General features: G+C 42.7%; 42 protein-coding genes. 39 read left to right on the top strand and 3 right to left on the bottom strand.

All coding sequences use genetic code 11. The features are described from left to right. Nucleotides 1–201: 201 nt before the first annotated feature. The 3 genes from GT508_RS11315 to GT508_RS11305 all read left to right on the top strand — a co-directional run bounded on the left by GT508_RS11315 (nucleotide 202) and on the right by GT508_RS11305 (nucleotide 1,905). Nucleotides 202–528: a hypothetical protein gene (locus tag GT508_RS11315; protein WP_161144271.1), complete on the top strand. Its 327-nt coding sequence runs from the start codon at nucleotides 202–204 to the stop codon at nucleotides 526–528. Between the two features lie 134 nt (nucleotides 529–662). After that, nucleotides 663–1,580 carry a hypothetical protein gene (locus GT508_RS11310; RefSeq protein WP_161144270.1) on the top strand — a complete coding sequence of 306 codons (918 nt, stop codon included), beginning with the start codon at nucleotides 663–665 and terminating at the stop codon, nucleotides 1,578–1,580. Then, nucleotides 1,564–1,905, top strand: coding sequence for a hypothetical protein (locus GT508_RS11305; RefSeq protein ID WP_161144269.1), 342 nt, complete (start codon nucleotides 1,564–1,566; stop codon nucleotides 1,903–1,905). The genes GT508_RS11310 and GT508_RS11305 overlap by 17 nt, the downstream gene beginning before the upstream one ends. Before the next feature lie 394 nt (nucleotides 1,906–2,299). Here the strand turns inward: GT508_RS11305 and GT508_RS11300 are convergent, their stop codons facing one another. Together GT508_RS11300 and GT508_RS11295 are read right to left on the bottom strand one after the other, a co-directional pair. Continuing rightward, the gene (locus GT508_RS11300; RefSeq protein ID WP_161144268.1) at nucleotides 2,300–3,376 is read right to left on the bottom strand and encodes a M42 family metallopeptidase; all 1,077 of its coding nucleotides are present in this window, start codon (nucleotides 3,374–3,376) and stop codon (nucleotides 2,300–2,302) included. A gap of 13 nt (nucleotides 3,377–3,389) precedes the next feature. Further along, nucleotides 3,390–4,151 (bottom strand): creatininase family protein, encoded by a 762-nt coding sequence (locus GT508_RS11295; RefSeq protein ID WP_161144267.1) that lies wholly within the window; start codon nucleotides 4,149–4,151, stop codon nucleotides 3,390–3,392. A gap of 539 nt (nucleotides 4,152–4,690) precedes the next feature. Between GT508_RS11295 and GT508_RS11285 the strand changes: the two genes are divergently transcribed. The 17 genes from GT508_RS11285 (at nucleotide 4,691) to GT508_RS11205 (ending at nucleotide 23,770) form a co-directional block, all read left to right on the top strand. Next, the gene (locus GT508_RS11285) at nucleotides 4,691–5,728 is read left to right on the top strand and encodes a DegT/DnrJ/EryC1/StrS aminotransferase (protein WP_243144112.1); all 1,038 of its coding nucleotides are present in this window, start codon (nucleotides 4,691–4,693) and stop codon (nucleotides 5,726–5,728) included. 2 nt (nucleotides 5,729–5,730) lie between these two features. Further along, nucleotides 5,731–6,450 carry a GntR family transcriptional regulator gene (locus GT508_RS11280; protein WP_130096267.1) on the top strand — a complete coding sequence of 240 codons (720 nt, stop codon included), beginning with the start codon at nucleotides 5,731–5,733 and terminating at the stop codon, nucleotides 6,448–6,450. Between the two features lie 232 nt (nucleotides 6,451–6,682). Beyond that, nucleotides 6,683–7,033, top strand: coding sequence for an arsenate reductase family protein (locus GT508_RS11275; protein ID WP_161144266.1), 351 nt, complete (start codon nucleotides 6,683–6,685; stop codon nucleotides 7,031–7,033). A 23-nt stretch (nucleotides 7,034–7,056) separates the two neighbouring features. Continuing rightward, nucleotides 7,057–7,275, top strand: a complete 219-nt coding sequence (locus GT508_RS11270; protein ID WP_182389664.1) for a hypothetical protein — start codon at nucleotides 7,057–7,059, stop codon at nucleotides 7,273–7,275. Nucleotides 7,276–7,522: 247 nt separating this feature from the next. Continuing rightward, complete coding sequence (locus GT508_RS11265; protein WP_161144265.1) at nucleotides 7,523–8,080, top strand: ECF transporter S component; 558 nt, start codon at nucleotides 7,523–7,525, stop codon at nucleotides 8,078–8,080. Next, complete coding sequence (locus GT508_RS11260; protein WP_161144264.1) at nucleotides 8,068–9,576, top strand: ABC transporter ATP-binding protein; 1,509 nt, start codon at nucleotides 8,068–8,070, stop codon at nucleotides 9,574–9,576. Before GT508_RS11265 ends, GT508_RS11260 begins: the two co-directional genes overlap by 13 nt. Next, nucleotides 9,576–10,382, top strand: a complete 807-nt coding sequence (locus GT508_RS11255) for an energy-coupling factor transporter transmembrane component T family protein (protein ID WP_161144263.1) — start codon at nucleotides 9,576–9,578, stop codon at nucleotides 10,380–10,382. The genes GT508_RS11260 and GT508_RS11255 overlap by 1 nt, the downstream gene beginning before the upstream one ends. A 24-nt stretch (nucleotides 10,383–10,406) precedes the next feature. Further along, a complete protein-coding gene (locus GT508_RS11250) occupies nucleotides 10,407–11,153 on the top strand; it encodes a DUF169 domain-containing protein (RefSeq protein ID WP_161144262.1) in 747 nt (248 codons plus the stop codon). Between the two features lie 179 nt (nucleotides 11,154–11,332). Further along, nucleotides 11,333–12,271: a DUF2971 domain-containing protein gene (locus tag GT508_RS11245; RefSeq protein ID WP_161144261.1), complete on the top strand. Its 939-nt coding sequence runs from the start codon at nucleotides 11,333–11,335 to the stop codon at nucleotides 12,269–12,271. Between the two features lie 141 nt (nucleotides 12,272–12,412). Continuing rightward, nucleotides 12,413–13,357, top strand: coding sequence for an aldo/keto reductase (locus tag GT508_RS11240; protein WP_161144260.1), 945 nt, complete (start codon nucleotides 12,413–12,415; stop codon nucleotides 13,355–13,357). 33 nt (nucleotides 13,358–13,390) lie between these two features. After that, nucleotides 13,391–14,569, top strand: a complete 1,179-nt coding sequence (cytX, locus tag GT508_RS11235) for a putative hydroxymethylpyrimidine transporter CytX (protein WP_161144259.1) — start codon at nucleotides 13,391–13,393, stop codon at nucleotides 14,567–14,569. A 201-nt stretch (nucleotides 14,570–14,770) separates the two neighbouring features. Beyond that, on the top strand, nucleotides 14,771–16,771 hold the full coding sequence (locus GT508_RS11230) for an oxidoreductase (protein ID WP_161144258.1): 2,001 nt from the start codon (nucleotides 14,771–14,773) through the stop codon (nucleotides 16,769–16,771). Nucleotides 16,772–16,943: 172 nt separating this feature from the next. Further along, a complete protein-coding gene (locus tag GT508_RS11225) occupies nucleotides 16,944–18,563 on the top strand; it encodes a PglD-related sugar-binding protein (RefSeq protein WP_161144257.1) in 1,620 nt (539 codons plus the stop codon). Between the two features lie 142 nt (nucleotides 18,564–18,705). Beyond that, complete coding sequence (locus GT508_RS11220) at nucleotides 18,706–19,182, top strand: methylglyoxal synthase (RefSeq protein ID WP_006427320.1); 477 nt, start codon at nucleotides 18,706–18,708, stop codon at nucleotides 19,180–19,182. Between the two features lie 216 nt (nucleotides 19,183–19,398). Further along, nucleotides 19,399–20,928 (top strand): sodium/proline symporter, encoded by a 1,530-nt coding sequence (locus GT508_RS11215; protein ID WP_161144256.1) that lies wholly within the window; start codon nucleotides 19,399–19,401, stop codon nucleotides 20,926–20,928. Nucleotides 20,929–21,123: 195 nt separating this feature from the next. Continuing rightward, a complete protein-coding gene (locus tag GT508_RS11210) occupies nucleotides 21,124–23,112 on the top strand; it encodes a 2-isopropylmalate synthase (RefSeq protein WP_028085857.1) in 1,989 nt (662 codons plus the stop codon). 226 nt (nucleotides 23,113–23,338) lie between these two features. Then, the gene (locus GT508_RS11205; protein ID WP_028085856.1) at nucleotides 23,339–23,770 is read left to right on the top strand and encodes a hypothetical protein; all 432 of its coding nucleotides are present in this window, start codon (nucleotides 23,339–23,341) and stop codon (nucleotides 23,768–23,770) included. 50 nt (nucleotides 23,771–23,820) lie between these two features. Here the strand turns inward: GT508_RS11205 and GT508_RS11200 are convergent, their stop codons facing one another. After that, nucleotides 23,821–25,185, bottom strand: coding sequence for a peptide MFS transporter (locus GT508_RS11200; protein WP_161144255.1), 1,365 nt, complete (start codon nucleotides 25,183–25,185; stop codon nucleotides 23,821–23,823). A 391-nt stretch (nucleotides 25,186–25,576) separates the two neighbouring features. Here GT508_RS11200 and GT508_RS11195 point away from each other — a divergent pair, with 391 nt between their 5' ends. The 19 genes from GT508_RS11195 (at nucleotide 25,577) to GT508_RS14700 (ending at nucleotide 43,464) form a co-directional block, all read left to right on the top strand. Then, a complete protein-coding gene (locus tag GT508_RS11195) occupies nucleotides 25,577–26,188 on the top strand; it encodes a hypothetical protein (RefSeq protein WP_161144254.1) in 612 nt (203 codons plus the stop codon). Between the two features lie 238 nt (nucleotides 26,189–26,426). Continuing rightward, nucleotides 26,427–27,866, top strand: a complete 1,440-nt coding sequence (locus tag GT508_RS11190; RefSeq protein WP_117597376.1) for an acyl-CoA carboxylase subunit beta — start codon at nucleotides 26,427–26,429, stop codon at nucleotides 27,864–27,866. 56 nt (nucleotides 27,867–27,922) lie between these two features. Further along, complete coding sequence (locus GT508_RS11185) at nucleotides 27,923–28,666, top strand: OadG family transporter subunit (RefSeq protein WP_055214080.1); 744 nt, start codon at nucleotides 27,923–27,925, stop codon at nucleotides 28,664–28,666. Between the two features lie 21 nt (nucleotides 28,667–28,687). Then, nucleotides 28,688–29,062: a biotin/lipoyl-containing protein gene (locus tag GT508_RS11180; protein WP_006427330.1), complete on the top strand. Its 375-nt coding sequence runs from the start codon at nucleotides 28,688–28,690 to the stop codon at nucleotides 29,060–29,062. Nucleotides 29,063–29,106: 44 nt separating this feature from the next. Next, nucleotides 29,107–30,261, top strand: a complete 1,155-nt coding sequence (locus GT508_RS11175) for a sodium ion-translocating decarboxylase subunit beta (protein ID WP_117597377.1) — start codon at nucleotides 29,107–29,109, stop codon at nucleotides 30,259–30,261. A 26-nt stretch (nucleotides 30,262–30,287) separates the two neighbouring features. Next, nucleotides 30,288–31,703, top strand: coding sequence for an oxaloacetate decarboxylase subunit alpha (locus tag GT508_RS11170; RefSeq protein WP_161144253.1), 1,416 nt, complete (start codon nucleotides 30,288–30,290; stop codon nucleotides 31,701–31,703). Nucleotides 31,704–32,431: 728 nt separating this feature from the next. Next, entirely contained in the window at nucleotides 32,432–33,370 is a 939-nt protein-coding gene (locus tag GT508_RS11160) for a MurR/RpiR family transcriptional regulator (RefSeq protein ID WP_161144251.1), read from the top strand. Next, entirely contained in the window at nucleotides 33,367–34,608 is a 1,242-nt protein-coding gene (locus GT508_RS11155) for an NAD(P)/FAD-dependent oxidoreductase (protein ID WP_161144250.1), read from the top strand. Before GT508_RS11160 ends, GT508_RS11155 begins: the two co-directional genes overlap by 4 nt. A gap of 30 nt (nucleotides 34,609–34,638) precedes the next feature. Beyond that, on the top strand, nucleotides 34,639–35,295 hold the full coding sequence (gene cmk / locus GT508_RS11150) for a (d)CMP kinase (protein ID WP_028085846.1): 657 nt from the start codon (nucleotides 34,639–34,641) through the stop codon (nucleotides 35,293–35,295). A gap of 31 nt (nucleotides 35,296–35,326) precedes the next feature. Further along, the gene (gene ispH, locus GT508_RS11145; protein WP_138376163.1) at nucleotides 35,327–36,184 is read left to right on the top strand and encodes a 4-hydroxy-3-methylbut-2-enyl diphosphate reductase; all 858 of its coding nucleotides are present in this window, start codon (nucleotides 35,327–35,329) and stop codon (nucleotides 36,182–36,184) included. Further along, nucleotides 36,165–37,250: a 30S ribosomal protein S1 gene (rpsA, locus tag GT508_RS11140; RefSeq protein ID WP_117597383.1), complete on the top strand. Its 1,086-nt coding sequence runs from the start codon at nucleotides 36,165–36,167 to the stop codon at nucleotides 37,248–37,250. Before ispH ends, rpsA begins: the two co-directional genes overlap by 20 nt. 268 nt (nucleotides 37,251–37,518) lie before the next feature. Further along, complete coding sequence (rsxC, locus tag GT508_RS11135; protein ID WP_117597384.1) at nucleotides 37,519–38,841, top strand: electron transport complex subunit RsxC; 1,323 nt, start codon at nucleotides 37,519–37,521, stop codon at nucleotides 38,839–38,841. 49 nt (nucleotides 38,842–38,890) lie between these two features. Beyond that, the gene (locus GT508_RS11130; protein ID WP_055180443.1) at nucleotides 38,891–39,820 is read left to right on the top strand and encodes an RnfABCDGE type electron transport complex subunit D; all 930 of its coding nucleotides are present in this window, start codon (nucleotides 38,891–38,893) and stop codon (nucleotides 39,818–39,820) included. Further along, nucleotides 39,820–40,401 (top strand): RnfABCDGE type electron transport complex subunit G, encoded by a 582-nt coding sequence (locus GT508_RS11125; RefSeq protein WP_161144249.1) that lies wholly within the window; start codon nucleotides 39,820–39,822, stop codon nucleotides 40,399–40,401. The genes GT508_RS11130 and GT508_RS11125 overlap by 1 nt, the downstream gene beginning before the upstream one ends. Before the next feature lie 17 nt (nucleotides 40,402–40,418). Further along, complete coding sequence (gene rsxE, locus GT508_RS11120) at nucleotides 40,419–41,138, top strand: electron transport complex subunit RsxE (protein ID WP_028085840.1); 720 nt, start codon at nucleotides 40,419–40,421, stop codon at nucleotides 41,136–41,138. 14 nt (nucleotides 41,139–41,152) lie between these two features. Next, nucleotides 41,153–41,728, top strand: a complete 576-nt coding sequence (locus GT508_RS11115) for an electron transport complex protein RnfA (RefSeq protein WP_117597385.1) — start codon at nucleotides 41,153–41,155, stop codon at nucleotides 41,726–41,728. A 13-nt stretch (nucleotides 41,729–41,741) separates the two neighbouring features. Then, nucleotides 41,742–42,533, top strand: a complete 792-nt coding sequence (locus tag GT508_RS11110; protein WP_006427345.1) for an RnfABCDGE type electron transport complex subunit B — start codon at nucleotides 41,742–41,744, stop codon at nucleotides 42,531–42,533. Between the two features lie 16 nt (nucleotides 42,534–42,549). Next, nucleotides 42,550–42,996, top strand: coding sequence for a DUF2752 domain-containing protein (locus tag GT508_RS11105; RefSeq protein ID WP_243121336.1), 447 nt, complete (start codon nucleotides 42,550–42,552; stop codon nucleotides 42,994–42,996). A 42-nt stretch (nucleotides 42,997–43,038) separates the two neighbouring features. Beyond that, the gene (locus GT508_RS14700; RefSeq protein ID WP_243144110.1) at nucleotides 43,039–43,464 is read left to right on the top strand and encodes a hypothetical protein; all 426 of its coding nucleotides are present in this window, start codon (nucleotides 43,039–43,041) and stop codon (nucleotides 43,462–43,464) included. The last annotated feature ends 100 nt before the right edge of the window (nucleotides 43,465–43,564 follow it).

Below are 43,564 nucleotides of genomic sequence, written 5' to 3'. Positions count from 1 at the left end.
ATAAATAATTTTTTAGACTGCCAATCAGACAGTCTATTTGTGGTACGCAAATATATTTTGTGACAGAAAATAAAAAAAGATAAAAATAATTATTGACTTTTCTTAGCAGGTTTCATTAGCAACTGTTTAGTTAGTGGAATATCAGATTATAGACTTGCGATTTACTATACTGCAATGTACGCATATACTTTGGCGAAACAAATGGCGGCAATACAAAGAAGATGCAAAAAAATTGAGTCTAGATTGTCTCTAAACCAGCCGTTGGTAGTGGATGGAACTGGTACGCTGTTGGATATCTATGTTTATCAGTCTTATCAGTTGGAAAATATAGAGATAAAAGAATTTAGGGACGGATTAACATTAATGGAACATATGGTTTTGAAATATTTATTACAAGAACGTGATATAGAAAATAGTATTGGTTATGGCTATAGAATGAGAAAAATTATAGAACATGCAAAAATATCTTTAAGGCAAAAAGCTGTTGAGTATTATGGGTGGAGTTATATAAGAAGTATGTTCGCGTAGCCAGTGGGGACGGGGAATAGCGGCTTTTTTTGTGTCCCTGGTGGCATCAGAATGTTTTGTGAGTATGATAGTATATATTGTTTGAATAATATCACTTGTGAGATTGTATTAAAAACAACAATAAAGGGAAAATTATGAATTATATTGTAGATAAAAACGGAAAAGAATTAAATGAAAAATCAAATCACAAAAAGAGAAGTTGGATATCCAAAAATATGATTGCAGCATTAACAATGATTCCTATAGCAGGAGCAATGGTTAATTTTATAGTAAAGCTATATATTTACATTTACAAAATGGGGTATTCGAGCTATTTCCAGATCCCAAATGAATATTTGCTTATAAATTATAATATTACAATTTACAATATGATTATAGTGGGGAGTATTTCAGTTGTGTACTGTATGTGTGCAGTGAATAATGTTCGGATAATATTACGACGAGAAACGTTAATAAAGAAAATTTTCTGGGGAATCTTATTGGATTTTTTAATACCTGTTCTAATTTGCTTTATTATATTGAGTATAGCAACAGGCAATTGGGAGGATGCTTTAATTGTATTACAAGAAGAACGGAGAAAATGTATAATTTTAGTTTTGTTTATAATTTTTAGTAATGCTATTATTGTTTTTGCGGTGGGATATTGCATGGTGTATTCTTTTCAAAAAGATTTAATCGAAAAAAACAGAAGAAATAAAAGAAAAGAACCAAAAAAGAATTTGTCAAGGAAACACAAATACAGATGGAAAAATAAAGATTACCAGTTGATAGGGTGGCTGCTTATCATTGTGGCGATTGTGTTCTATGGAGCATATGTTAACTGGCAAGGAATCCAGAACGCACAAAAACAGGAACTATTTTTGACTACTAGGATAGACAATGATACATATATAGTAGTTATGACCGATGGAGATGAAGCAATTTTAGAAAAAGACAGGACGGGGAAAGATGGAAAGTTGAAGATTTGCAAGGATAAATATATGAAAGTAGATTGTAAAAATCGTTTGCTGGAAAAAAAGAAATATAGAAGGGTCAGTGGGGACGGGGAATAGCGGCTTTTTTTGTGTCCCGGGTGGTATTTATGCATATGAACATAATTACAATACAGAAAAAGGGTATACTATCCCTAAGAACACGACGATTGGAAAGTGTACAGATGATGATTCGGAGCTGATGTATCCGAACACCAACTTTTTGAAATTTTTCCCGGCTGAGGAAATGCCGGAAACAAAAGGCAGTGCTTACAGGAGTGGGTGCCTTAGGGCTGGTCCCTATTTTGTACTGCGTAAGATTATTGCGGAGTATCGCCTGGATGAAATGCTGGGAGATATCATTGGAAAGAACAGCGGTTTGTTTCTAGACTTGGCAGTGAATTGAGCAAAAGGGGTCATAAAAGATACGTAATTGTAGGCGGCGTATTTGGATGTGTGATTGCAGCAGGTCTGGCAGTCAGAGCGATATGGTACATAGTAGGCTACCCGATCAGCAGAATGCGGCCAGCTATAACGGAAAAAGAATGTAAAGGAATAATATGGTAGAGAATATGACCACGGGTTGACAGCCTGTGGTTTTATTTTGTCATTTCTTGATAAAGGAAGATGTGGTAGAATATCTCTAAAATATTATGAAAAGAGTGGTAGTAAAATGAGAAAATATTTGTTTGAAGCGGGGGTGGATATTATCTTTGCGAAGAAAAAAGAAATGGATTTTATGCAGTTTCTACTCATCTTAGCTCCTGCATAAAATCCAGAATTTCTTTTACGTATTGTATTTAAAAACTCATAATCTGCTCTTCATCAAGTCTTTTAAGAATTTCGCATGCCAGCTTAACCGCATTATCAAAATCAGCATAAGCTGAAATTCCGTAATGTGTGTGTGCATAGCGAACCGGAACACCGATAACGATGACCGGCACTGCTTTTTCGGTCAGATGTATAGCTGCACCATTGGTTGAACCGGCACTGCGAACTGAATCCTGAACCGGGATGCCAAGCTTTTCTGCTAAATCAAGCGCATATCTCTGATATCGCGGATTGGTAATCATGCGTGAATCAATGTGACGAAGCATCGGTCCACGCTTAATTGCTGTCTGAACCATATACGACTCAACGCAGGTATCATCTGCCGGGCAGCCTTCAAAAACAATTGCGATATCCGGCTTAATTACCTGTGCTGTCACAGTGGCACCGCGTACACCAACTTCTTCTTGTGCTGAACAGGCACCAACAATATCCACATTCAGCTCCTGACCCGCCAGGGTATGCATGGTTTTAAGAATTGCCGCACATCCCAGACGGCAGTCAAAGCTCTTGCCCACCATCAAATCTGTGGTTTCTGAATATGTAAATGTCACATCCGGCACTACCGGTTCACCGATACGAATGCCGAATTTTTCAACAACCTCTTCTTTAGAAACAGCACCAACATCCACCGTGATATCTTTCATCTCCAGAGGTGCTTTGCGCTCCTGCTCTGTCATGAAATGCGGAGGCTTGCTGGCAGTAAGACCCGGAATATATTCTCCGAATCGGTTGCGAACCAGGACTTTGTGAGCCGGAATATTGTGGTTAACCCAACCTCCGACCTGAATGATGCGGAGAGTTCCGTTCGGGCAGATAGCCTGCACCATAAAGCCAACCTCATCACTATGTGCGTCAAGCTGAACAACCGGACGATTACCGTTATTTTCTTTACGTCGTATATACAGGTTGCGCATGCGATCTTCTGTAATTTCTCCGAGTCCTTCTGCGTAAGGACGAATCGCTGCAACCACTTCATCTTCGAAACCGGATGTACCATTTGCATTTGAAATTGCTGCAATCATTTCCAGCGTCGTTTTTTTATCCATTCTGACACCTCTTTTATGAAAGTTTTACTTTCTTGAACTCTTCCATGAAATCAACAATATAGTTTGCTGTAGTCTCAAGCATCTCCTTGCCCCACTTTTCTGTAGCGGTACTCGGATGATCCGGTCCGATCCAGCCGCTGTCTGTTACATGTGGAGTATTGCGTATAATATCAACGTTAACTCCCTTGAACTCAACAGAACGGAAACCGGTTGTCTTCAGATTATCAGACAGGTGCTTAAACTTAAGTTCCCCACCTATCTCACTCTTATCAACTAAAGACGGATCAATTCCAAGAATCGCAGCCGTTTCCTCACCACCGCCGTGACCGCCTTTCCACGCTGGGTTCATATCCCATGCCATCAGCCACCAGTTAAGCATAGCAACCAGACAGCCCTTATCTTCGAATTCCATGCCAAGGCGCTCAATCATCTTAATGTTTCCGCCATGTCCGTTCAGGAAAACGAATTTTCTTGCGCCGTGACGATACAGACTCAGGAAAATCTGACGGCAAAACTGATAGAGTACCTCGCCGTCAATATCAATTGTGCCCGGATACGGAGCTAAACACTGACAGGAACCATATGGAATAGTCGGAGCAATCAAAACATCACTCTTCTTCTCGATTTTCTCCAACAAATGCTCCGGAATCAGTGTATCAGTTCCAAGTGGCATGTGACGGCCGTGACACTCAATACTTCCGATAGAAATAAGTACCATATCATTTTTTTCAAAATATTCTTGAGCTTTCGGCCAAGTCAAATTTGTAAGTCTCATAATTTTCTTCCTTTCATATAATCTTTTTGTTTATGGACGGGAACACAACAATATTCAATTGTAATGCAGTTTTTAGCTTTTACATTCATTTACAATTTTATAAGTTATATTTAACTGTCAATAACTCCTATTTCCCTTTAGGATTAACTTTTTCTGACAACACAGAATTTTTGAGCCGCTCTTGATAAGCCAAGTATAGTCTAGGCCAATAGGATTGTCAACAATTCCCGCTTGATGTTAACAACGAAAAAATATCAGTAATTTTGTTGATTTTTAACATATTTTTTCTCTTGACAGTAATTCCAGAAGTTTCTACATCTACAAAACGCACTTTTTTTATGCTTTTGTACCAATATTACGAAACAATAATTGTTAATAATGTTATTGTGTGACTTTTTCAGATATTTTCTTTCGAAAAATAATACTTTCGTTTTCGTTAACAATCTACTATAATTATAATAAGTTTTTAGCTAACGGACAAAAATCAACTGGGAACATGACGATAAAGTAACCTATTTTATATGAGGAGGAAATAAAACATGCGAAAAATTGGCGGTATGTTCCACTATGAACCAAGCACACCTATCGAAAACGGATACTTTTCAAGTATCAGTTCACCTAATGATGATCTGGCATTTACCATGTCCGGACGATGCGGTATCTATTATTGTTTACAGGAGATTGCACGTCACGATACGCGTAAAGTCGCATATGTGCCTTTGTATACCTGTGAGACGGTCCTTGCTCCTTTTGAGAAAGCCGGATATCAGCTGAAATTTTATGAGCTGGATCAGGATTTGCACAGCATTTTCGATACTTCGGTTATTGATGAAATCAGTGTTTTATCTCTTTGTGGCTACTATGGTTTTTGCAACTATGATCACGACTTTGTTAAAGCCTGCAAAGAAAAAGGAGTTGTAATTTTTGAAGATGTAACTCATTCCATGCTCTCAACTGACGGTATCGATCCTCTCTGTGATTATTTTGCCGGAAGCTTCCGAAAATGGATGGGGATTGATTGTGGTGGATTCGCTGTTAAACGAAACGGAACTTTTGAAACACCTCTTCTGCAGGTAGAACCAACACATCTTAAACAGCGAAAAGAATACTACGAGACAGGAGACGACGATATTTTCTGGGAGGGAGAACTGCGGCTTCGTCAGATGTTTGACTGCTTTGCTGGTGATGATAATTCAGAATATATCCTACGCCATGCTGACTTCGATTCTATTTGCAGGACAAGACGTGAAAACTATGCTGCACTTTTAGACGCTCTTACAGCACCTCTTCATGGTGTGCAGCCAGTCTTTCCTGAACTTCCAGAGGCTACTGTCCCAAGCCATTTCTGCCTGTATGCCGAAAATCGTGACGAATTTCAGCAATACCTTGCAGATTACCAGATTCGCTCGACTGTCTACTGGCCAGTAGGACCTCTGGTTCATCCACTGCCAGATTCATCAGAACAATACATTTATGACCACATTGTATCCGTTCCTTGCGATCAGCGCTTCACACCTTCTGATATGCAATATGTTGCGCAAGTCTTAATGGATTATTCTGGAAATTATATGAGGTAAATATGCAGGAACAACGAAAAGCATCAAACACAACTACATCAGAAATTGTTCTTGAATCTCTGCGTGAGCAGATTATTAATGGAACCCTTCAGCCTCAGGAAAAACTGGTAGAGGCTGAAATTGCCCAAAAATTCGGACTCAGCCGAGGTCCTGTGCGCGAAGCACTCCGACAGCTTGCCTTCGAAGGTTTAGTCGATTACTGTCCTAATAAAGGGTGTACAGTCGCCCTGCTTTCTCCACAAGACGCATATGAAGTCTTTTTTCTGCGCGGCAGCCTCGAAAAGCTGGCAATCCAGAAAAGCAACTGCCGTCTCAGTGACTATAGTCTCATGATAATGGAAGCCAGCATTGAAGATTTTCGAAAGGCTGTTCTCGCAGGTAATACCATGAAGGCCGTTCATGCAGATGAGACATTCCATCTGCAGATCATTCACTCTGCCCAGCTTAACCGACTCACCAAAATGTGGGAACTGCTGAGTCCACTGAATGGTGCCATGTTCCTCTCGGTTCAAAATGCCAATCGCTTGGAACCAAACACACCGGATCCAAGTACCTCTCATAAGGGAGGTGCTGCAGTATGGACACACCAATGCCTGTTGGAGGCCATCCGGATTAACGATCTCCAGGCAACCTGTGATCTTCTGGATCAGCATTATGAAGAAACCGGCAGACGTGTATACAGACTTTCACTCATGAAAGAAGCCATTGGGGACGGGGATTAGTGGCTTTTTTGTGTTCCGGGTGGTATTCTGATTTCATATTATCTATCGAGAGACCGAAAAGAGCACTACCCGAGTGGAGTGTGCGGTTATGCAGCCTGCGCTTGACCATTAGTGGTGTAAGGAGAATTCGGTAACATATAGAAGGAAATAGCATTGGAATTGCAGACAAAATAAAGAGGATGTGCTAACATATTTGATTCATATGGGATTCATTTACGGAGGGATTGAAAAGATGTTATTTTTATATTATCCAAAATGTTCTACTTGCCAGAAGGCAAAGAAATGGCTGGATGCCAATCACATTTCTTATGAGGAGCGTCACATTGTGGAGGAGAATCCAACTTACGAGGAGCTGAAGCAGTGGTATGAGAAGGGAGATTTACCACTAAAGAAGTTTTTTAATACAAGTGGTATGCTTTATAAAGAGCAAAAATTAAAAGATAAGCTTCCTGATATGAGCGAGGAAGAGCAGTTGAGGCTTCTTGCGACAAACGGCATGCTTGTAAAACGACCGTTGATCGTGGAAGAAAATCTTGTGTTGACGGGATTTAAAGAGAAAGAATGGACGGAAAAGTTATTATAAGGTCTGGAAAAGGAGATTATAACATGGGAAAAATTATAAATATTTTACCAATGGCAAATAGAGAAGACAATCTGCAGGAAATTATGGAGGCACTGCAGGAGGTAAAAGATGCGCTTGTGGAAGTGTTGGATCAGTATGAGGAAGAGGGAGCGCAGGAGGAAGCGGATACTTTGACGGAAGCATTGGATGCACTTGAAGATGCGTACGATGTAATCAATGACGTAGTAATGGATGAAATTTAGAGCCATTGGGGACGGGGATTAGTGGCTTTTTTTGGTAGCGGGTGATATTTTCTTATTTCATAGATTTCTTGCAATTGTGCAAGAAAGTTGGAAGATTCCGTTAAGGTACTAAAATGTCATTGATAGAGTAATAGATACCACCTATAAACAAACACCAATATAGATATTACCAATTTTACTTTCTCGATATTATCCTTTATAATTATAAGGATTTGTTTGATAAAAAATAACACTAAGGAGAATGAGAATGAACAAGAAAATCACAACAAAAGAAATTGTAGTTGTAGCTATGGTTGCAGCTGTAGTGGGAGTTATCTACACATTGCTTGACTACGCATACATGCCAATGTCAGCAGTTCTTGGAACAGTCTTTATGGAACTTACATTTGGTATCTATATGCTGTCGGGAGCTCTTCCGATGTATTTAGTACGCAAACCGGGAATTGCATTTTTCGGAGCACTGGTTACGGCAGGCGTGAATCTGCTTCTTGGAAGCCCATATGGTCTGCAGTTAGTTCTGGCAGGCGTTTTAGAGGCTCTTGGAGTAGAGATAGCATATGCTATTTTCAAGCGTGATGCAAGTCTTAAATGCATGGTTCTGGGACAGATCCTTGGAGCAGCATTTGTATTCTGTAGAGATACATTTTTCTGGGGAACACCTTGGAGCTACGGAACTGGAATTGCAGCAGGTGTTGTTATAGTACGTCTGTTGAGTTCAGTTGTAATCGGAATTGTATTAGTAAAAGTGATTACAGCAGCATTGGTAAAAACTGGTGTACTGAAAGGATTCGTATGTGCAAAATAATGAATGACAAGATGGGACTTGAATTACAGGATGTTACATATTGTTATGAAGGAGAGACGCTTCCGGTATGGAAGCATCTCTCTTGTTGTTTTTTAAAAGGAGCAGTTCATGCAATCTGCGGACCCAGTGGATGTGGAAAAAGCTCAGTTCTTTATCTCCTGGATGGGCTGATTCCTCATATGTATGAAGGAAAGCTTACAGGGAAAGTGTTATTGGACGAGCAGGATATTACCGAAGAACTTCCAAGAAATCGTTGTGATAAGATTGGATTTGTTATGCAGAATCCGGAGAGCCAGTTTTGTACATTTACAGTGGAAGAGGAACTGGCATTTGGTATGGAGAATCTTGAAATTTCCAGGGACATTATGGGTAAAAGGATAACGGAAGTACTGGAATATATCGGGTTATCTGGCTATGAGAAACGAGATCTCAATGATCTTTCGGGAGGACAGAAACAGAAGATTGCGATTGCATCAGTTCTGGTGACGGAACCTGAGATTCTGCTTTTGGACGAGCCGACAGCGAATCTGGATCCGGTAAGCCGACAGCAGATATTCGAATTGATTTTGAGATTATCGAAAGAAAAGCATATGACGATAATTCTTGTAGAGCATAATGTTGAAGAGATCATTGAATATGTGGATCATCTGATTACGTTTGATTTACAGGGAAAAGTACTTTTTGATGTATCAGGAGATCAGGTAGAGATTTCGTATAGAGCATGGATAGAATCACAACAGTTAAAAAAGATATCTGGGGAATATGAAAGATCAGAGCCGTCACAGGAATGTGTTTTGCAGTTGGAAGATATTTCTTTCTCATATCAGGGGCAGGGAATTCGCAAAAAATATATAAATGAAGAAGACTATGTTTTAAGACATATGAATTTGCAAATATACAAACAGGAATTTCTTGCGATCACAGGAAAAAATGGAGTTGGAAAGACGACATTAATGCGGGTGATATTTCAAATATTTAGACAAAACGAAGGTGAGATTTTTTTGTACGGAAAGCCGGTAGATTCTTATCGGAAGAAAGAACTGTATCGGAAAATCGGGCTTGTTTTTCAGAACCCCGAGGAGCAGTTTGTAACGAATACAGTGTGGGATGAGATGATGTTTAGTCTGAAGAAGGTGAAGATAAGCCAACAGGAGAAGGAAGAAAAGGTTGAGAATATGTTGAGACGTTTTCATCTTGAGACGGAAAAAGAGAAGAGTCCATTTGTATTGAGCCAGGGGCAGAAGAGAAGACTGAGTGTGGCAAGTATGTTACTGACGGACCAGCAGATCCTGTTCCTGGATGAACCAACATATGGACAGGATTATGAGAACCGGCTGGAATTGATGAATGATATGGAAATGCTGCGAAAAGAAGGTGTGACAATTATCATGATTACACATGATATGTCTCTGGTGAAGCAGTATGCTACCCGGGAGGTAGAGATTGCAGACGGTCATGTAGTAAGTGAGACTGTTTTGAAAGGAGGAAGACCATAATGTTCGCATATATTGAACAGGACTCCTTTTTGCATCGGAGAAATCCAATGATAAAGTTATTACTGATTGTAGTTATGACAGTTATCGTATGTCTTTCGTATTTCCCTGTGCTGCCAATTATAACTTTCTTACTGGCATTTCTTGCAACGTGGATTGCAGGAAAAATTCCATTGAAGAATTTGCTGAGAAGACTCCTGGTATTTATAGTTGTCAGTGTTCTTTTCATGGTATCGATGTTGGTTTTACGTGGATTGAATGATGAAGCCGGGATTGTTTGTCGGTTATGGATATTCCGATGGACGCAACGTGATCTGGTTCATTCTATTTCACTGGGATTCCGTATTCTGGCTCTGGTTACGATGTCGATGGGATTTGTCTTAACGACCAGACCGAGAGATCTTGTTTTAAGCCTGATTTTACAATGCAGGGTATCTGTAATCCATGGTTATGCGACGATGGCGGCATACCGGTTTCTTCCAGAATTACAGGCACAGGTGGATTCTATTCATTTAGCACAGGAAATCAGAGGAATCCCATGGAACAAGGGATTGATTTCCAGATTTACCTCACCTTTCAGAGTGATGCTTCCGTTATTATGTGTGGCAGCAAGAAGAGGAGAGAGAGTTGCCTGTGCAATGGAAAGCCGGGGACTTGGAAGAACTGAAAAAAGAACATATTATAAGACCACAGAAGTCACAAAAAGTGACTGGCTGTTTTTGGTAATTGGAGTTATAATTTATATAATCATTGTTATGATTCTGGTGAAATATGATTTATTTAAATTGAATTTTGCTTCGATTAAGTAAACGGCAGGAGAGAGGAGAAAAAAGATGCCATTCAAACACAAGAATATAGAATATGGTTTACCGCATGAGGAGTATCCGAAAGAAAATGTGGATCAGTACATGGAAGAGTTGAAGAAGGTAATTGGTCTGGAAAAAGAACCGGTTGCAATCACTTTTCTATTTAAAAAAGAGGATTACGATGAGTATCCGATAGAAGAGATTAAGGCGGCAATGCCTTATTGTGTGATGGTAAAACAGGCTGCGTTACAGGGAAAGGGAATTAAGAGCAGACTGGAACATCATAAATGCGATGGTGCGACAACAGCGCTTGCATTAGAACCGAGTACCGAGAAAATTGAAAGTGGTCAGGAATATTTTTCATATAAATTATATTCATCGGTTGCAACAGCAAGAAGGCTTAGAAGTTCTATAAAGAGTCTGCATAGAATGCCGGTACATAATTATGGTGTTGCGATTGTGCCGTTAAGCCAGTGTGTACAGACGCCGGATGTTATTATAAGTATTTGCAATGCTTATCAGGCAATGCGTTATGTACAGGGTTATGAATACAATACCGGAAAGAAACCGGCAATTGATATGGGGGCAATGCAGGGAATGTGTTCGGAAGTTACGGTATCTCCATATCTTACTGGTGAACTGAATGTCAGTGTATTATGTCCAAGTACAAGAATGCTGTGCAAATGGAGTGAGAATGACATGGCGGTCGGAATTCCATTTGAGTTATTTGAGGCAGTGACAAAAGGCATTATAGCTACACAACCGAATTATTAAATAAACGTAATATTTGCGTTCCCTCCAAACTGATGTAAAATAAATACATTGTTTGGAGGGATTTTTAAAACCATTGGGGACGGGGAATAGTGGCTTTTTATCTGTCCCGGGTGGTATTTTAAATGCACAAAATATACCATAATAGCATAGCAGCAGAACACAAAAACGAGGAACATAACATGTCTAAATACAAACACATAGATGATTTCATCAAAATCCCACAACTAAATAATAACGACCGGTTATTCCATTACACCTCGGCAGCAGGAGTAAAAGGCATAACCGACGGTGAATTCTGGATAACAGAGAGTCATTTCTTGAATGACAGCACGGAATTTACGATTGGAACAGATATTTGCATGGAAATACTGGAAAAGCATATGAGAAATCCCAGAAGACTTTTGTATGCGAAAGATCTGTTGATGGAACAAATGCGAAAATATTATAGAGAAGAGCAAGAAGACACTGTATCCGGATCGGCAGAAGGCAGTTATGTTATTTCCTTTTGTACAAGCGGTGACAGCCTGCTGATGTGGTCGGAGTATTCGGATTTCATGGGATATTGCATGGAATTCGAATATGGAAAATTGAAGGAAACATTTCAGGAACATTGCGGGAATGACTGCACGTTATTTGACGGAAAAGTGATATATGATCATGATGAACAGATTGAATTACTGGAAGATACCATAGGACGGCTGCTGTTATCGGATGGAGAAGATTATAAAACCATTCATGGCTGGGATGATCTGGATAGCGCAGAAGAAGAGGATGTCAAATTATTTGTAGATCATATCTCAGTGATCTGCCTGTTGTATAATATGTTCTTCAAAAAGGAATGTTTTGCACAGGAGCAGGAATATCGCATGGTGTTCCTCTGTGTACATAAAAGAGAGCATCAAGTGCCGGAAAATAGCATTCCGGTGGAATATCGGATAAAAGATGAAGTATTTATTCCGTTTATAAGAATGAAGCTTGGAGATATAAGCTGTTTAAAATCTGTTTGCGTTGGGACGAAGAATACGAGTGATCTGGCGGTTAAGGGATTGCGGCATTATTTTGGAAGCAGAAATCTGGAAATGCGTGTGAAAAAGTCGGAGATTCCGCTGCGGTATTGACAGTCGTTGGAGACGGGAACGGGCAAGCTTGGAAGAAAGCATTCAGCTCTTGAGTCATAAAAAGTTTTCTGATATCATTATTCTAAATGTAAAAATGATAGATTGACAAAATGAGCGAAAAATGAAACGGAGATGAAGAAAATGGAATATACAGAATTTGGAAAGACACAACTTCGTGTATCCAGGATGTGTCTTGGTACATGGGGAATCGGAGGTGCCGGATGGGATTCTTATTCCGACGAAAGCCGGATGGATGCGATCAAGGCAGCAGTAGATTGTGGAATCAATTTTATTGATACGGCACCTGCCTATAACGGAGGCAGGGCAGAACAGTATATCGGAGAAGTTGTGCACAAACTTGGCGTCAGGAAAGAAGTGATCCTGGCTACCAAGTGTGGAAATGAATTTATTAATGGAAAATATGTACGCTGCGGGTCGGCAGATAAGATCATGCGGGAATGCGAAGAATCACTCCGTAATCTGAAGACAGATTATATCGATGTATATTTGGTCCACTGGCCGGATCCGAATGTTCCGATGGAAGAGACAATGGATGCGCTTAATACACTGAAAAAGCAAGGAAAGATTCTGCATATCGGAGTATCGAATTTTACAAAAGAACAGATGGAAGAAGCAGAAAAATATTGTGCTATAGAAGCATATCAGCCACAGTATTCTATGCTAGATCGGAAATGGGAGCAGTTGATCCGGTGGGCCTGTGCTCAGGAAATGGGAGTTATGACTTATGGAACACTCGGAGGAGGCATTTTAACCGGAAAATACAGAGAACTCAAGGAATATGGTGTGGATGATAACCGAAATCGGTTTTACCCATATTTTAAAGAACCGTTGTTTTCAAAAGTAATGCTTCTTTTAAGAACAATGGATCAGATCAGTGAGGAACGAAATGTTCCATTGTCGCAGATTGCATTGAACTGGACCTTGCAGAGACCTTTTATTTCTTCTTGTATTATAGGAGCGCAGAGCCGCGATAAAATTGAAGAGAACTGCAAGGTATTTGAGTGGAAACTAAGTGATGATGAGATGCAGCTGCTGGAACAGGCTTTGAAAAAGACTATTATATAAGACTACAAAGGAAGACGAGGAGGAATAAACATTATGGAAGAGAAGCGTACCGGCTTATTTGAAAACGGTCTGATCTGGTTCGGCGCAGGGGTTTCGATCGCAGAGATCCTGACCGGAACATATCTGGCCCCGCTTGGCATGGGAAAAGGACTGGCGGCAATCATAGTAGGACACATCATTGGTTGTCTGATGCTGTTCCTGGCAGGAGTGATCGGCGGAAAAGTCAGAAAGAGTGCAATGGAGACTGTAAAGATGAGCTTTGGACAGAAGGGAAGTATCCTTTTTGCGGTCCTGAATGTGTTGCAGCTTGTCGGCTGGACTGCGATCATGATCTATGACGGGGCACTGGCAGCAGACGGTGTGATGCATACCGGCAGATGGATATGGTGTCTGGTGATAGGAGCGTTGATCATTCTGTGGATTGTGATCGGAATTACGAATCTGGGCAAGATCAATACTGTTGCGATGGCAGCATTATTTATCCTGACACTGATTCTGTGTAAGGTGATATTTACAGGAAGTGGGGTGGGAACACCGTCTGACGACAGTATGACATTTGGAGCAGCAGTAGAACTTGCGGTTGCGATGCCATTATCGTGGCTGCCACTGATCAGTGATTACACAAGAGAGGCGAAGGAGCCGGTGAAAGCAACTGCAGTCAGTGCGGTTACATATGGAATCGTAAGCTGCTGGATGTATGTGATCGGAATGGGAGCTGCTATCATTACCGGAGAGTATGACATTGCACAGATCATGTTAAAGGCAGGTCTTGGCATCCTGGGACTTCTGATCATTGTATTTTCAACAGTTACAACCACTTTCCTGGATGCATACTCTGCTGGAATCTCCAGTGAGACGGTTGTAAGCAGATGGAACGGAAAGCATGTTGCTATTGTTGTGACAGTGATTGGAACGGTCGCTGCAATTGTATATCCGATGGATAATATAACAGATTTCCTGTATCTGATCGGTTCTGTATTTGCACCGATGATCGCTATTCAGATTGCTGATTTTTTCCTGTTAAAACAAGACAAGAGCAGTCGGGCAGTATATGTGCCGAATATGATCATCTGGGTGATTGGATTCGTTGTGTACAGAATTCTTATGAATGTAGATATGCCGGTAGGAAATACATTGCCGGATATGGTGATCACGATCATTCTGTGTCTGATCGCCGGGAAATTAATACCTGAAAAAAATCAGAAAAAATAAAAAAGTAAGAAAAATGGCCGCTGTACCGGTAGTAAATAATCTGCCGTCGCAGCGGCCACTTTTTTATGATTAAAATTCATAGACAAAATCTATCAACTTTCATAAAAATACTAATTTGTCTTTTATTTAACAAAATCATATAATCAAATTATAAAGAAATGCAAACAAATACAATCATATTTTTATGGAGGTTAGTAAACTATGAAAAACAATTTTCCACACGTATTCAGCCCTCTTACGATCAGAGGTATGACACTCAAAAACCGTGTTGTAATGATGCCTATGGGAAGTGATTTCGCCGGACATGATGGGGAACTGAGCGACGAACATATCAAATATTATGAGCTGCGTGCACGTGGCGGCACAGGGCTTATCATGGTTGAAAATGTCTGTGTAAAATATCCGGAAGGATCAAACGGAACGACACAGCTGCGTCTTGACAAAGACTGTTACATTCCACGCCTTTTTACATTAACGGAAGCCTGTCACAGACAGGGGGCGCTGATGGGGATTCAGATCAATCATGCAGGTGCGTCTGCGATGAGTTCCAGAATCGGTATGCAGCCGGTATCTGCGTCACGTTTTCCGTCAAAAGCCGGTGGAGAGATTCCGCGCGGACTTTCGAAAGAGGAGATCACAAGCATTGCAAAAGATTATGGAACCGCTGCAAAGAGAGCAGTCAATGCCGGATTTGATGTTGTAGAGATCCATGCCGGACACTCTTATCTGATCAGCCAGTTCTTATCGCCTACTACAAATGACCGTACAGATGAATTTGGCGGATCTGCTGAGAACCGAGCCCGTTTCTGCCGTATGGTCATTGATGAAGTCCGTAAGGCTGTCGGACCTAGAGTTCCAATCTCTCTGCGTCTTAGTGTAGACGAGCTTGTCGAAGGTGGGAATACGGTAGAAGATTGCCTGGAATATCTGGAATACCTGAACGATGAAGTAGATATCTACGATACTTCAGCCGGATTAAATGCTTCTATCCAGTATCAGATTGATGCGAACTATCTGGAAGATGGATGGCGTTCATACATGGCGAAGGCGGTTCGTGATAAATTCGGAAAGCCGACGATCGCAATCGGAAATATCCGTGATCCTAAGATTGCCGATGACATCCTTGCCAGAGGTGATGCTGATCTGATCGGTATGGGACGTGGACTGATCGCCGATCCTGACTGGTGTAATAAAGCACAGTACGGGGATGTATGTGATATCCGTAAATGTATCTCTTGTAACGTCGGATGTGTCGGCAACCGTATCGGCGGTAACAAACCGCTTCGCTGTACGGTCAACCCGGATCTGATCAACGGAGAAGCTTATAAAAAACAGAAAGTAAATAAACCATGTAATGTCGTAGTTATAGGTGCCGGAACTGCCGGACTGGAAGCTGCATGTACAGCTGCCGAAGTTGGATGTAAAGTTACGTTACTGGAGAAAGAGAAAGAAGCAGGCGGTCTGTCGGTAGAGATCTCTAAGATTCCTGCGAAGAAGAGACTTGCGGATTTTCCGACTTATCTGAAATACCGTGCATCAAAACTTCCGAATCTGACAATCAAAACAGGAGTAGATGCAACGGTCGCTGAGATTAAAAAATACAACCCGGATCTTGTTGTAAATTCAACTGGTTCGGTACCGCTCCTTCCACCGATCGAAGGACTGCATGACAATCTTGGCAAGAAAGATGCCAGCGTGTATTCTATCAAAGATATGATCGCAGATGTTAAGAACTATCCGGAAGACATGACAGGCAAGAAGGTTGTTGTTGTCGGAGGCGGTGCGGTAGGACTTGATGTTGTTGAATTCTTTGCCCCACGCGGTGCAGAGACAACCATCATCGAAATGATGCCGGTTATCGGAAATGGACTGGATGCATCTTCTACATCAAGCATGAAAGAATGCATGGAAAAACATCATGTAAGACAGATGACGAATACAGCCCTGCAGAAAGTAAATGCACATTCCTTCCTCGTAAAATACGATGGAAAAGAAGAAGAACTTCCGTTTGACTATGGTTTCGTATGTCTCGGAATGAGAGCGAATGCCCCGATTTGGAATGATATTCAGGAAGCTTTTACAGGTGAAGATGTGGAAGTCCTCAACATCGGTGATTCTGTACGTGCGAGACGTATCATTGACGGAACGGATGCCGGACGCCATATGGTATTGAATACCCTTGAAAGATTGAACTACCTTTAAAATATGTCCCTAAAAGGGAACCCCTTTCCAATATAAATATAAAGAAGCTTCGGAGAATCCTGCTACCTGTGATTCTCCGAAGCTTTTTGTGAAAATAACTATCTCCGGGTCCACTTCTATGATATGATATAGTATAACTGATCAATAAAAAAACAATTGGGGGAAATACGTAATGAAAAGTTTGCTGATTCTCGGTGCAGGCGGATTCGGCCGGATGGTAGCGGAGACTGCGCAGGCACTGGGGTATGAAAAGGTTGTATTTTTGGATGATGCGGTGAAGGATGAAGCGGTCATCGGAATGTGCTGTGATTATGAGATCAGGCATAAGGAGTATCCGGTGGCAGTAGCAGCATTTGGAAATAACAAGATGCGTCTGTACTGGACGGACAAATTGCTGGAAGAGGGGTATGAGGTACCGGCAATCGTGCATCCGTCTGCAGTTGTAAGTCCGAGTGCTGTGCTGGAGCCGGGCTGCTTTGTGATGCAGAGAGCGGTGGTAAATACCAATACCCGGATCGGACGTGCGGTGCTGGTGAACAGCGGGGCGATCGTAGATCACAATTCAGCGGTATGTGCCGGAGCGCATGTCGGACTGGGGAGTGTTGTAAAGTCAGACTGTACGATCGAGAGCGGACGCAAAGTGGAGGCAGGAGAAGTGATCTTCTCAACCAGAAGGAAGATCGAGGGTGTGGACAGCCGGAGCCTGGAAGATGCCGTGTACGCATTTGGTTTCGGGCAGCAGTGCAGTTATGTGAAGCCGTTCGGAGAAGGCCACATCAATGAGACTTATGCAGTCTATATGCCGGGCGCAGATGGAAAGGATACGCCGCTCTATGTTTTGCAGCGCATCAATATTAATGTATTCAAGAACCCGGATCAGGTAATGGCGAATATATTCGGCGTTACGGAGTATTTGCGCAGTATGATCCGTGAGGAAGGCGGAGATCTGGACAGAGAGGCATTGTCTTATATTAAGACAAAATCAGGAGAGAGCTATTTTGAAGATGCGGACGGACAGCCATGGCGCTGCCTGCATTATGTACCGGATTCTGTGTGCTATCAGATGGTGGAGAGACCGGAACAGTTCTATCAGTCGGCACTCAGCTTTGGCCATTTTCTGAAGCAGCTGGGGGATTATCCGGCCGAGAGTCTCTATGAGACGATTCCGAAGTTCCACGATACAGTGAAGCGTTTCCATGATTTCAAAGACGCACTGCGGAAAGATGTCAAGAACAGAGCAAGACTTTGCCGTGAAGAAATAGAGTTTGTACTGGCACGCGAGGATGACTGCGGCGTCCTTATGAAGCAGCTTGAGGAAGGAATACTTCCGCTCCGTGTGACGCACAACGATACAAAGCTTAATAACATTTTGTTTGATAAGAATACAGGGGAGGGACTGTGCATCATCGATCTGGACACGATCATGCCTGGACTTGCGGCAAATGACTTTGGTGACTCCATCCGGTTCGGAGCATCGACAGCGGAAGAAGATGAGAAGGATCTGAACAAGGTACACTTTGATATAGAGCTTTACCGCATCTACGTGAAAGGGTATCTGGAGATGGCGAAGGATGTACTGACACCGGCGGAGAACGCCAGTCTTCCGTGGGGAGCGAGACTTATGACACTGGAATGCGGCATGCGTTTTCTTGCTGACTTCCTCCAGGGCGATGTATATTTCAAAACAACTTATCCGGAACACAATCTTGTTCGGGCAAGAACACAGTTCAGGCTTGTAAAAGAGATGGAAGAACAATTTGATGAGATGCAGAAAATCGTTGAGACATTCTGAAAGTGAGAAAAAATTGTTGTAACTAAAATACAATTTAATTTCTGGTTTAAAGTTGACAGATAATAAAATACATTTTATTATAAATATAAGTTTGATATATAAAGATAACGAAGAGAGTTAAAACGGAAGGAGAATTCAACAGATGTTAAACGATAATTTTGTAACATTTGAAATTGGAAAAGCAAAGCATATCGCACTCGTTGCTCATGATGGTAAGAAAAAAGAACTGATCGAATGGTGCGACAAGAATAAGGAAATCTTAAAAGGTCATTTCTTATGCGGTACAGGTACAACCGCACGTCTGATCGCAGAGAAGACCGGGCTTCCGGTAAAGGGATATAACAGCGGCCCGCTTGGAGGAGATCAGCAGGTCGGAGCGAAGATCGTAGAAGGACAGATCGACTTTATGATCTTCCTGTGGGATCCGTTAGAGGCACAGCCGCACGATCCGGATGTAAGAGCATTGTCCCGTATTGCCGTTCTTTACGATATCCCTACAGCTAACAATCTTGCAACAGCAGATTTTATGCTGAAGTCTGAATTTATGAATTCTACATATGAAAGAAAGGTAGAGAACTTTAACAAGACCATTCAGGACAGAGTGGAGAAGATGAAATAGAAGCTAAAGAGCAGCTGCGCATTCCGCAAAAAAAGGAATCGCAGCTGTTTTTTTGCCTTTTATATATTTCTTTTAGATTTCTGCAAAATAAGATTGACATACCGTATCATCTGTGTTATTCTAACACCGTAAACTTTAACGCTTTAAAGCGCAACGCTTTAAAGCAAATTAGCGAAAACGAGTGAAAAGAAATGAGGAAAGTAGAGGAGAAAGGTTATGGCGATGAAATTATTGATGCTGGTGATATTTTTTGCAATTATGGTATCGGTTGGCATCTATGCAAGAAAGCATACGACAAGTGTAGACGGTTATGTGTTAGGGGGGAGATCGGTAGGCCCGTGGCTTACGGCATTTGCGTATGGTACGTCATACTTCTCAGCGGTTGTATTTGTAGGATATGCAGGTCAGTTCGGATGGAAATACGGTCTTGCGTCGACATGGATCGGAATCGGAAATGCGATCATCGGAAGTCTGCTGGCATGGGTGGTACTTGGAAGACGTACCAAGGTAATGACACAGCATCTGAATTCCAAGACGATGCCGGATTTCTTTGGTGAGAGATATGGAAGTAAGGCGCTGAAGATTACGGCTTCAGCGATCGTATTCATATTCCTGGTGCCGTATACAGCTTCTGTATACAATGGATTGTCAAGATTGTTTGGAATGGCATTTAACATTCCTTATAAATATTGTGTAATCGGAATGGCAGTATTTACAGGAATCTATGTTATCCTCGGTGGATACATGGCTACGGCGATCAATGATTTTATTCAGGGAATCATTATGCTGGGCGGCATTGTTGCAGTCATCCTGGCAGTATTAAATGGTCAGGGCGGATTTATTCAGGCAATTAAGACCATGGCAGAGATTCCAAGTGATGTGCCGGTGACAATGGGACAGCCGGGAGCATTTACTTCATTCTTCGGGCCGGATCCGTTGAATCTTCTTGGAGTGGTTATCCTGACTTCTCTTGGAACATGGGGACTTCCGCAGATGGTTGGAAAGTTCTATGCGATCAAAGATGAGAAATCCATCAATACGGGAACGGTGATCTCTACATTATTTGCGATCGTGATCTCCGGAGGATGCTACTTCCTTGGAGGATTCGGAAGACTGTTTGATGCACCGGAACTGCACGATGAGGCGGGCAATATGATCTTTGACGGAATCATCCCGCATATGTTGTCAACACTTCCGGATATCCTGATCGGTATTGTGGTAGTATTGGTATTATCGGCTTCCATGTCAACACTGGCTTCGCTGGTACTGACATCCAGTTCAACGCTGACACTGGATTTCTTAAAAGATAATGTAATGAAAGATATGAGCGAGAAGAAACAGGTACGTACGATGCAGGTGATGGTTGTGTTCTTTATTGTATTATCGGTAGTGATCGCAATGGATCCGCCTACATTCATCGCACAGCTGATGGGAATTTCCTGGGGAGCACTTGCCGGAGCGTTCCTGGCACCATTCATGTATGGTCTCTACTGGAAAGGCGTGACAAGAGCTGCTGTATGGGCCAGCTTTGCGGCAGGTGTCGGGATTACGGTTCTGAATCTGTTCTTCCACTTTATTGCATCACCGATCAATGCAGGAGCAGTTGCAATGGTAGCAGGACTGATCGTAGTACCGGTAGTGAGTGTGCTTACACCAAAGCTTAAGAAGGACAGAGTGGATGAGATCTTTGCCTGCTATGATGAAAAGGTTACGATCACCAAGAAACGTTCGTTGGAACAGAATTAGTGGAAATAATCTGAAAAATCAAATATATTAAAAAACATCAAGGGAAGTGATTAAAATTATCACTTCCCTTTTGCGTGGGGATATGTTAGGATATAAAAGTATTAAAAATGAACAACAAAGTTGATGAATATTATTGCTGATTTGGCAGCGATGATTTGATTTGAAATATGAGGCAAAAGGAGTGGAGCTTGAATTATGAAGAATTATCAGAAATATGAGAAAAGTTATTTTATGCCGCCGGAGGTTACATATGACTGGGCGAAAAAAGATGCGGTAGAACAGCCTCCGAAGTGGTGCAGCGTAGACTTAAGAGATGGTAACCAGGCGTTGATCGAGCCGATGAGTCTGGATGAAAAGCTGGAGTTTTTCCAGATGTTGGTAGATATTGGATTTAAGGAGATCGAGGTTGGATTCCCGGCTGCTTCCGAGACAGAATATCAGTTTATGAGAACCCTGATCGAAAAAGACATGATTCCGAATGATGTAACGGTCCAGGTACTGACACAGGCAAGAGAGCATATCATCAAGAGAACATTTGAAGCTGTAAAGGGAGCACCTCATGCAGTGATTCATTTATACAATTCTACCTCTGTTGCACAGAGAGAGCAGGTGTTCAGAAAAGATAAAGAACAGGTAAAACAGCTGGCGATCGACGGGGCAAAATTACTTCTGAAGCTTGCAAGTGAGACAGACGGTAACTTTACATTCGAATACAGCCCGGAGAGTTTCCACGGAACAGAAGTGGACTATGCTGTAGAAGTGTGCAATGCGGTGCTGGATGTATGGCAGCCGACAGCTGATAATAAAGCGATCATCAATATTCCTACAACTGTAGAAAACGCAATGCCGCATACATTTGCTTGCCAGTTAGAGTATGTACATAAGCATCTGAAACACAGAGAGAATGTAGTACTTTCCCTGCATCCGCACAACGACAGAGGATGCGGTGTGGCGACAGCGGAGCTTGGTATCCTTGCAGGTGCCGACCGTATCGAAGGCACACTGTTCGGAAACGGAGAACGTACCGGTAACGTTGACATTATTACACTTGGCATGAATATGTATTCCCAGGGTGTAGATCCGGGACTTGATTTCTCGAATATGAAAAAGATCCGTGAGACTTATGAACGCCTGACAAGAATGCAGGTATACGACCGTCAGCCATATTCCGGAGATCTGGTGTTTACGGCATTTTCGGGATCTCATCAGGATGCGATTGCAAAAGGTATGGCATGGAGAGATGAGAAGAAATGTGACAAATGGACGGTTCCATATCTGCCGATCGATCCGAAGGATGTAGGAAGAGAATACGATTCAGACGTTATCCGTATCAACAGCCAGTCCGGTAAGGGCGGCGTAAATTACATCTTAATGCACAGCCACGGAATCAATCTTCCAAAGGCAATGCGTGAAGAAGTAGGATATATGGTAAAAGATGTATCGGATAAAGCACACAAGGAGCTGACACCGGACTGGGTATACCAGATCTTCTCAGATCATTATATTAATACAAAATCCATCTTCCATATCGACGAGTGCCATTTTAAACAGGTAGATGGAATCACTGCGGAAGTGACGATCAATCATGCAGGAGAGAGCAAAGTGATCACTTCGAATGGAAACGGACGTCTGGATGCAGTAAGTAATGCGATCAAGCAGTATTTTAACATCAGCTATGAATTATCCTTCTATGAGGAGCATTCGCTTACAAAGGGATCTTCTTCTAAGGCTGTGGCTTATGTGGGAATTATCTGCAACGGAAAGACATTCTGGGGCGTAGGAATCGATCCGGATATCATCAGAGCGTCCATTGAAGCCTTGATCGTTGCGGTAAATAAGATTGAAGAACTTGGGAGTGCTGATGCATGTACGGATGCAAGAATGATCGAGATCATGAATTATGTACAGGCAAATTATATTGACATTACATTAGATGACCTGGCAGAAAACTTCTTCCTGTCCAAACCTTATCTGTCAAAATACATTAAGGAAAAATCCGGAATGACATTTGGGGATCTGGTGAAGAAGATCCGCATGAAGAAAGCGAAAGCACTGCTCAAGAGCAGCAATATGACGGTTGAGAATATTGCAATGTCAGTAGGATATCAGAATGTGGAACATTTTAACAGATTGTTCAAGAAAGCTTATGATATGACTCCGATGCAGTTTAGAAATCAGAAATAGAATATGTAATGAAAAGTGACGGGGATGTGCCGGTGGTGCATCCCTTTTTCTGTGGTGTAAGGTATGGTGTGCTTTTGAATGGAGGAATAAGGATGTATAAAAGTTGTAAAATTTAACAATATAAGAAAATTGAAAATATACATAGAAAAGATAGGAATCGGGATAGATTTCATGTATAATATGTAATAGACTTTACAGAAAACATGATTGGGAGGAAGAGATAGAAATGTTAAAGTACATATTGATGATCCTTGGCGGTGTGATTTTTATTGCAGGATACTACTTCATGCAGCAGAATGAAGGCAGGGGGAAGACGATGATGTTCTATTCGTTGTTTACTTATGCCGGACTGACACTGGTGATCCTTTCCGGGGCAAGAGTTCTGGATCCTTTCTTTGAAGGACTCGGAAAGAACGGGGAGATGATCCAGCTGGCAGTAGAAGTTGCCTGCTTTGTAATTGGTGCGGAATTACTTCTGAAGCCTGCATTCGAAGACCAGAAAGAGATCGGAACAAAGAAGAATATTACACCACGTGGATCCGGAGATTCATTCAGTGCGAAGGCAAATAAGAAAGAAAGCACGAAGAAGACGAAGAAAAATAATAATCAGATTAAAAGAAGTTACAGTACAGGGAATAAAAAGTATCGTAAAAAATAAGACTTGCATAAGCAAGTCTTATTTTTTATGTACGGTATTTAATTCACGAATTATTTACCTTCAACCATCTTGTCGAACTTCTTAGTAAATGCTAACATGATAACTCCGCAGGCAACGATGATGATTGTAACAACACCATATGCTTTAATGAAGTCAAAGTTTCCGAGCCAGTTATAAAGTGGTCCGTAAGCTTTACCAGAGAAGAAGATGATCAGTGGCCATACACCAAGCATTGTTCCAAGAAGTTTCTTTGGAGCATATTTGCTGATGAAAGCGTTTCCAAGTGGTGAGAAGATAACTTCTCCGAGTGACATACATACAGATGCCAGGATGATTACCCAGATACCAACTGGATCTTTTGTGCCCTGTCCTGAAAGTGCAGCAGCAAGAACCATGGATCCTGTACAAAGACCAAGGATGATAATTCCGAGAGCAGTCTTTGTGAACATACCCCAGTCACCCTGTGGACGCTGTCTCATCTTAGCCCAGATTCCTGCAAAGATAGGGCAAAGAATGATACAAAGGAGTCCGTTCATTGAATCGAACCAGGCTGTAGGCATCTCGAAGGAACCGATGTTCCAGTTAGCCCATCCAGATCCTCCCTGGGATACCGGACCGAATTCATAGTAAACAGGCATGTAAGCCATGTACCAGATCAGCCAGAAGATACCAGAGAATACTGTTACGATCAGGATAGCGATAACACGGTTTCTCTCAAGCTTAGTAAGAGGTGCGTTATCTTTCTCTTTGTCAGCTTTCTCTACGTTCTCTGTACGGTTATCAACAAGGAATGGTTTCTTTCCGGCTTCGCCGAATGATTTCATTCCGATGAACCACCATACACAGTCGATGAACATGAAGATTCCGCAAATCAGGAACATTGTACGGTATCCGGCGTTTGTACCAACCAGTGAAAGGAAAGTAGTTCCGCAGAAAGAACCGATGTTAACGAACATGTACTGTAAGTTGAATACAGTGTCCAGTTCGTCCTGATCAGCTAATGGGAAGAGACGTCCGTTGATACCAGATACGTTTCCTTTGAAGAAACCAGTACCGATAGATACGAGAATGATCATTGCCCACATCATTGCGATACCATTAGCGTCTGTTGCTTTCCATGCACACAGATAACCAAGACCCATGAGGATCTCACCAACAGGTACCAGGATACGAGGACTAATCCAACGGTCAGCGATATATCCACCGATAATAGGTGTGATATATGTGAAAGCTACCAGGTTAGAACTCATTGCAGCACCTACGGATTTGTCAAGTCCAAGACCACCGTGTGCTGCAGTGGCTACGATGAAAATCGAAAGCCCCCATTTAGCTGCATAGTATGCAAGTCTTTCAAAAGAGAAAGTCAAACAGCACACATAGAAACCAAATGGTAATTTTTTCTTAGTGTTCTCCATGAGATTCACCCTCCAATATGAAATTTTTCTTTGGTTTTAACAATACGAGGAAAAACCTCTCATGTTTAAAACTCTCAACGCAGTTAATCTTATCACAAACCAGACTAAAGTACAACTAATTGTTTAAGAAAAAGTTAAGGTTTTTTATGCTTTGTTAGGAATATGTATGTTGAAATGTAATAAAACGACCATATATAGCCGGAAAATGTAAGCAAAAATCACTAAATGATAATAGAAATCAAAAATAAACAGGATCGCTTATAGAGAAACTACATAGATAGAACACATAGAAGAGTTTATAGATTATTTACAAATAATATAAAGGATATTCTTGAATAATCAACTATATAAGGATATAATAAGACACAGATTTTGTAAAGGGGAAAATGATATGGCAAATTATTACCGTGTGGCTTATAAGGAGTCAAAGAACACGCTGAAACAGATCTGTGAACTTTTCCGCGTAGACAGCAGTGATATTACGATTAAGTTTATAGTGACGGTGATGGGACCGCTTGTGTTCTATTTTATGTGCAAATATGGAAACCCGGGAGGCGGTACGCCGGGAGGAATGACTTTTTTTGTCATTAAGTATATTGTAGTCTGGGCACTGGCATTTGTTGCGGCAGTGATACTGAACAGAACAATCTGGAGAAAGGTGTTATCGACAACGGCGGTCGGGGATGCAGAAGATCAGTTTGACAGACGATGCAGATTAAACGGTGGACCGGTGAGTTCCGAAATCCACTTTTTTGATGATCACTTTGACAGTGTAACTGCGAAAAAGACAAGATCATTCTCGTACAAAGATGTCACCAAGATACTGGAGACGAAAGAGGCATTCGGTGTAGTTGTGAAGGCAGATCCCGAGACAGTCGGATCGGCGAGAGCGATGATCGGATTTCCAAAGACTGCACTGGAAGGAAACAATACGGACGAACTGGCAGAATTTCTTCTGGAAAGATGCAGGAATATGAAGAGAAAAAAAGTGAAGAAGTTTTAGAACGGAATGTTGCAGATGAAAAGGCTATGTGCGTACGGAAGAAGTACGGGGACACATGGCTTTTTTATATTTATACAGGATTTATATGGGTCGTCAAGTATTTAACAAAAAACAATGTAAGGTATTGCGTTAAAGTGCCAAAAACAGTATAATATAATTGGAAAAAATTTGGTTTTACTTTTCAACATGGAAAAACGGAAAAACCCAATTTGAAATAATGAAAATGGAGGGCTAGACTATGGGCAACATGGCAGCAGACAATGCAGCAGGTAAGAGAATCAACAGTTTACTTGATGCAGGCAGTTTTGTTGAGATCGGTGGAGCAGTAACAGCAAGAACGACTGATTTTAACATGCAGGAAAAAGAAACTCCGGCAGACGGTGTGATCACCGGATATGGAGTGATCGATGGAAATCTGGTATACGTATACAGCCAGGACGCCACTGTTTTAAATGGCGCGATCGGCGAGATGCATGCAAAGAAGATTTCTAATATCTATGATATGGCAATGAAGATGGGAGCACCGGTCATCGGACTGGTTGACTGTGCAGGATTCAGACTTCAGGAAGCAACAGATGCATTAGAAGCATTTGGAAAGCTTTATCAAAAGCAGTCAATGGCTTCCGGAGTGATCCCTCAGATCACAGCAATCTTCGGAACATGCGGTGGTGGACTTTCTATCGTACCGGCTCTGACAGATTTTACATTTATGGAAGCAAAGAACGGTAAATTATTTACCAATACTCCGAATGCAATTCCTGGAAATGACATTTCCAAATGTGATACATCTTCTGCAGCATTCCAGAGTGAGACAACAGGTCTTGTGGACGGAACAGGATCAGAAGAAGATATCCTTGCAGACATCCGTTCTCTTGTATGTATGTTACCGTGTAACAATGAAGAGGATTCTTCTTATGAAGAATGTAACGATGATCTGAACCGTGTATGTGCAGATCTTGCGAATGCAAAAGAAGACACAGCGATCGCTCTTACAATGATCTCTGATGACAACATCTTCTGTGAAGTGAAGAAAGCATATGCAAAAGATATGGTGACTGGATTCATCAAACTGAATGGTATGACTGTTGGTGCAGTTGCTAACCGTTCGAAAGTATATAATGAAGAAGCTGAAGTGGAGGCTGAATTTGACGGCTCACTTTCTGCTGACGGAGCTGAAAAGGCTGCAGAATTCGTACAGTTCTGTGACGCATTCAACATCCCTGTACTGACACTTACAAACGTAAGTGGATTTACAGCAAGCAAATACGATGAGAAACGTATCGCAAAATCAGCAGCAAAACTTACTTATGCATTTGCAGATGCAACAGTACCGAAGGTAAATGTTGTGATCGGTAAAGCATTCGGAAGCGCTTATGTGACAATGAACAGCAAAGCAGTCGGAGCAGATATGGTATATGCATGGCCGGATGCAGAGATCGGAATGATGGATGCAAACCAGGCAGCTAAGATCATGTATGCGGATGCTGATGCAGCAACCATCAGAGAGAAAGCAGCAGAATACAAGAATCTGCAGTCAAGCCCATTATCAGCAGCGAAAAGAGGATATGTGGATACGATCATCGAAGCAGCAGATACAAGAAAATATGTGATCGGCGCATTTGAGATGTTATTCACAAAAAGAGAGGATCGTCCGGCAAAGAAACACGGTACGGTTTAGAGAGGTGAGGCAAAGTGAAGAAAAAAATAAGCGTATTACTTTGTGTGCTTGTCGCAATGCTCTGCTTTACCGCTTGCGGAAGTAAGAAAGAAAATCTTCAGTATGATAAATCAACGATCACACAGGCAACAGATTTTCTGATCGAGTATTGCAACAGTGCAGATGCAGATACTATCGAACAGTGGAACAAGATGACAGATTTCCAGATCGAGTCTCAGCTGAATCAGGCAGGTGTTCCATTTACAAAAGATAGTTTCCTTGCAGCTCTGGATGCATGGCAGCAGGGAACAAAAGAGTGTGGGGAATATGTAAGCCACGGTGATTACAAATTCGAACCATCCTCTGATGAACTGAAAGTAACGACCAGTGCAAAATTCAAAGACCGTGATGCAGACATTACATTTGTTTTTGATGAGGACCTTTATCTGGACAGTACAACGATCGATGCACATTACAGCATCGGTGAGATCATGGAAAAAGCAGGACTGAATACAATCCTTGGAATGGGTACCGTATTCGTAATCTTGATCTTTATCTCAATTCTGATCTCCCTGTTCAAATACATTCCTGCACTTGAAGAAAAATTCAAGAACAAAGGAAAAGCAGAAAGCACACAGGAAGCAGCTCCGGCTCCGGCAGCAGTTGCAGCACCTGTAGTAGAAGAAGCATCGAATGATGATGAACTGGCAGCAGTTATTTCCGCAGCGATCGCTGCTTATGAAGCAGAAGCCGGTGGAAGCACAGACGGCTTCGTAGTAAGAAGCATCAAGCGTCGTCCATCAAATAAGTGGCACGCATAATTAATTAGGAGGATGAATTCAATGAAAAATTATACAATCACAGTGAATGGCAATGTATATGATGTAACAGTAGAAGAAAACGGAGCAGGTGCAGCACCGGTTGCAAGACCTGCAGCAGCACCGAAGGCAGCTCCTGCGGCAGCACCAGCAGCACCAAAGGCAGCACCTGCAGGTGGAGCAGGATCCATCGAAGTAAAAGCCGGAGCAGCCGGAAAAGTATTCAAGATCGAAGCAAATGTAGGTCAGGCTGTAAAGAAAGGTGATGCAGTTGTCATCATCGAGGCTATGAAGATGGAGATTCCAGTTGTAGCACCGGAAGACGGAACCGTTGCAAGCATTGATGTAGCAGTAGGCGATGCAATTGATTCAGGCGCTGTTCTTGCTACATTGAACTAACATCATTTATATGGTGTTTATCTAACACGACTGGAGGTTAAAAAATGGAATATATAACGACAACATTAGGAAACCTCGTGCATCAGACGGCGTTTTTCAGTCTTACATGGGGCAATGTAGTCATGATCGCGGTTGCATGTGTTTTCCTTTATCTTGCAATCAGACACGGATTCGAGCCTCTGCTTCTTGTTCCAATCGCATTCGGTATGTTACTGGTTAACATTTATCCGGACATCATGCTTCATGCAGAAGATGCGGCAAATGGAACAGGCGGACTGCTTTACTACTTCTATAAACTGGATGAGTGGTCAATCCTCCCTTCCCTGATCTTCATGGGTGTAGGAGCGATGACAGACTTCGGACCACTGATCGCTAACCCTAAGAGTTTCCTTCTTGGTGCCTCTGCTCAGTTCGGTATCTTTGCAGCATACCTTGGAGCGATGGCTATGGGATTCTCTGACAAAGCGGCAGCAGCGATCTCAATCATTGGTGGAGCTGATGGACCTACCTCTATCTTCCTTGCAGGTAAGTTACAGCAGACAGCTTTACTTGGACCAATCGCGGTAGCGGCATATTCATATATGTCACTGGTGCCGATCATCCAGCCACCGATCATGAAGCTTCTGACAACAGAAAAAGAACGTAAGATTAAGATGGAACAGTTAAGACCTGTTTCCAAGCTTGAGAAGATCTTATTCCCGGTCATCGTTACGATCGTTGTGTGCGTGATCCTTCCTACAACAGCACCACTGGTTGGTATGTTAATGCTTGGTAACCTGTTCCGTGAGTCCGGAGTTGTAAGACAGCTGACAGAGACAGCTTCCAATGCAATGATGTACATCGTAGTTATCCTGCTGGGAACATCCGTAGGAGCAACAACGAGTGCCGAGGCATTCCTTAATATGGATACGATCAAGATCGTAATTCTCGGTCTGATTGCATTCGCATTCGGTACAGCCGCAGGTGTACTGTTCGGTAAACTGATGTGTGTTGCAACACATGGTAAGGTTAATCCACTGATTGGTTCTGCCGGTGTATCTGCAGTTCCAATGGCAGCCAGAGTATCACAGAAGGTCGGAGCTGAGGCAGACCCGACAAACTTCCTTCTGATGCATGCTATGGGACCAAACGTTGCGGGTGTTATCGGTACAGCCGTAGCTGCCGGAACATTCATGGCGATCTTTGGCGTAGGAATTTAAGCGATATATAATTAGGAGGAAATAAAATGGCAGATATAGTAAAAAAACCTGTAGAGATTACAGAAACGATCCTGCGTGATGCGCATCAGTCTCTGATCGCAACCCGTATGACAACAGAGCAGATGCTCCCGATCGTTGATAAGATGGACAAGGTTGGATATCATTCCGTAGAGTGCTGGGGTGGAGCTACCTTCGATGCATCTCTTCGTTTCTTAAAAGAAGATCCATGGGAAAGACTTCGTAAATTCCGTGATGGATTCAAAAATACAAAACTTCAGATGTTATTCCGTGGACAGAACATCTTAGGATATCGTCCATACGCAGATGATGTGGTAGAATATTTCGTACAGAAATCTGCTGCGAACGGAATCGACATCATCCGTATCTTTGACTGCTTAAATGATCTTCGTAACCTGAAGACAGCAGTTAAGGCTGCAAATAAAGAAAAAGTAGAAGCTCAGATCGCATTATCTTACACTTTAGGTGATGCTTATACATTAGATTACTGGGTAGACATTGCCAAGAAGATTGAAGAGATGGGTGCAAACTCTATCTGTATCAAAGATATGGCTGGTCTTCTGACACCGTATAAGGCAACAGAGCTGATCGGAGCAATGAAAGAAGCGGTAGATCTTCCGATCCAGCTGCATACACACTACACATCAGGTGTTGCTTCTATGACTTACATGAAAGCAGTAGAAGCTGGTGTAGATGTCATCGACACAGCAATGTCACCATTCGCACTTGGAACATCCCAGCCTGCAACAGAAGTTATGGTTGAGACATTCAAGGGAACACCTTATGACACGGGATTAGACCAGAAACTTCTGGCAGAGATCGCTGACTACTTCCGTCCGATCCGTGACGAGGCTCTTGACAGCGGACTCCTTAATCCAAAGAACCTTGGTGTTAACATCAAGACTCTTCTGTATCAGGTACCGGGTGGAATGCTTTCTAACCTGACATCACAGTTAAAAGAGCAGGGTGCGGAAGACAAGTTCTACGATGTACTTGAAGAAGTTCCAAGAGTACGTAAAGACCTTGGAGAACCACCGCTTGTAACACCTTCCTCACAGATCGTTGGTACACAGGCTGTATTCAATGTATTGATGGGAGAACGTTACAAAGTAGCAACAAAAGAGACAAAAGACCTCTTAAGCGGAAAATACGGACAGACAGTAAAACCTATGAATCCGGACGTAATCAAGAAAGTACTTGGCGATGATCCTGAGATCATCACATGCCGTCCTGCAGACCTGATTCCGGACGAATTAGATACACTCCGCAAAGAATGCGAACAGTGGATCCAGCAGGATGAAGATGTACTGTCTTACGCACTGTTCCCACAGGTTGCTGTAGACTTCTTCAAGTATAGAGAAGCACAGCAGACAAAGGTGGATGCGACAGTAGCGGATACGGAAAACGGAAGTTATCCTGTATAGGTTTTCGAGAGGACGTCAAGTGTAGAAGTTCCTGATTCAATGCGGCTTCGGGTGCTTGCAAGGCGTAAGCGAAAAAAAGACGATAAGATAAGAACCGAATACATTCGGACGGAAAATCCTGATGATTTTCCGCCTCAGGTATTCTTTTGGGATGTGCTTGTAGCACATCCCAAATCTTATTTTATCGTCTTTTTTTCACCAACTCCTTGCAAAGCACCCTGCGAATGCATTGAACCAGGAACTTCTACACTTGACTGTTCGTGAAAATATACGAGGATAGCGGGGAGTATGGCTTCTCAGAAAGTAGTGGAAAAAGCGAGCTGAAAAACGTTTTCCGGCGGAGCCCCAATAGCTTGGCGGTAACAGTAAATTCACTTTCGGTTGTCGGAGTGTGTGGCTAAGGGATAGGTGGCGGTATGGGTAAGCAGATATCGTTGGTGGGATTAGAAGATGTTAAAAGAAAAGTCGGGAAAATCAGGATTCAAGATGTGCTACAAGCACAGCTTGAAAGAATACCTGAGGTGAGAAATCATTAAGATTTCTCGCTGAATGTATTCGGTGCCTGATTTTTCCCAACTTTTCTTTGTTACATCTTCTTTCCCGGCATAAGCATCTGCTTACCCATACCGCCACCTATCCCGTAACCACATATGCCCCACTCGAACTAATTGACTATTCCCCCACAAAGCTATATAATAAAACCATTGTTTGAAAAAGAGGTACATCGCATGAGCGTAAAAAATGAACTGCTGAAGATGATCGATGAAAGATATCAGAAATTCAGCAAAGGACAGAAAAAACTGGCGGATTTTATCCGTGAGGATTATGATAAAGCGGCTTTTTTGACGGCTGCGAAGATGGGGGAAGAGGTTGGTGTCAGTGAATCGACAGTTGTGAGATTTGCAACTGCCCTTGGATATGACGGGTATCCGGAGTTCCAGAAGGCTTTGGGAGAACTGGTGCGGATGAAGCTGAATTCCATCCAGCGTATGGAAGTGACGTATGGGCGGATCAGCCAGGGGGAGATCCTTGCTTCGGTTCTACATTCGGATATTGAGAAGATCAAGCTTACGATGGAAGCAATTGACCATGAGGCATTTGAAATGGCGGTAGATACGATCTTAAAAGCAAAACGGATCTATGTGATCGGAATCAGAAGCTGCTCGCCGCTCGCAAGCTTCTTAAGCTTTTATCTGAATCTGATATGCGAGAATGTAACGGCTGTCAATACGAACAGTTCCAGCGAGATTTTTGAACAACTGATCCGTGTCAGTGAAGATGATGTGGTGATAGGGATCAGTTTTCCGAGATATTCCATGCGTACTTTGAAAGCACTGGAATTTGCAAGCAATCGGAAAGCTACGGTGATCACACTGACAGACAGTGTACATTCTCCGATGACGTTGTATTCTTCCTGCAACCTGATCGCAAGAAGCGATATGGCATCCATTGTAGATTCACTGGTGGCACCTTTGAGTGTGATCAATGCACTGGTCGTAGCGCTCTGCATGAAGAAGCAGAAAGAGGTTATTACAACGCTTGAGACACTGGAACAGATATGGGATGAATATCAGGTGTACAGTAAGGATGAACTGAATATGGTGGGGGATCGAGTTGAACTTTCCGGAAATGAAAATGGAAAACTAGAGAAGGATAATGGAAGATGAGTAAAGTAGTTATCGTTGGAGGAGGAGCGGCAGGAATGTTCGCTTCTATCGCAGCAGCCGAATGCGGACATCAGGTTGTAGTATATGAGAAGAATGAAAAGCTTGGAAAAAAATTGTATATTACAGGAAAAGGAAGATGCAATATAACCAATGCCTGCGATATGGAAGGATTATTTGAGGCAGTCAGAACAAATGCAAAGTTCTTATACAGCAGTTTTTACGGATACACGAATCAGCAGGTGATCGATTTCTTTGAGCGGATCAATGTGCCGGTGAAGATTGAACGTGGAGACCGTGTATTTCCGGTGTCGGATCGTTCTTCGGATGTCATCCGTGGTCTGGAACGGGAGATGGACCGTCTGGGCGTGGAAGTGCATCTGCGCACGGCAGTAAAAAAAATAGTGGAAAAAGACGGACATTTTGAAAAAGTAATACTGGGAGACCAGACGCAGGTTTGTGCAGATGCATGTATCGTGGCAACGGGCGGATTGTCTTATCAGTCAACCGGATCCACCGGTGATGGCTTCCGCTTTGCAGAAAGCCTCGGTCATACCGTGACGGAATGTATGCCGGCGCTGGTACCGATGGAATGCAAAGAGGAATGGGTGCCCGAACTGCAGGGACTTTCTCTTCGGAATGTTAATGTGACGATCTGTGACGGAAAGAAAAAGCTGTACGACGATTTCGGAGAAATGTTATTTACGCATTATGGTGTGAGCGGACCGCTGATCTTAAGTGCGAGCAGTTATGTCGGAAAGAAATTGAAAGCAAAAGAACTGACTCTTAAGATCGATCTGAAACCGGCGCTTTCAGAGGAGCAGCTGGATCACAGGGTGCTCCGTGAATTTGAGGAGAATCAGAACCGTCAGTTTAAGAATGCGGTACACAAGCTGTTCCCGTCAAAACTGATTCCGGTTATGATCGAATTGAGCGGGATCGATCCGGAAAAGAAAGTCAATGTGATCACAAAAGAAGAACGTCTGGGATTCGTCAGACTGATCAAGAATCTTGAGTGTACGCTTACAGGTCTGAGAGATTACAATGAAGCGATCATCACAAAAGGTGGAATCAAGATCAAAGAAGTCGATCCGGGAACGATGGAATCAAGACTTGTGAAAGGATTACATTTTGCCGGAGAGGTTCTGGATCTGGATGCAGTGACGGGTGGATTTAACCTTCAGATTGCCTGGTCTACAGCGTATGCGGCGGGAACCGGAATAGAAAACGCAGATGAATAAAATAGAAAATAAAAACAGAGGAGAGATACCATGGGATATAATGTAGCGATAGACGGACCGGCAGGTGCCGGAAAAAGCACGATTGCGAAGCTTGTAGCAAAGGAAAAAGGATACATTTACGTAGATACAGGAGCCATGTACAGAGGTCTTGCGATTCATTTTTTGGATAAAGGGATCCAGCCGCAAGAGACAGAGAAAGTGATCGAAGCATGCAAGGATGCGGAAGTGACGATCGCATATGAAGATGCCGTACAGCATGTATACCTGAACGGAAAGGATATTTCATCACGTCTGAGAAATGAAGAGGTGGGAAATATGGCATCTGTAACCTCCGCAATTCCGGAAGTGCGTAAGAAACTGCTGGAATTGCAGCAGAATCTTGCAAAGACACAGAATGTAATCATGGACGGAAGAGACATCGGAACCTGTGTTCTTCCGCATGCGGATGTGAAAGTATATCTGACGGCAAGCGTCGAGACGCGAGCTAAGAGACGTTACCAGGAACTGCAGGAAAAAGGGGAAGACTGTAATCTGGAAGAGATCGCACATGACATTGAAGAGCGTGACCGCAGAGATATGACGCGTGAGATCGCACCGCTGAAGCAGGCGGAGGATGCGGTTCTTGTAGACAGCTCGGACATGACGATCGCCGAAGTGGTGAAAACGATCGTAGATCTGTGCAGATAGATGAAGTTGGCAGAGAAAGGAATTGCATGATATGAATGTCGAACTTGCAAAGACAGCAGGATTCTGCTTCGGAGTGAAGCGTGCGGTAGATACCGTATACCAACAGATAGAACAATACCGGGGAGAGAAGATATTTACCTACGGACCGATCATCCATAATGAAGAAGTGATCAAGGATCTGAGAAGCCACGGTGTAGAAGTCCTGAATGATGAAGAAGAACTGAAAACGGCAGATGCGGATGTGGTAGTGATACGGTCCCATGGTGTAGCAAAATATATCTACGATATCCTGGAAGAACGTGGAATCACCTGTGTGGATGCAACGTGTCCTTTCGTGAAGAAGATTCATAAGATCGTTGCAGAAAAAAGCGCAGAGGGGTCATACATTGTGATTGTCGGAAACGGTGAGCATCCGGAGGTGCAGGGAATCCGCGGCTGGGCAGGAGAACAGGTGACGGTGGTGCAGACACCGGAAGATGCAGAACGATTTGAATTGCCGGATAAAGATCAGAAAGTATGTATCGTGGCCCAGACGACATTTAACTACAATAAATTCAAAGAATTAGTTGAAATTATTTCGAAAAAGAGGTATGATATAGTTGTTTTAAATACGATTTGCAATGCGACGAAAGAAAGGCAGACCGAAGCCCGTCAAATTGCAGCGAGAGTAGATGCTATGGTTGTGATAGGTGATAAACGTAGTTCGAATACTCAGAAGCTATTTGAAATCTGCAAAGAGGAATGTTTGAATACGTACTATATACAGACACTTGACGATTTGGATATTAATCAATTAAGGTCCGTGGAATCAGTAGGTATTACAGCAGGGGCATCCACGCCCAATAAAATAATTGAGGAGGTTCAAAATAATGTCAGAATTAACTTTTGAACAAATGTTAGAAGAGTCTTTTAAGACAATAAGAAATGGAGAGGTTGTAGATGGTACAGTCATCGACGTTAAACCTGATGAAATCATCTTGAATATAGGCTACAAAGCAGACGGTATCATTACAAGAAACGAATATACTAACGAGGCAAATGTTGATCTTACAACAGTTGTATCTGTTGGTGATCAGATGAGCGCAAAAGTCCTGAAGGTAAATGACGGAGAAGGACAGGTTCTGCTGACATACAAGAGACTTGCAGCAGAAAAAGGAAATGAAAGATTAAAAGAAGCATTCGAGAATCATGAAGTGTTAAAAGCTCCTGTAACTCAGATTCTTGGCGGTGGATTAAGCGTAGTAGTTGACGAAGCAAGAGTATTCATTCCTGCAAGCCTTGTTTCTGACACATATGAAAAAGACCTGAGCAAATATCAGGGACAGGAGATCGAGTTCGTGATCAGCGAGTTCAATCCTAGAAGAAACCGCGTGATTGGTGACAGAAGACAGCTCCTTGTTGCTGAACGTGCTGAAAAACAGAAAGAACTGTTCGCAAAGATCAGTGTAGGAGACAGAATGGAAGGAACTGTAAAGAACGTTACAGATTTCGGAGCATTCATCGATCTTGGCGGAGTAGATGGTCTGCTTCATATCTCCGAAATGTCTTGGGGACGTGTTGAGAATCCTAAGAAAGTATTCCAGGTAGGAGATAAAGTGGAAGTGATGATCAAAGATATCCATGATACAAAGATCGCACTCAGCCTGAAATTCCCGGAGACAAATCCATGGGCAAATGCAGCAGAGGATTATGCAGTAGGAACAGTGATTACAGGAAAAGTTGCAAGAATGACAGACTTCGGAGCATTCGTTGAATTAGCTCCTGGAGTAGATGCGTTACTTCATGTTTCACAGATTTCAAGAGCTCATGTTGACAAACCGTCGGATGTACTTTCAGTAGGACAGGAGATCACAGCTCAGGTCGTAGACCTGAACGAAGCTGAGAAGAAGATCAGCCTGAGCATGAAAGCGTTAGAACAGCCGGAAGAAGCTTCTGAAGAGACAGACGCTGAATAATATTGTGACAGATATACAAGGATAGAGGTGATTTCCTCTATCCTTTCTGAAGCTAAAGATAACAATGAGCCGGGATAAGTAAAAAGGCTCAATGATGTACTATCTTGGGAAACCTGCCTATGGCAGGTTTTCTGTGCGTATATGCATTTGTTAAAAATGCGACAAGATGTTCATGAAAATATACAATGGAATTAGTCACTTTCTATAGAAAATTGTCTATTTTTCCTGTATATTATATAAAGAGTAAATAGGAAGGAAGGAAAAAAGGATGGCATTGTTAACATTTAAGGGTGGAATCCACCCGGATGACGGCAAGAGCCTGGCTAAAGATAAGGCAATTGTCGAAGTAAAACCTAAGGGCGATCTGGTGTATCCTGTATCACAGCATATCGGTGCTCCGGCAAATCCTGTGGTAGCTGTTGGCGATCATGTTTTAAAAGGCCAGATGATAGCAGAAGCAGGAGGATTTGTGTCTGCTCCGATCTATGCATCTGTATCCGGAACAGTAAAGGCTATTGCACCGCATTTAAACCCGACAGGTGGAAGAGTGAACAGTATCGTGATCGAGAATGATGGCGAGTACAAAGAAGTGGAATATCCGGAAGTGACTCCGTTAGAGGATATGAGCAAAGAAGACATTCTGAATGCGATTGGAACAGCGGGAGTTGTAGGTATGGGTGGTGCAGGTTTCCCTACCAGAGTAAAGCTTTCACCGAAGGAACCGGAAAAGATTGATTATATCATTGCAAACTGTGCAGAGTGTGAGCCATATATCACCGCTGACTACAGAACAATGATCGAGACTCCGGAAAAGCTGGTCGGAGGAATGAAGATCATTCTCCGTCTGTTCGACAACGCAAAAGGAATCTTTGGCGTAGAGGACAACAAACCGGATTGTATTGAAAAATTAAAAGAACTGACGAAAGATGAACCACGTATCGAGGTGATGGCTCTGAAGACCAAGTATCCTCAGGGTGGTGAGCGTCAGCTTATCTATGCAACAACAGGACGTGCGATCAATTCTGCAATGCTTCCGGCAGATGCAGGATGCGTCGTAGACAACGTGGCTACAATGGTAAGTGTTTACCAGGCAGTAGTAGAAGGAAAGCCTTCTATGGAGCGTGTAGTGACAGTCAGTGGTGATGCGGTTGCAGAACCAGGTAACTTCCGAGTTCCGTTTGGTATGAACCAGCAGGAACTGGTAGAAGCAGCAGGAGGATTTAAGACAGAGCCTGAGAAACTCATCTCCGGTGGTCCGATGATGGGATTCTCCATGTTCTCATTAGATGTACCTGTAACAAAGACATCTTCATCAATTCTTGGATTTACCAAAGATGAAGTGGCTAAGATGGAGCCGTCTGCATGTATCAACTGCGGACGCTGTGTAGAAGCCTGTCCAAGCCGCCTGATCCCATCGAGACTGGCGGATTATGCAGAACATCATGACGAAGAGAAGTTTACAAAACATGAAGGACTCGAATGTATGGAATGTGGTTCGTGCAGTTTCGTATGTCCGGCAAAACGGCCGCTGAAACAGGCAATCGGATCTATGAGAAAGATTGCTTTAGCGAACCGTAGAAAGAAAAAATAAAACAAGAAAGAAGAAGAGGTGAACAAAAGTGAGTGAGAACAATTTGAAAATGTCATCTTCACCACATATTCGTTCCAAAGCGACTACCAGTAATATTATGATGCTGGTGGCCATCGCACTTTTGCCGGCATCTGCATTTGGTGTATGGAACTTTGGACTGCCGGCATTCGGAATGCTGGTTACAACAACGGTTGTAGCAGTATTGACGGAATACATATACGAAAAATTAATGCACAAGAAGATTACGATCAATGACTGGAGTGCAGCAGTAACAGGACTGTTACTCGGACTGAATATGCCTCCTACAGCTCCGTGGTGGATGGGAGCAATCGGTAGTGTATTTGCTATTCTGATCGTAAAACAGTTATTCGGAGGTCTGGGACAGAACTTTATGAACCCGGCTCTCGGCGCAAGATGCTTCCTTCTGCTTTCATTTACAAGCCAGATGACAAGCTTTGTATATGATGGTGTGACAGGGGCTACACCACTTGCACAATTAAAAGCAGGTAATACAGTGAATACGATGGATATGCTGATCGGTAGAATTCCTGGAACAATCGGTGAGACATCCGTGATCGCAATCGTGATCGGAGCAATCTTCCTGATCCTTATGGGAGTAATTGATCTCAGAATTCCTGGAACATACATTGTTACATTTGTGATCTTTGTCGGAATCTTCGGACATATTGCAAATCCGGATGTCGGATTCTTTGATCCACAGTACATCACAGCACATCTCTGCGGAGGCGGACTGATGCTTGGTGCATGGTTCATGGCAACCGATTATGTAACATCTCCGATCACACCGAAAGGACAGTTTGTATACGGTATTATCCTTGGTGTGTTAACAGGTCTGTTCCGTCTGTTTGGCGGTTCCGCAGAAGGAGTTTCTTATGCGATCATCATCAGTAACCTTCTGGTGCCATTGATCGAGAGAGTTACTCTTCCAAAACCATTTGGTAAAGGAGGAGAAAAATAATGAATAAGATTGTTAAGAATACACTGATCCTTACACTGATTACTGTAATTGCAGGATTCCTTCTTGGTGCGGTATATGAAATTACCAAGACTCCGATCGCACAGGCACAGGAGACAGCCAAAAAAGAAGCATGGCAGGCAGTATTTTCAGATGTAAAACTGGATGATTTCAAAGCAGAAGATGTAGATAAGAAGGCCGCAGACAAAGCTGTAAAAGATATGGGTGTCAATGCAACGATCGACGAAGTCTGTACAGCAGGTGATGCAGGATATGTCATCACAACAACAGACAAAGACGGATTCGGCGGCAATATCCAGATTACAGTTGGTATTAAGAAAGACGGTACGATCAACGGTGTATCTATTCTTTCTATCAGCGAGACAGCAGGTCTTGGTATGAAAGCTACAGAGCCTTCATTCTATAACCAGTATGTAAATAAACAGGCTGATAAATTCGTGGTTTCCAAAGACGGTGGAGACGGAGAACAGATCGATGCCTTAAGTGGTGCAACCATTACTTCAAGAGCAGTAACAGGAGCTGTCAATGCAGCACTCGGATATTATCAGAATGCATTTAAATAAACAGGAGGTAGTTAGTCATGAATAAATGTACTGAAAGAGTATATAACGGTCTGATCAAAGAAAATCCTACCTTCGTTCTGATGTTAGGAATGTGTCCGACCCTGGCGGTAACAACATCCGCTATTAACGGTTTAGGTATGGGACTGTCCACAACAGTCGTACTTGTACTGTCGAATATGTTGATCTCTATGTTACGTAAGGTGATTCCGGATTCAGTCAGAATGCCGGCATTTATCGTAGTCGTAGCATCTTTCGTAACAATTGTACAGTTCCTTTTAGAGGGATTCGTTCCAAGTCTGTATGATTCACTTGGACTTTACATCCCGCTGATCGTTGTTAACTGTATTATCCTTGGACGTGCAGAAAGTTATGCATCCAAGAACCCGGTACTTCCATCTATCTTTGATGGTATTGGTATGGGACTTGGATTTACATTTGGTCTGACCTGTATCGCGATCGTGCGTGAGTTTATCGGAACCGGAGCAATCTTCGGTGTTCAGATTCTTCCGCTTGCAGATGCAGCAGCAGGAAAAGGCGGATATGTACCGGTAACAATCTTCATCCTGCCGGCAGGAGCATTCCTTGTTCTTGCATTCCTGGTTGCAGGTATGAACAGACTGAAGAGACACGCAGCACAGAAAGGCAAGAAGATTGCCGAGCCACAGGGATGCGGCACAGACTGTGCATCATGCGGCGGATGCGGAAGCAAAGTATTCCCGACAGGGAATGAAGAGTAGGAGGAGTACATAGTATGAAAGAGTTATTGATTATTGCAATTGGTTCAGCTATCGTAAATAACGTTGTACTCAGCCAGTTCCTTGGAATCTGTCCGTTCCTTGGTGTTTCGAAGAAGGTTGAGACTGCAACCGGTATGGGTGGAGCAGTTGTATTCGTTATCACATTATCATCATTCTTTACGGGACTGATCTATAAATTCATCCTGGTTCCGCTGGGATTTGAATATCTGCAGACAATCGTATTCATTCTGTTTATCGCAGCTTTAGTACAGTTTGTAGAAATGTTCCTGAAAAAGAGTATGCCATCATTGTATAAAGCACTTGGTGTGTATCTTCCACTGATCACAACAAACTGTGCGGTACTTGGTGTGGCACTTACAAATGTTCAGAAAGAATATTCTATCTTAGAAGGTGTTGTCAATGGTATTGGTACATCTGTCGGATTCCTGATCGCGATCGTGATCATGGCCGGTATCCGTGAGAAGATGGAATACAATGATATTTCAGAGTCCTTCCAGGGAACTCCGATCGTACTGATCACAGCTTGTCTGATGGCGATCGCGTTCTGTGGATTCTCAGGATTAATTTAGGAGGAGGCAGACAATGAGTGTTACAGGTATTATTCTTGCGGCAGTTATCGTAGGAGGCACCGGATTATTCATTGGTGTATTCCTCGGCGTTGCCGGTAAGAAATTTGCGGTAGAGGTAGATGAAAGAGAAGAAGCCATCCTGGGCGTTCTTCCTGGAAATAACTGCGGTGGCTGTGGTTATGCCGGATGTTCCGGACTTGCAGCAGCGATCGTAAAAGGAGAAGCTGAAGTCGGCGGATGTCCGGTCGGAGGCGCTCCGGTAGCAGCAAAAGTCGGAGAGATCATGGGAGTTGCTGCAGGTGCACAGGTACACGAAGTTGCATTTGTAAAATGTGGCGGAGACTGTGAGAAAGCAAAACAGGAATATGAATATCACGGACTGAGCGACTGTACTATGGTCAACATGATGCAGGACGGCGGACCGAAAGCCTGTTCTTATGGATGTCTTGGAGACGGAAGCTGTGTTCAGGCATGTCCGTTCGATGCGATCCACATTGTAAACGGTGTGGCAGTTGTAGATAAAGAAGCATGTAAAGCATGTGGAAAATGTGTAGCTGTATGTCCAAAACACCTGATCGAGATCGTGCCATATGATCAGAAGCATCTGGTAAAATGTAATTCACAGGACAAAGGTAAAGCAGTTATGCAGGCATGTACAGCCGGATGTATCGGATGTAAGATGTGTGAGAAAGCATGTAAGTTTGAAGCTGTTACAGTGGAAAATAACATTGCGCACATCGACTACGAGAAATGTAAAGACTGTGGTGCCTGTGCAGTAAAATGTCCGAAGAAAGTTATCTCATAACAGGATGAAAAAGATATTGAAAGACGGATTTGTATTATTAAAAAATGATATAAAGAAGGCAAAATGGGCGGTTATATTTATAATCGCCTATTTTGTATTTGGAAGTCAATTTCTGCCGGGTATCTGCCCTATGGTCTGGATCACGGGATTTCCTTGTCCGGCATGCGGACTTACAAGAGCAGGAATTCGGCTTTTGCATCTGGACTTCAAAGGAGCATGGAAGATGCATCCGTTTATCTATGCATTTGCAGCAGGTGTGATGATATTTGCATGGAAGCGCTATATCTGTAAGAAGCCGATTGGAAAATGGTTTAAGACAGGCTGTGTCGTGTGTGTGGTTCTTATGGTGATTTACTACGTGTGGCGTATGTATCGGTATTTTCCGGACCAGCCGCCAATGAGTTATTACCACTATAATCTGCTTCGACTGCTCATGGATGTTGCGTTCGGAGCCCTGAAATGATAAGATAGACGCAAAAATAAGTAAGGCAAAGGAGAATGACAGATGGATGAAGAAAATAAGCAGGTAACCGCTGACGAGGTCTACAGTTACGGTGAATCAACAGAAAAACCGGCAGGAGAGCCGGAAGAGAAGGCGGAACCAGAGCCGGAAGCAACCGGATCAGAGGATGCACAGGATAATAAATTCGTATATCAGGACAATCAATACGATTACAGCCAGAACAGAAATGAGCAGTCAGACAACTCTCCAATGGACTTAAAAGACTGGATACTGACATTGATCGTATTACTGATCCCGTGTGTTGGAATAGTCATGTATTTCGTATGGGCATTCGAAAGTAACGGTAATATTAACCGGAGAAACTTCTGCAGAGCACAGCTGATCATATTCGCAGTATTACTGGGAATTTATCTGGTGTTGTTTATGCTGTTCGGCGTGGTTGCATTTAGCCGGGTGGTGGGCTATTAAATTTGTTTGGGATTTAATTTATTAACGGGGAAGCGGCCTCTCAGTCCTTGAAGGAAACAATAGATAAGGCTTCTTGTTCAGGTTCCATACCATAAGAAAC

The organism is Dorea sp. BIOML-A1, from assembly GCF_009875615.1.
In the GTDB taxonomy this organism is placed as follows: domain Bacteria; phylum Bacillota; class Clostridia; order Lachnospirales; family Lachnospiraceae; genus Dorea_A; species Dorea_A amylophila.
The sequence above is the reverse complement of the archived record's forward strand: the minus strand, read 5'-3'. Positions and strand labels throughout refer to the sequence as shown.

Excerpts from the sequence above, each read along its gene's own strand:
- cytX (WP_161144259.1), top strand. The coding sequence starts at position 13,391 with ATGGAAGAGAAGCGTACCGGCTTATTTGAAAACGGTCTGATCTGGTTC.
- GT508_RS11155 (WP_161144250.1), top strand. The coding sequence starts at position 33,367 with ATGAGTAAAGTAGTTATCGTTGGAGGAGGAGCGGCAGGAATGTTCGCT.
- GT508_RS11270 (WP_182389664.1), top strand. The coding sequence starts at position 7,057 with ATGGGAAAAATTATAAATATTTTACCAATGGCAAATAGAGAAGACAAT.
- GT508_RS11255 (WP_161144263.1), top strand. The coding sequence starts at position 9,576 with ATGTTCGCATATATTGAACAGGACTCCTTTTTGCATCGGAGAAATCCA.
- GT508_RS11160 (WP_161144251.1), top strand. The coding sequence starts at position 32,432 with ATGAGCGTAAAAAATGAACTGCTGAAGATGATCGATGAAAGATATCAG.
- GT508_RS11230 (WP_161144258.1), top strand. The coding sequence starts at position 14,771 with ATGAAAAACAATTTTCCACACGTATTCAGCCCTCTTACGATCAGAGGT.
- GT508_RS11115 (WP_117597385.1), top strand. The coding sequence starts at position 41,153 with ATGAAAGAGTTATTGATTATTGCAATTGGTTCAGCTATCGTAAATAAC.
- GT508_RS11125 (WP_161144249.1), top strand. The coding sequence starts at position 39,820 with ATGAATAAGATTGTTAAGAATACACTGATCCTTACACTGATTACTGTA.
- GT508_RS11300 (WP_161144268.1), bottom strand. The coding sequence starts at position 3,376 with ATGGATAAAAAAACGACGCTGGAAATGATTGCAGCAATTTCAAATGCA.
- GT508_RS14700 (WP_243144110.1), top strand. The coding sequence starts at position 43,039 with ATGGATGAAGAAAATAAGCAGGTAACCGCTGACGAGGTCTACAGTTAC.
- GT508_RS11200 (WP_161144255.1), bottom strand. The coding sequence starts at position 25,185 with ATGGAGAACACTAAGAAAAAATTACCATTTGGTTTCTATGTGTGCTGT.
- GT508_RS11210 (WP_028085857.1), top strand. The coding sequence starts at position 21,124 with ATGAAGAATTATCAGAAATATGAGAAAAGTTATTTTATGCCGCCGGAG.
- GT508_RS11195 (WP_161144254.1), top strand. The coding sequence starts at position 25,577 with ATGGCAAATTATTACCGTGTGGCTTATAAGGAGTCAAAGAACACGCTG.
- ispH (WP_138376163.1), top strand. The coding sequence starts at position 35,327 with ATGAATGTCGAACTTGCAAAGACAGCAGGATTCTGCTTCGGAGTGAAG.
- GT508_RS11185 (WP_055214080.1), top strand. The coding sequence starts at position 27,923 with ATGCTCTGCTTTACCGCTTGCGGAAGTAAGAAAGAAAATCTTCAGTAT.
- GT508_RS11205 (WP_028085856.1), top strand. The coding sequence starts at position 23,339 with ATGTTAAAGTACATATTGATGATCCTTGGCGGTGTGATTTTTATTGCA.
- rsxE (WP_028085840.1), top strand. The coding sequence starts at position 40,419 with ATGAATAAATGTACTGAAAGAGTATATAACGGTCTGATCAAAGAAAAT.
- GT508_RS11295 (WP_161144267.1), bottom strand. The coding sequence starts at position 4,151 with ATGAGACTTACAAATTTGACTTGGCCGAAAGCTCAAGAATATTTTGAA.
- GT508_RS11225 (WP_161144257.1), top strand. The coding sequence starts at position 16,944 with ATGAAAAGTTTGCTGATTCTCGGTGCAGGCGGATTCGGCCGGATGGTA.
- GT508_RS11175 (WP_117597377.1), top strand. The coding sequence starts at position 29,107 with ATGGAATATATAACGACAACATTAGGAAACCTCGTGCATCAGACGGCG.
- GT508_RS11245 (WP_161144261.1), top strand. The coding sequence starts at position 11,333 with ATGTCTAAATACAAACACATAGATGATTTCATCAAAATCCCACAACTA.
- GT508_RS11250 (WP_161144262.1), top strand. The coding sequence starts at position 10,407 with ATGCCATTCAAACACAAGAATATAGAATATGGTTTACCGCATGAGGAG.
- GT508_RS11240 (WP_161144260.1), top strand. The coding sequence starts at position 12,413 with ATGGAATATACAGAATTTGGAAAGACACAACTTCGTGTATCCAGGATG.
- GT508_RS11280 (WP_130096267.1), top strand. The coding sequence starts at position 5,731 with ATGCAGGAACAACGAAAAGCATCAAACACAACTACATCAGAAATTGTT.
- GT508_RS11220 (WP_006427320.1), top strand. The coding sequence starts at position 18,706 with ATGTTAAACGATAATTTTGTAACATTTGAAATTGGAAAAGCAAAGCAT.
- GT508_RS11260 (WP_161144264.1), top strand. The coding sequence starts at position 8,068 with ATGTGCAAAATAATGAATGACAAGATGGGACTTGAATTACAGGATGTT.
- GT508_RS11110 (WP_006427345.1), top strand. The coding sequence starts at position 41,742 with ATGAGTGTTACAGGTATTATTCTTGCGGCAGTTATCGTAGGAGGCACC.
- GT508_RS11170 (WP_161144253.1), top strand. The coding sequence starts at position 30,288 with ATGGCAGATATAGTAAAAAAACCTGTAGAGATTACAGAAACGATCCTG.
- GT508_RS11315 (WP_161144271.1), top strand. The coding sequence starts at position 202 with ATGGCGGCAATACAAAGAAGATGCAAAAAAATTGAGTCTAGATTGTCT.
- GT508_RS11180 (WP_006427330.1), top strand. The coding sequence starts at position 28,688 with ATGAAAAATTATACAATCACAGTGAATGGCAATGTATATGATGTAACA.
- cmk (WP_028085846.1), top strand. The coding sequence starts at position 34,639 with ATGGGATATAATGTAGCGATAGACGGACCGGCAGGTGCCGGAAAAAGC.
- GT508_RS11265 (WP_161144265.1), top strand. The coding sequence starts at position 7,523 with ATGAACAAGAAAATCACAACAAAAGAAATTGTAGTTGTAGCTATGGTT.
- rpsA (WP_117597383.1), top strand. The coding sequence starts at position 36,165 with ATGTCAGAATTAACTTTTGAACAAATGTTAGAAGAGTCTTTTAAGACA.
- GT508_RS11275 (WP_161144266.1), top strand. The coding sequence starts at position 6,683 with ATGTTATTTTTATATTATCCAAAATGTTCTACTTGCCAGAAGGCAAAG.
- GT508_RS11215 (WP_161144256.1), top strand. The coding sequence starts at position 19,399 with ATGGCGATGAAATTATTGATGCTGGTGATATTTTTTGCAATTATGGTA.
- GT508_RS11285 (WP_243144112.1), top strand. The coding sequence starts at position 4,691 with ATGCGAAAAATTGGCGGTATGTTCCACTATGAACCAAGCACACCTATC.
- GT508_RS11310 (WP_161144270.1), top strand. The coding sequence starts at position 663 with ATGAATTATATTGTAGATAAAAACGGAAAAGAATTAAATGAAAAATCA.
- rsxC (WP_117597384.1), top strand. The coding sequence starts at position 37,519 with ATGGCATTGTTAACATTTAAGGGTGGAATCCACCCGGATGACGGCAAG.
- GT508_RS11190 (WP_117597376.1), top strand. The coding sequence starts at position 26,427 with ATGGGCAACATGGCAGCAGACAATGCAGCAGGTAAGAGAATCAACAGT.
- GT508_RS11130 (WP_055180443.1), top strand. The coding sequence starts at position 38,891 with ATGTCATCTTCACCACATATTCGTTCCAAAGCGACTACCAGTAATATT.